The sequence below is a fragment of the Streptomyces pilosus genome (genome assembly GCF_014649835.1).
GTDB classification, from domain to species: domain Bacteria; phylum Actinomycetota; class Actinomycetes; order Streptomycetales; family Streptomycetaceae; genus Streptomyces; species Streptomyces pilosus.
In genome coordinates this window covers 514914-571109 of the sequence record NZ_BMTU01000003.1, presented here as the reverse complement: position 1 = coordinate 571109, position 56196 = coordinate 514914, and the positions used below count along the sequence as shown (strand labels likewise).

The 56196-nt window shown below is 73.0% G+C and carries 52 protein-coding genes, 1 tRNA gene and 1 pseudogene (2 of these 54 running past the window's edge); 23 read left to right on the top strand and 31 right to left on the bottom strand.

What is annotated here, in order from left to right; genetic code table 11:
• The 3 genes from IE118_RS10805 to bldG form a co-directional block, all read right to left on the bottom strand.
• Positions 1–1436 carry the 5' portion of a sodium-translocating pyrophosphatase gene (locus IE118_RS10805; RefSeq protein WP_189557538.1) on the bottom strand. The gene continues 979 nt to the left of window position 1, outside the view, so the window shows 1436 of its 2415 coding nt (coding positions 1–1436); the start codon lies at positions 1434–1436; its stop codon lies off the left edge, out of view.
• Between the two features lie 320 nt (positions 1437–1756).
• Positions 1757–2194 carry an ATP-binding protein gene (locus IE118_RS10800; protein ID WP_189557537.1) on the bottom strand — a complete coding sequence of 146 codons (438 nt, stop codon included), beginning with the start codon at positions 2192–2194 and terminating at the stop codon, positions 1757–1759.
• A 110-nt stretch (positions 2195–2304) separates the two neighbouring features.
• Entirely contained in the window at positions 2305–2646 is a 342-nt protein-coding gene (gene bldG, locus IE118_RS10795) for an anti-sigma factor antagonist BldG (protein WP_003991900.1), read from the bottom strand.
• A gap of 79 nt (positions 2647–2725) precedes the next feature.
• Between bldG and sftH the strand changes: the two genes are divergently transcribed.
• Positions 2726–5260 (top strand): DEAD/DEAH box helicase, encoded by a 2535-nt coding sequence (gene sftH / locus IE118_RS10790; protein ID WP_229846754.1) that lies wholly within the window; start codon positions 2726–2728, stop codon positions 5258–5260.
• A gap of 269 nt (positions 5261–5529) precedes the next feature.
• On the opposite strand, the pseudogene IE118_RS34015 reads toward sftH, so the two are convergent.
• The 7 genes and pseudogenes from IE118_RS34015 to ssd all read right to left on the bottom strand — a co-directional run.
• Positions 5530–5892, bottom strand: a pseudogene (locus IE118_RS34015) (Rv3654c family TadE-like protein); the annotation flags it as partial.
• A gap of 182 nt (positions 5893–6074) precedes the next feature.
• On the bottom strand, positions 6075–6452 hold the full coding sequence (locus IE118_RS10780; RefSeq protein WP_189557535.1) for a TadE family type IV pilus minor pilin: 378 nt from the start codon (positions 6450–6452) through the stop codon (positions 6075–6077).
• Entirely contained in the window at positions 6439–6648 is a 210-nt protein-coding gene (locus IE118_RS10775) for a DUF4244 domain-containing protein (protein WP_189557534.1), read from the bottom strand. Before IE118_RS10775 ends, IE118_RS10780 begins: the two co-directional genes overlap by 14 nt.
• Before the next feature lie 78 nt (positions 6649–6726).
• On the bottom strand, positions 6727–7521 hold the full coding sequence (locus IE118_RS10770) for a type II secretion system F family protein (protein WP_189557533.1): 795 nt from the start codon (positions 7519–7521) through the stop codon (positions 6727–6729).
• Complete coding sequence (locus tag IE118_RS10765) at positions 7518–8393, bottom strand: type II secretion system F family protein (RefSeq protein ID WP_189557532.1); 876 nt, start codon at positions 8391–8393, stop codon at positions 7518–7520. The genes IE118_RS10770 and IE118_RS10765 overlap by 4 nt, the downstream gene beginning before the upstream one ends.
• Positions 8390–9598 carry a TadA family conjugal transfer-associated ATPase gene (locus IE118_RS10760; protein ID WP_189557531.1) on the bottom strand — a complete coding sequence of 403 codons (1209 nt, stop codon included), beginning with the start codon at positions 9596–9598 and terminating at the stop codon, positions 8390–8392. Before IE118_RS10760 ends, IE118_RS10765 begins: the two co-directional genes overlap by 4 nt.
• Positions 9595–10701 (bottom strand): septum site-determining protein Ssd, encoded by a 1107-nt coding sequence (gene ssd, locus IE118_RS10755; RefSeq protein WP_189557530.1) that lies wholly within the window; start codon positions 10699–10701, stop codon positions 9595–9597. Before ssd ends, IE118_RS10760 begins: the two co-directional genes overlap by 4 nt.
• 579 nt (positions 10702–11280) lie before the next feature.
• Here ssd and IE118_RS10750 point away from each other — a divergent pair.
• Positions 11281–12114, top strand: coding sequence for an HAD family hydrolase (locus IE118_RS10750; RefSeq protein WP_189557529.1), 834 nt, complete (start codon positions 11281–11283; stop codon positions 12112–12114).
• Between the two features lie 400 nt (positions 12115–12514).
• Here IE118_RS10750 and IE118_RS10745 read toward each other — a convergent pair whose 3' ends face one another.
• On the bottom strand, positions 12515–13339 hold the full coding sequence (locus IE118_RS10745; RefSeq protein WP_189557528.1) for a Fic family protein: 825 nt from the start codon (positions 13337–13339) through the stop codon (positions 12515–12517).
• A 101-nt stretch (positions 13340–13440) separates the two neighbouring features.
• Here IE118_RS10745 and IE118_RS10740 point away from each other — a divergent pair, with 101 nt between their 5' ends.
• Positions 13441–14421, top strand: a complete 981-nt coding sequence (locus tag IE118_RS10740) for an ATP-binding protein (protein WP_189557527.1) — start codon at positions 13441–13443, stop codon at positions 14419–14421.
• A 9-nt stretch (positions 14422–14430) separates the two neighbouring features.
• On the opposite strand, the gene IE118_RS10735 is transcribed toward IE118_RS10740, so the two are convergent.
• Positions 14431–15702, bottom strand: coding sequence for a polysaccharide deacetylase family protein (locus tag IE118_RS10735; protein WP_189557526.1), 1272 nt, complete (start codon positions 15700–15702; stop codon positions 14431–14433).
• A 347-nt stretch (positions 15703–16049) separates the two neighbouring features.
• Between IE118_RS10735 and IE118_RS10730 the strand changes: the two genes are divergently transcribed.
• The 6 genes from IE118_RS10730 to IE118_RS34010 all read left to right on the top strand — a co-directional run bounded on the left by IE118_RS10730 (position 16050) and on the right by IE118_RS34010 (position 24274).
• A complete protein-coding gene (locus IE118_RS10730; protein ID WP_189557525.1) occupies positions 16050–18635 on the top strand; it encodes a bifunctional SulP family inorganic anion transporter/carbonic anhydrase in 2586 nt (861 codons plus the stop codon).
• A gap of 201 nt (positions 18636–18836) precedes the next feature.
• Complete coding sequence (acs, locus tag IE118_RS10725; RefSeq protein ID WP_189557524.1) at positions 18837–20792, top strand: acetate--CoA ligase; 1956 nt, start codon at positions 18837–18839, stop codon at positions 20790–20792.
• A gap of 187 nt (positions 20793–20979) precedes the next feature.
• Positions 20980–22416: a Na+/H+ antiporter NhaA gene (gene nhaA / locus IE118_RS10720; protein ID WP_189557523.1), complete on the top strand. Its 1437-nt coding sequence runs from the start codon at positions 20980–20982 to the stop codon at positions 22414–22416.
• Positions 22417–22501: 85 nt separating this feature from the next.
• On the top strand, positions 22502–22990 hold the full coding sequence (locus tag IE118_RS10715; protein WP_189557522.1) for a phage holin family protein: 489 nt from the start codon (positions 22502–22504) through the stop codon (positions 22988–22990).
• Positions 22987–23952, top strand: coding sequence for an alpha/beta fold hydrolase (locus tag IE118_RS10710; RefSeq protein ID WP_189557521.1), 966 nt, complete (start codon positions 22987–22989; stop codon positions 23950–23952). Before IE118_RS10715 ends, IE118_RS10710 begins: the two co-directional genes overlap by 4 nt.
• Positions 23953–24091: 139 nt before the next feature.
• Positions 24092–24274: a hypothetical protein gene (locus IE118_RS34010; protein ID WP_229846753.1), complete on the top strand. Its 183-nt coding sequence runs from the start codon at positions 24092–24094 to the stop codon at positions 24272–24274.
• 12 nt (positions 24275–24286) lie between these two features.
• Here IE118_RS34010 and IE118_RS10705 read toward each other — a convergent pair whose 3' ends face one another.
• The 3 genes from IE118_RS10705 to nth form a co-directional block, all read right to left on the bottom strand.
• Positions 24287–25486, bottom strand: coding sequence for a MarP family serine protease (locus tag IE118_RS10705; protein ID WP_189557520.1), 1200 nt, complete (start codon positions 25484–25486; stop codon positions 24287–24289).
• A 45-nt stretch (positions 25487–25531) separates the two neighbouring features.
• Positions 25532–26227 (bottom strand): NUDIX hydrolase, encoded by a 696-nt coding sequence (locus IE118_RS10700; RefSeq protein WP_189557519.1) that lies wholly within the window; start codon positions 26225–26227, stop codon positions 25532–25534.
• A 91-nt stretch (positions 26228–26318) separates the two neighbouring features.
• Entirely contained in the window at positions 26319–27539 is a 1221-nt protein-coding gene (gene nth / locus IE118_RS10695; RefSeq protein WP_229846752.1) for an endonuclease III, read from the bottom strand.
• A gap of 250 nt (positions 27540–27789) precedes the next feature.
• Between nth and IE118_RS10690 the strand changes: the two genes are divergently transcribed.
• A complete protein-coding gene (locus IE118_RS10690; RefSeq protein WP_004928297.1) occupies positions 27790–28464 on the top strand; it encodes a Crp/Fnr family transcriptional regulator in 675 nt (224 codons plus the stop codon).
• Between the two features lie 78 nt (positions 28465–28542).
• Here the strand turns inward: IE118_RS10690 and IE118_RS10685 are convergent, their stop codons facing one another.
• From IE118_RS10685 to sp36, 4 genes are all read right to left on the bottom strand, one after another.
• Positions 28543–29373 carry an MBL fold metallo-hydrolase gene (locus IE118_RS10685; RefSeq protein ID WP_189557518.1) on the bottom strand — a complete coding sequence of 277 codons (831 nt, stop codon included), beginning with the start codon at positions 29371–29373 and terminating at the stop codon, positions 28543–28545.
• Positions 29370–30251 carry an NUDIX hydrolase gene (locus tag IE118_RS10680; protein ID WP_189557517.1) on the bottom strand — a complete coding sequence of 294 codons (882 nt, stop codon included), beginning with the start codon at positions 30249–30251 and terminating at the stop codon, positions 29370–29372. Before IE118_RS10680 ends, IE118_RS10685 begins: the two co-directional genes overlap by 4 nt.
• Before the next feature lie 285 nt (positions 30252–30536).
• The gene (locus IE118_RS10675; RefSeq protein ID WP_189557516.1) at positions 30537–31004 is read right to left on the bottom strand and encodes a RidA family protein; all 468 of its coding nucleotides are present in this window, start codon (positions 31002–31004) and stop codon (positions 30537–30539) included.
• Positions 31001–31162 carry a Sp36 family protein gene (gene sp36 / locus IE118_RS10670; protein WP_003975360.1) on the bottom strand — a complete coding sequence of 54 codons (162 nt, stop codon included), beginning with the start codon at positions 31160–31162 and terminating at the stop codon, positions 31001–31003. The genes IE118_RS10675 and sp36 overlap by 4 nt, the downstream gene beginning before the upstream one ends.
• A 231-nt stretch (positions 31163–31393) precedes the next feature.
• Between sp36 and bagA the strand changes: the two genes are divergently transcribed.
• Together bagA and bagB are read left to right on the top strand one after the other, a co-directional pair.
• Positions 31394–32371, top strand: a complete 978-nt coding sequence (gene bagA / locus IE118_RS10665) for an ATPase BagA (RefSeq protein WP_189557515.1) — start codon at positions 31394–31396, stop codon at positions 32369–32371.
• Positions 32372–32471: 100 nt separating this feature from the next.
• Positions 32472–33917 (top strand): ATPase BagB, encoded by a 1446-nt coding sequence (gene bagB, locus IE118_RS10660; RefSeq protein ID WP_189557514.1) that lies wholly within the window; start codon positions 32472–32474, stop codon positions 33915–33917.
• A gap of 101 nt (positions 33918–34018) precedes the next feature.
• Here bagB and wblA read toward each other — a convergent pair whose 3' ends face one another.
• The gene (gene wblA, locus IE118_RS10655; RefSeq protein ID WP_189557627.1) at positions 34019–34357 is read right to left on the bottom strand and encodes a transcriptional regulator WblA; all 339 of its coding nucleotides are present in this window, start codon (positions 34355–34357) and stop codon (positions 34019–34021) included.
• Between the two features lie 429 nt (positions 34358–34786).
• Between wblA and IE118_RS10650 the strand changes: the two genes are divergently transcribed.
• A complete protein-coding gene (locus IE118_RS10650) occupies positions 34787–37087 on the top strand; it encodes a transglycosylase domain-containing protein (RefSeq protein ID WP_189557513.1) in 2301 nt (766 codons plus the stop codon).
• 164 nt (positions 37088–37251) lie between these two features.
• Here IE118_RS10650 and IE118_RS10645 read toward each other — a convergent pair whose 3' ends face one another.
• Positions 37252–37716: a GatB/YqeY domain-containing protein gene (locus tag IE118_RS10645; RefSeq protein WP_189557512.1), complete on the bottom strand. Its 465-nt coding sequence runs from the start codon at positions 37714–37716 to the stop codon at positions 37252–37254.
• A gap of 105 nt (positions 37717–37821) precedes the next feature.
• Here IE118_RS10645 and IE118_RS10640 point away from each other — a divergent pair, with 105 nt between their 5' ends.
• The 7 genes from IE118_RS10640 (at position 37822) to IE118_RS10605 (ending at position 42812) form a co-directional block, all read left to right on the top strand.
• The gene (locus IE118_RS10640) at positions 37822–38763 is read left to right on the top strand and encodes a metallophosphoesterase (protein WP_189557511.1); all 942 of its coding nucleotides are present in this window, start codon (positions 37822–37824) and stop codon (positions 38761–38763) included.
• A gap of 55 nt (positions 38764–38818) precedes the next feature.
• Positions 38819–39589 (top strand): Pr6Pr family membrane protein, encoded by a 771-nt coding sequence (locus IE118_RS10635; protein ID WP_189557510.1) that lies wholly within the window; start codon positions 38819–38821, stop codon positions 39587–39589.
• A 48-nt stretch (positions 39590–39637) separates the two neighbouring features.
• Positions 39638–39711 (top strand) — tRNA-Pro (locus IE118_RS10630).
• Between the two features lie 174 nt (positions 39712–39885).
• Positions 39886–40089, top strand: a complete 204-nt coding sequence (locus IE118_RS10625; protein ID WP_189557509.1) for a hypothetical protein — start codon at positions 39886–39888, stop codon at positions 40087–40089.
• A 324-nt stretch (positions 40090–40413) separates the two neighbouring features.
• A complete protein-coding gene (locus tag IE118_RS10620; RefSeq protein WP_189557508.1) occupies positions 40414–40605 on the top strand; it encodes a hypothetical protein in 192 nt (63 codons plus the stop codon).
• A 195-nt stretch (positions 40606–40800) separates the two neighbouring features.
• On the top strand, positions 40801–41904 hold the full coding sequence (locus IE118_RS10615) for a hypothetical protein (RefSeq protein WP_189557626.1): 1104 nt from the start codon (positions 40801–40803) through the stop codon (positions 41902–41904).
• Between the two features lie 437 nt (positions 41905–42341).
• Entirely contained in the window at positions 42342–42812 is a 471-nt protein-coding gene (locus tag IE118_RS10605) for a cation:proton antiporter regulatory subunit (RefSeq protein WP_189557625.1), read from the top strand.
• 30 nt (positions 42813–42842) lie between these two features.
• Here the strand turns inward: IE118_RS10605 and IE118_RS10600 are convergent, their stop codons facing one another.
• From IE118_RS10600 to IE118_RS10580, 5 genes are all read right to left on the bottom strand, one after another.
• Positions 42843–44060, bottom strand: a complete 1218-nt coding sequence (locus IE118_RS10600; RefSeq protein ID WP_189557507.1) for a cation:proton antiporter — start codon at positions 44058–44060, stop codon at positions 42843–42845.
• Positions 44061–44531: 471 nt separating this feature from the next.
• Positions 44532–46043: a potassium/proton antiporter gene (locus IE118_RS10595; RefSeq protein WP_189557506.1), complete on the bottom strand. Its 1512-nt coding sequence runs from the start codon at positions 46041–46043 to the stop codon at positions 44532–44534.
• 33 nt (positions 46044–46076) lie between these two features.
• Entirely contained in the window at positions 46077–46364 is a 288-nt protein-coding gene (locus IE118_RS10590) for a DUF3040 domain-containing protein (protein WP_189557505.1), read from the bottom strand.
• A 105-nt stretch (positions 46365–46469) separates the two neighbouring features.
• Entirely contained in the window at positions 46470–46811 is a 342-nt protein-coding gene (locus tag IE118_RS10585; protein WP_189557504.1) for a hypothetical protein, read from the bottom strand.
• Positions 46811–46954, bottom strand: coding sequence for a hypothetical protein (locus IE118_RS10580; RefSeq protein ID WP_189557503.1), 144 nt, complete (start codon positions 46952–46954; stop codon positions 46811–46813). Before IE118_RS10580 ends, IE118_RS10585 begins: the two co-directional genes overlap by 1 nt.
• 412 nt (positions 46955–47366) lie before the next feature.
• Here IE118_RS10580 and IE118_RS10575 point away from each other — a divergent pair, with 412 nt between their 5' ends.
• Positions 47367–47654: a zinc-ribbon domain-containing protein gene (locus tag IE118_RS10575; protein WP_189557502.1), complete on the top strand. Its 288-nt coding sequence runs from the start codon at positions 47367–47369 to the stop codon at positions 47652–47654.
• Positions 47655–47718: 64 nt separating this feature from the next.
• Here the strand turns inward: IE118_RS10575 and IE118_RS10570 are convergent, their stop codons facing one another.
• Both IE118_RS10570 and IE118_RS10565 read right to left on the bottom strand, forming a co-directional pair.
• Positions 47719–48438, bottom strand: coding sequence for a TIGR03943 family putative permease subunit (locus IE118_RS10570; protein WP_189557501.1), 720 nt, complete (start codon positions 48436–48438; stop codon positions 47719–47721).
• Positions 48435–49484 carry a permease gene (locus IE118_RS10565; RefSeq protein ID WP_229846751.1) on the bottom strand — a complete coding sequence of 350 codons (1050 nt, stop codon included), beginning with the start codon at positions 49482–49484 and terminating at the stop codon, positions 48435–48437. Before IE118_RS10565 ends, IE118_RS10570 begins: the two co-directional genes overlap by 4 nt.
• A 189-nt stretch (positions 49485–49673) precedes the next feature.
• Between IE118_RS10565 and IE118_RS10560 the strand changes: the two genes are divergently transcribed.
• Entirely contained in the window at positions 49674–51566 is a 1893-nt protein-coding gene (locus IE118_RS10560; protein WP_189557624.1) for a potassium channel family protein, read from the top strand.
• Positions 51567–51672: 106 nt separating this feature from the next.
• Here IE118_RS10560 and IE118_RS10555 read toward each other — a convergent pair whose 3' ends face one another.
• Positions 51673–53520 carry a S9 family peptidase gene (locus IE118_RS10555; protein WP_189557500.1) on the bottom strand — a complete coding sequence of 616 codons (1848 nt, stop codon included), beginning with the start codon at positions 53518–53520 and terminating at the stop codon, positions 51673–51675.
• A gap of 444 nt (positions 53521–53964) precedes the next feature.
• Here IE118_RS10555 and IE118_RS10550 point away from each other — a divergent pair, with 444 nt between their 5' ends.
• Complete coding sequence (locus IE118_RS10550) at positions 53965–54813, top strand: SURF1 family protein (RefSeq protein ID WP_189557499.1); 849 nt, start codon at positions 53965–53967, stop codon at positions 54811–54813.
• Here IE118_RS10550 and IE118_RS10545 read toward each other — a convergent pair.
• The gene (locus tag IE118_RS10545; protein WP_229846750.1) at positions 54780–56147 is read right to left on the bottom strand and encodes a hypothetical protein; all 1368 of its coding nucleotides are present in this window, start codon (positions 56145–56147) and stop codon (positions 54780–54782) included. The two genes, IE118_RS10550 and IE118_RS10545, sit on opposite strands and share 34 nt — an antisense overlap.
• Positions 56144–56196 carry the 3' end of a SigE family RNA polymerase sigma factor gene (locus IE118_RS10540; protein ID WP_228968596.1) on the bottom strand. 547 nt of this gene lie beyond the right edge of the window, so only the last 53 of its 600 coding nucleotides appear in the window; the start codon falls outside the window, past its right edge — the gene reads right to left on this strand; its stop codon occupies positions 56144–56146. The genes IE118_RS10545 and IE118_RS10540 overlap by 4 nt, the downstream gene beginning before the upstream one ends.

The following is a 56196-nucleotide window of genomic DNA, read 5'->3' as shown; positions in this document are numbered from 1 at the left end:
CCGAAGGTGTCCATGGCGACGATCACGCCGACCGTGGTGAGCAGCCCGGTGCCGGCCAGCGCCACCGCGAACAGCGCCAGCATGATCGACGTGCCGCCGAGCAGGAACGCCCCGTACACACCGAGCCCGATCAGCAGGGCGGTGTAGACGGCCGATTCCAGACCGAGGGAGATGCCGGACAGGATGACGGTGGCCGGGCCGGTGAGCGAGGTCTTGCCGATGTCCCGGACGGGACGCCGGGTGGTCTCGGTGAAGTATCCGGTGAGCTGCTGGATCAGGGCGGCGAGCAGGATGCCGATGCCCACCGCGACGAGGGCCAGGATCCGCGGGTCGCCGCCCTTGCCCAGGATCGCCTCGTCGGTGACGCCGTCCAGGTCGGCGTACGAGGACGGCAGGTAGGTGAACACGGCGATCGCGACCAGCACGAGCGAGATCACCGCGGAGATGAAGAATCCCCGGTTGATCGCGCTCATGCCGCTGCGGTCGGCGCGCCTCGGCGCCACGGCGAAGATCCCGATCATGGCGGTGAGGACACCGATGGCGGGCACGAGGAGCGGGAAGGCGAGCCCCGCGTCGCCGAACGCCGCGGTGCCGAGGATCAGCGCGGCCACCAGGGTGACGGCGTACGACTCGAAGAGGTCGGCCGCCATGCCCGCGCAGTCGCCGACGTTGTCGCCCACGTTGTCGGCGATGGTCGCGGCATTGCGCGGATCGTCCTCCGGAATGCCCTGTTCGACCTTTCCGACCAGGTCGGCGCCGACGTCGGCGGCCTTGGTGAAGATGCCGCCGCCGACCCGCATGAACATCGCGATCAGCGCGGCGCCCAGACCGAACCCCTCGAGCACCTTCGGAGCGTCGGCCGCGTACACCAGCACCACGCAGGAGGCGCCGAGCAGGCCGAGGCCCACGGTGAACATGCCGACGACACCGCCCGTGCGAAAAGCGATCTTCATCGCCTTGTGGGAGACGGTGGTGAGATCCTTTTCCGGTTCTCCCTCGGCCGGAGTCGCTTCGCGGGCCGCCGCCGCGACCCGGACATTGGTGCGTACGGCGAGCCACATACCGATATAGCCGGTGGCCGCTGAGAACGCCGCTCCGATCAAGAAGAACACCGACCGCCCGGCACGCTGATTCCAGTCGTCCGCGGGCAGCAGCATGAGCAGGAAGAACACGATCACGGCGAATACGCCGAGGGTGCGCAGTTGCCGGGCCAGATAGGCGTTCGCGCCCTCCTGGACCGCTGCGGCGATCTTCTTCATGCTGTCGGTGCCCTCGCCGGCCGCGAGCACCTGGCGCACCAGGACTGCCGCGACCACGAGCGCCGCCAGCGCGACGACCCCGATGACCACCACGAGCAGGCGGTTGTCGTCGGTCAGCACGGCGGCCGCGAGGGATGTGGGTCGGCCCGACTCGTATGAGATGGAAAGCCCCGCCATTCGTCCTCCTTGACGCTTGGGCTGAGCTCAAGATGTGGACGGGATTGTAGGTACCGGAACCTGATCAAAACAGAGTGCGCGAAATGTAAAATGGCCTGCGCGCACTCTTCCCATTGATCGCCGGGTGGCCGGCGGTCCGTAATCGGTAATGCCTTTGAGGCATTCCTGTGATCGCAATTACGGAGCACGGATCGATCGTGAAGGAATTCACGCGATCAATGCTCGTGACCACTGTAGGCGCGGTCGGCGGGACCCGCACATGCCGAAGGGCCCCACGAGGGGGCCCTTCGGAAGAACGGTCGCCGTCCGGGTGAACCGGGTCAGGCGAGGAGGGTGGCCGGCGGCGCGGTGGGCCACCGCATGCGGATGGATCCGCCGTGCTCCCCCGCACTGACCTCGACGTCGTCGACGAGGCCGCTGATGACCGCGAGGCCCATCTCGTCCTCCTCGGTCTCGACGTCCGCGGGGCCCGCCCCGTCGCCGGGCGCGCGCCCGCCCGGGACCGCGTGGGGCGCCTCGTCGCCGACCTCGATGGAGAACTGCTTCTCCTCCTCGATCAGCAGCACCTTCACGGGCGCCGAGATGTCCCCGTGCTGGTGAAGTCCCACGGCCCGGGAGCACGCCTCACCGACGGCGAGCCGGACCTCGTCGAGGACGGCCTCGTCCACTCCGGCCCTGCGCGCCACCGCCGCCGCCACGAGACGGGCGGTCCTGACGTGTTCGGGCAGCGCGCTGAAGCGGAGTTCGACGGTGGCCATGCATCCCCCTCGCGACTACGGGCGTGCTGTGGGGAGGCCGGGCCGCTTCGGGCCCGGCCCTCCTCATGGTTCTCTCCCCCGCCCGGGCACGGGGCCCGGGAGCGGGCTGGTCAGTCGGTCGCCGCCACCGCCTCCTCGACCGAGGTGTGGATCGGGAACACCTTGGTGAGGCCGGTGATGCGGAAAATCTTGAGAATGCGCTCCTGGTTGCAGACCAGGCGCAGCGAGCCCTCATGGGCTCGTACCCGCTTCAGGCCGCCGACCAGCACGCCGAGTCCGGTGGAGTCGAGGAAGTCCACACCTTCCATGTCGACGACAAGGTGGAAACTGCCGTCATTCACCAGCTCGACCAGCTGCTCGCGCAGCTTGGGCGCGGTATATACGTCGATTTCGCCACCGACCCTGACGATCGTGCGATCGCCCATGGTCTCGGTCGACAGGGACAGGTCCACGGATCCTCCAGCACCTAGCTATCGAGCGGTCGCCCTTGGGGCATCTCGGCTCAGCCCCCGGGACGGTTCGCCAGCCGCGATGGCATTCAATCACTTACCGGCAGGCGTGCACGACGCCTTGGCCCCATTGTCCGTCACGCCAGTGACACACTCGGTGCCGATGGCCGAGAATCACCGATCCGATCGACCCCCGGCGGACACGCCGTCCAGGACCGCGCCGGACGCCGTCCTGGACCGGCTCGCGTCCGGACCGAGCAGGGCTTCGCGCATCACTCATACGGAGCACTTGCCCCCGCGTGCGGGCCGCCATGCCGCCTGGCCGGACCGGATCCGCGCGGAGGTCGTCGCCGCCGTGCGGGCGGCGGGCATCGACCGGCCCTGGGCCCACCAGGCACGCGCCGCCGGGCACGCCCTGGACGGCGAGTCGGTCGTGGTCGCCACCGGCACCGCGTCCGGCAAGTCCCTGGCGTACCTCGCACCGGTCCTGTCCACGCTCCTGGACGGCTCCGAGGCCCCGAACGGCCGCGGGGCGACCGCCCTCTACCTGGCCCCCACGAAGGCCCTCGCCGCGGACCAGTGCCGATCCGTGAAGGAACTTTCACAACCACTGGGCCATTCGGTGCGCTCGGCGGTCTTCGACGGCGACACGCCGTTCGAGGAACGCGAGTGGATCCGCCAGTACGCCAACTACGTTCTGACCAACCCGGACATGCTGCACCGGGGAATCCTGCCGTCCCATCCCCGCTGGTCCTCCTTCCTGAAGTCGCTGAAGTACGTCGTCGTCGACGAGTGCCACACCTACCGGGGAGTGTTCGGTTCGCACGTCGCGCAGGTGCTGCGCCGGCTGCGGCGGCTGTGTGCCCGCTACGGCGCCTCGCCCGTGTTCCTGCTGGCCTCCGCGACCGCCGCCGAACCCGCGGTGGCCGCCGGCCGCCTCACGGGCCTGCCGGTGGTGGAAGTGGCCGACGACGCCTCACCGCGCGGTGAACTGGTGTTCGCCCTCTGGGAGCCGCCGCTGACCGAACTGCACGGCGAGAAGGGCGCCCCGGTCCGCCGTACGGCGACCGCCGAGGCCGCCGACCTGCTGACCGACCTCACCATGCAGGGCATCCGCTCGGTGACCTTCGTGCGCTCCCGGCGCGGAGCCGAGCTGATCTCGGTGATCGCGCAGGAACGCCTCGCGGAGGTCGACCGCTCACTCGCCCGGCGGGTCGCGGCGTACCGGGGCGGCTACCTCCCCGAGGAGCGCCGCGCCCTCGAACGCGCCCTGCACTCCGGTGAACTCCTCGGTCTCGCGGCGACGAACGCCCTCGAACTCGGCGTGGACGTCTCCGGCCTGGGCGCCGTGGTGATCGCCGGATACCCGGGCACCCGGGCCTCCCTGTGGCAGCAGGCGGGCCGCGCGGGACGCTCCGGGCAGGGGGCCCTCGCCGTCCTGGTCGCCCGCGACGATCCCCTGGACACCTTCCTGGTCCACCACCCCGAGGCGCTCTTCGACCGGCCCGTGGAGTCCACCGTCCTCGATCCCGACAACCCCTACGTGCTCGCCCCGCACCTGTGCGCGGCGGCCGAGGAGCTTCCGCTGACGGAGGAGGACCTGGCCCTCTTCGGCCCGGCCACCGAGGATCTCCTGCCGCAGCTGGAGGCAGCGAAGCTGTTGCGCCGGCGGACGAGGGCCTGGCACTGGACCCGGCGCGAACGGGCCGCCGACCTGACCGACATCCGCGGCGGGGGCGGCCGCCCCGTGCAGGTCGTCGAGACCGGGACGGGACGGCTGCTCGGCACGGTCGACGCGGGCGCCGCCCACACGAGCGTCCACGAGGGCGCCGTCCACCTGCACCAGGGCCTCACCTATCTCGTGCGCTCCCTGGACCTGGAGGACTCCGTCGCGCTGGTCGAGCGGGCGAGCCCCACCTACACGACGGTGGCCCGGGACACGACGTCGATCTCCGTGCTGGAGACGGACACCGGAATCCCCTGGGGCGACGGCCGCCTCTGCTACGGCTCCGTCGAGGTCACCAACCAGGTGGTCTCCTTCCTGCGCCGGCGCCACATCACCGGCGAGGTGCTGGGCGAGACGAAGCTCGACCTCCCTCCGCGTACGCTGCGCACCCGCGCGGTGTGGTGGACGGTCACCGAGGACCAGCTGGACCGGGCCGGGATCGGCCCGGAGATCCTCGGCGGTGCGCTGCACGCGGCCGAGCACGCGTCGATCGGCATGCTGCCGCTCTTCGCGACCTGCGACCGCTGGGACATCGGCGGTGTCTCGGTCCCGCTGCACCCCGACACGCTGCTCCCGACGGTCTTCGTCTACGACGGCCACCCGGGCGGCGCGGGCTTCGCGGAACGCGCCTTCCACACCGCCCGCTCCTGGCTCACCGCCACCCGCCAGGCCATCGCCTCCTGCGAGTGCGACGCGGGCTGCCCCTCCTGCATCCAGTCCCCCAAGTGCGGCAACGGCAACGACCCCCTGCACAAGCGGGGCGCGGTGCGGCTGCTCACGGTGCTGCTGGAGGGCGCGCCGGTCGAGAAGCCCGGGGGGACGGCGGGCGCGGCCGGCACGGACGGGACCACGGAGTCGGAACCGCCCGGACGGACTGCTGAGTCGGGTTGAATTCCGCGCTGCCCGGGCAGGGTTCTGCCCGGGCGGACGCCTGCATCGGGGTGAACTCCGCCTTCTGCCCGTACGGATCAGGGGATGACCTCGGGCGGGGTTCTGCCCGGGCGGACGCCCGCGTCGAGGTGGACTCCGGGGACGCAACCGGCGTCCCGAACCCCGCCACCCCGGCCACCACCGGACAGGGACGACGCGGGCAGTGCGGGCAGGACCGGGCCGCGGACCCGGGACGGCACCCCGGCCGTGCCCGGCGGCGGTGGGGGTTCGGGTGGGCCTGCGGCAGGGCCCGCCCGTGCCCTGACCTCCACCGTGAACGGCCCGTGCCCGGACGCCACCGACACGTCCGCCACCTCGCCGGTGAGCGCGCACCGTACGAGCCTCGCGTCCTGCCTGCGGGCCACCCGGTCCGCCCGCGCACACGCGGCCGCACGCCCTTCGGCCCAGTGGTCCGCCGCGGCGAGCGCCGCCAGGTCCGCGCCCCCGGCCGCCCGGTGCCGGACCACGACCGCGTGCCCGAGGGCGAGCACGATGCCGAACACCACGCACAACACGGCGATCGCACCGACGCTCCAGACCGTCGCGGACCCCCGGTCGGCGAGGGCCACACCTCTTCGCTCGGCGCAGGCCACACCTCTCCGGCCGGCTCGCTCCCCGTCTCCGGGCGGCCGGCCGCCCGGACCCGGCGCACGGCCGGCCGCCGGGCGGGCCGGGACGCCCGGTCCGCCCGGCCCGCTCGGGCGTCCAGGCCGCCGCCCGGTGCCGCGCACGGTGCCCGGGACCGCCGGGAGCCGCCGTTCGCGTGACCGGGCCCTCATGCCCCCGCCCCCGCCGTCTCGCCGTCCGACCGCTCCACCGCCGCGACGGCCTCCTCCCGCAGGTCGAACGGCAACCCGTGCAGGACCGGAGGCCGGGCCACGACGACCACGCGGACGTGTCCGGCCTCGTGGCTCACCGTGACCCGCGCGCCGGGCGGTGCCGCTGCCCGGGTGACGTCGACCACGGCGTCGGGAGGGTCCTGCCGGGCCGCCGCGCGGGCGCCCGTGCGGGCGGCGTCCACGCACTGGATCTGCGCCGCCACCACCATCAGGCCCCAGACCAGCGCCGTCGCGAACATCACCAGCACGGGCAGCACCATGGCCGCCTCCGCCGTCACGAACCCCCGGTCCCCGCGCCGCTCACATCCGGCCATCGAGTGCCTGCTGCACGATGTTCCGCAGTGCCGTGCTGACCGGTCCGCTGTTGACGACCTTGTAGAGCACCACGGCGAACGCCACCGCCGCCACGATGCCCATGGCGTACTCCGAGGTCACCATCCCGCCGTCCTTCCGTGCCGCACGTGCTCCGCTCACCAGGGCACGCAGTCGTGCCCGTACCGCCTGATACATCTCAACCCCCGTATGGAGAAGTCGTCCTGCTCTTGTGGTCACTGATTGCTGGGCCCGGTCGCCACAGGTCGTCCCCGGTCATCCACCACCTCCTCCCAGCACTCCGCCCGCGAGCCCGATGACCACGGGAAGCACACCGATCGCGATGAACGCGGGCAGGAAGCACAGCCCCACCGGGGCGCTGACCATGACGGCCGCCCTCCGGGCCCGAGCCGTCGCCGCGCGGGCCCACCGGGCTCGGGCCTCGGCGGCGAGCCGGCCCACGGGGACGGCCAGGGGGAGCCCGGACACGTCGGCCCGTTCCAGCAGCCGGGCCAGCGGCACGGCGCCCTCCATCGCGGCCAGCCGGCGCCAGGCCTCGGCCGGTTCACCGCCGAGCCGCACCTCCGCCGCACCGCGCGCCAGCGCGTCCCCGACGGGGCCGCCCAGGGCCTCTCCGACGGCCTGCGCCGCCAGGACCGGACCGGCCCCCGCCGCGATGCAGGCGGACAGCAGATCGGCGGCCAGCGGCAGTTGGCGTGCCGCCTCCGCGGTCCCGGCCTCCCGGGCGTCCTCAGCGGCTTTCCTCTGCCGCAGCCGCCACCGCCACAGCCCGACCGCGGCCGCCAGGCCCACCAGCACTCCGGCGGGCCCGCCCACCAGCCACCATCCGGCGCCCACGACACCCGCGAGCGGCAACCGGCCCCGTGCGAAACGCAGCGGCGCGAGAGCCGGGGCGGTCGCGGGCGCCGCCCGCCCCGGCGCCAGTACCCCGGCCAGTCGCCGCCGCACCGCCCGCGCGGACCGTGAGCGCCGGAACCACCCCACCGACCAGACGAGCGCCGAGACGATCCCCAGCACCGCCCCCAGCCTGTGGACGGCGTCCCCGCTCATCCCGTCACCTCCTCGGCGCCCCGCACGATGCGCAGCGCCCACCACAGGCCCGCGCCCTCCAGCACGCCACCGGCGACCAGGCAGGCCAGTCCCGACGGGGTGTGCAGGAGGATGCGCAGCGGGTCGGCGCCGAGCGCCGCGCCGAGCGCCAGGCCGACGGCGGGGAGCCCGGCGAGCATCACCGCCGTCGCACGGGCCCCGGCCAGCTGGGCGCGCAGGTCGGCCCGCTGGTCCCGTTCGGCACGCAGCGCCGCTTCCAGCCGGTCGAGCCCGGCCGCGAGACCGGCACCCCGGTCCACCGCCACCCGCCAGCACGCCGCGAGTCCCCGCAGCCCTTCGGCGCCCGGCTCCCGTGCCGCCGCCGCGAGCGCGTGCGGAACGTCCCCGCCGAACCGCGCCGCCGCCAGCACGGCGGCCTGTGTGTCACCGAGCCCACCGGAGTCCCGCCCGGTCACCAGCAGCGCCTCACCCGGCTGTCGCCCGGCCCGCACTTCACCGGCGAGCGCCCCGCACAGCGCGATCACCGCGTCGCCGCGCCTCTCGCGGGCCCGCCGGGCCCCGGCGGCCCGCCGCACCCGCCGGAGCACGGGCACTCCGGCCGCTCCCGCGAGCACCGGCAACACGGACGCGCCCAGTACCGCCAGCACCGTCCCGGCGGCGAGTGACCACCACTCGGCCCGCAGCCGCCCACGGACACGCGCCCACTGGCCGGCCACCCGGGACCATCCGGGCGGCCCGGTCCCCACCGCGCCACCACCGGCGTGCAGCAGCCGCACCCGCCGGGAACCGGCACACCCGCCGCCCAGCAGCCAGGCGGCGACTCCCAAGCACGCCACGGCCGCGCCCGTCGACATCCCGGCGGACCCGCTCATCCCGCGGCCCCTTCCCGCGGCCCGTCCCCGCCCCGGAGCCGGAGCAGCTCCCGCAACCGCTCCCAGCCCGGCTCCCGGACGAACGCCTCCGGGCCCCACCGCAGCGCCGGCACGGTGCGCACCAGCCCCGACGGGTCCCGCTCCAGCACGTGCACCTCGGCGATCCGCCGCCGGCCGCTCCGGTCGCGCACGAGGTGGAGCACCACCGACAGGGCGGCCGCCAGCTGGCTGTGCAGGGCGAACCGGTCGAGGCCCGCGGCCGTGCCGAGGGCCTCCAGCCGGGCCGGTACGTCGGCGGCGGCGTTGGCGTGGACCGTGCACGAGCCGCCTTCGTGGCCGGTATTGAGGGCGGCCAGGAGATGGGTCACCTCCGGGCCGCGGACCTCGCCGACGACCAGCCGGTCCGGCCGCATCCGCAACGCCTGCCGTACCAGGTCCTCCAGGGTCACGAGACCCGCGCCCTCCTGGTTGGCCGGTCTGGTCTCCAGGCGCACGACGTGCGGGTGATCCGGACGCAGTTCCGCCGAGTCCTCCGCCAGGACGATCCGTTCGTCCGGCCCGGCCAGTCCCAGCAACGCGCTCAACAGTGTCGTCTTGCCGCTGCCGGTCCCTCCGCTGACCAGGAACGACAACCGCGCGTCCAGCAGTGCCCGCAGCAGCCGGTCCCCGCCCGGCGGCACCGTGCCGGCCGCCACCAGCTCGCCGAGCGTGAAGGCGCGCGGGCGTACGACGCGCAGCGAGAGACAGGTGCAGCCCACCGCCACCGGGGGCAGCACCGCGTGCAGGCGCGTCCCGTTCGGCAGCCGGGCGTCGACCCAGGGCCGGGCGTCGTCGAGTCGCCGCCCGGCCACCGCGGCGAGCCGCTGTGCCAGGCGCCGGACGGCCGTCGCGTCGGGGAAGGCGATGTCGCTGAGCTCCAGCCCGCCACCCCGGTCCACCCAGACCCGGTCCGGCGCCGACACCAGGACGTCGGTCACCGTCGGATCGGCCAGCAGCCGCTCCAGCGGACCGCTGCCGACCAGCTCGGACCGCAGCTGTTCGGCCGCTCCCAGCACTTCGGCGTCCCCGAGCACCCGCCCCTGGTCGCGCAGCGCCTGCGCCACCCGGGCGGGCGTCGGCTCGGCCCCGCTCTCGGCCAGCCACCGCCGCACCCCGTCGAGCAGACCGGGGGGCATCACCGCCCCGCTCACCGCCGGCCCCCTCATACCGCCCTCCCCTCGACCAGCGCGCGCTCCCAGAACTCCTTGCAGAAGCGGGCGAGCGGACCCCGGCCGGACGCTCCCGGCGGCCGCCCGGCGCCTTCGGGGCGCTGCAGGGCGGGCTCGACGGGCACGTCGCCCGCGAGGGGCAGCCCGAGCAGCCGGGACACCTCGCGGTCGTCCAGCCCCGGCGCGTAGGGCCCGCGCACCACGGCCCTGAGATCGCGCAGGACCATGCCCACGGCGGAGGCGACTCGGCCAGCCGCCGCGACGGCGCGCAGTTCCGCGGGGACCACGAGCAGTCCGAGGTCGAGCTGGGCGAGGACCTCGGCGACCCCGTCGTCGACGCGGCGCGGCAGATCGACCACGACGGTGCCGCCCCCGCGCCGGGCCGCGGCGAGCACCGCGCGGACGGCCGGGGGCGGCACGGCGAGGCAGTCGCCGCGGTCCCAGCTGAGGACCCGCAGCGAGTGGAGCTCCGGCAGCGATTCCTCCAGGGCGCCGCCGCCGACCCGTCCGCGTGACGCGGCGAACGCGGGCCAGCGCAGTCCCTCGGCCGCCTCCCCGCCGAGGACCACGTCGAGTCCGCCGCCGAGCGGATCGGCGTCCACGAGCAGCGTGCGCAGTCCCTCCCGCGCGGAGGTGACGGCGAGCGCACAGGCGAGGGTGGAGGCTCCGGCACCGCCGCGGCCGCCGATGACTCCGACGGTGAGGGCGGGCCGGCCGACGCCTTCGGCGACGTCGGCGATGCGGTCGACCAGCCACTGCTCCCCGTCGGGGAGCATCAGTACGTGGTCGGCGCCGATCTCGACGGCCCGCCGCCAGACCCCCGGGTCGTCCTGGTCCCGCCCGACCAGCACCACACCGGTCCGGCGTGCCGCCCCGCGCACCCGCCGGGCGGCGTCGTCGCCGACCAGGACGAGCGGCGCCGCCTCCCAGCTGCCTCTCGGTCCGGGCACTCCGGGATGGACCTCCGGTGTGGCGCCGGCCGCCGCGCACAGGCGCAACAGGTCGTCGAGGAGTCCGGCGTCCTCGGTGAGGATCAGCGGTGCGCCCGGTCGCCCGCCTCCGGAGGCGGGCGGTGGGTCGTGCGTGATGATTCCGTTCATGTGCGTCCCCGTTCGCTGCGGGCTGCGCACGGCCCTGCGGCCGCGCGATTCCCAGGCGTGTGAAGAACCGGCGAGCGGTCCTCCGATCAGCGGCCGGCGGAAACCGGCCGTGCGCGCCCCGGCAAACGGAAGCGGGTGTGAACTCGCGGCGAGCGGGTCGCGCAGGAATCACGGTGCAGCGATCCGGAAAAACTCGTGGATCTTGGTTGATTTCTGTGGACAAGAGGGCAGCTGTGAATATCGCGGTCACCCATAGCGGTGAGCCCGACGGGCCTTCTGTGCGAGCCCCGCAGAGCAGTCCGACGACTACCCCCAGTAACTAGTCGCGCACATGACAAGAAGCTGAAGCGACGTCACCGCTGCGGTGTCCATAGGGCCGAAAGAGGGAAGAAAACGCGTCCGGACATGCGACGACCCCCGCCGGGGGGGAGAGCGGGGGTCGTCCCCACGGCCGACTCGGGGGGGGAGGAGTCGGACCGGGTTAGCACGGTCGCGAACGATCCGTGACTTCCATGGTGTACCCGAGACCCTTCTCAGGCAAACCCACGCGCCCCACCTTACGCCGAATGGGCTGCGCCTATGCTCAGGGATGTGGAAAACCACTCCCTGCCCCGCGCAGCCGCCTTCTTTGACCTGGACAAGACGGTCATTGCGAAGTCGAGCACACTCACGTTCAGCAAGTCGTTCTACCAAGGCGGTCTGATCAACCGCAGGGCGGTCCTGCGGACCGCGTACGCCCAGTTCGTGTTCCTCGCCGGCGGCGCGGACCACGACCAGATGGAGCGCATGCGCAAGTACCTGTCCGCCCTGTGCCGCGGCTGGAACGTGCAGCAGGTCAAGGAGATCGTGGCCGAGACGCTGCACGACCTGATCGACCCGATCATCTACGACGAGGCAGCCACCCTCATCGAGCGGCACCACGCCGCGGGCCGCGACGTCGTGATCGTCTCCACCTCGGGTGCCGAGGTCGTCGAACCGATCGGCGAGCTCCTCGGCGCGGACCGGGTCGTGGCCACCCGCATGGTGGTCGGCGAGGACGGGTGCTTCACCGGTGAGGTGGAGTACTACGCGTACGGTCCGACCAAGGCCGAGGCGGTCCGGGAACTGGCCGAGTCCGAGGGCTACGACCTGGCCCGTTGCTACGCGTACAGCGATTCGGTGACCGACGTGCCGATGCTGGAGTCCGTGGGACACCCGCACGCGGTCAACCCGGACCGCGCGCTGCGCCGCGAGGCCCTCACCCGCGAGTGGCCGATCCTCGACTTCCACCGGCCGGTCCGGCTCAAGCAGCGCTTCCCCGCCTTCTCCGTGCCTCCCCGCCCCGCACTGGTCGCGGCGGCCGCCATAGGAGCCGCGGCGGCGACCGCCGGGCTCGTCTGGTACGCCAGCCGGCGCCGCACGACGGCGGCCTGACCGCCCGGGTCGTAAGAAATCGTCCTTGCCGCCCGTATGACGATTATTTGAACCCAAAAGTAAAGAAGCAGGGTCAAGACTTCCCCTTGCTTCGAACCCGGAGTACAAAGGACTTAACGGCCCGCGAGACCAAGGACATCCGCGAGGATCACCTTCACAACGCATTTAGGCCCCACGGACCGCGCATGAACACCGCGCACCCACGCGACGTCGACCCGTCGATTACGGGCCAGCCGCACCAGGTGACGGGCAAAGTCCCCGACCTGATGGGCACATATCGAGGACGCTTGGTAACGCGGTGGACGTGCCAGCGGCGGTACGAGTATTCGTACCGCCGCATCTCTGTGCGGGCCCTGCGCGCCGCCCGCAGGCGCACGCGTTGTTTTACGCCCGCGGCCGGTTATGCCGCCCCGCGCTGGAGCGCCTCGCACACCGCCGTGGATTCGCGCGCCCCGAGACCCACCGCCCGCCCGCAGTGGGCGATCCAGGCGGCCAGCCCTTCGGGCGTGCCGGAGACATAGCCCTCCAGCGCCCGCAGATACGCCTCCCGCCCCAGCTCCGCGTGGCCGACCTCGGCGGGGCAGACCGACTTGGGGTCGAGCCCGCTGCCGACCAGGACGATGCGCTCGGCCGTACGGGCGACCAGACCGTTGTGGGAGGTGAACGGGCGCAGCGCGAGGAGCTCCCCGTGCACCACGGCGGCGGTGACCAGCGCCGGGGCGGACCCGCCCGCGATGATCAGCTCGGACAGCCCTTCCAGCCGTCCGTGCGCCTCCGCCGCGTCCGGCAGCGGCAGCCCGATCAGCGGCTCGTCGACCGGCTCGCCCTCGTGCCGGGGCCGCCCGATTCGCTCGTCCTTGTCGGCCGCCGCGACCAGGTGCAGCCGGGCCAGCACCCTCAGGGGCGACTGCCGCCAGATGGACAGCAACTGGCCGGCCTCCGCGGTCAGGCGCAGGGCGGCGCCCATCGTGCGCGCCTCCTCGTCACCGCTGAAGTCGCTGCGCCGGCGCACCTCCTCCAGGGCCCAGTCCGCACCCGCCAGCGCCGCCGTGCCCCGGGCCCCGCGCAGCGCGGCCTCGGACGTGATCTCGTTGCTGCGCCGCCGCATGACCCGGTGTCCGTAGACCCGGTCCACGGCCTTGCGCACGGACTCCACGGAGTCGGCCACACCGGGCAGGGCGGCCAGGGCCGCGAGCGGGTCGGCGGTCGCGCCTGTCGTACTCATGAGTACGACCCTACGCACCCCGGGCGCCCGCCCCACGAAGGAGTGGTCTTCTTCACGCCCGACTGTGACGCACAGCGATACCGGTACTACGCTTGGTGAACATGAAAATTGCTTTCGTGGGGAAGGGCGGCAGCGGAAAGACGACCCTGTCCTCCCTGTTCATCCGTCACCTCGCGGCCTGCGGGGCTCCGGTGGTCGCGGTCGACGCCGACATCAACCAGCATCTCGGAGCCGCGCTGGGTCTGGACGAGGCGGAGGCGGCCGCCCTGCCCTCACTGGGCGATCACCTGCCGCTGATCAAGGACTACCTGCGCGGCACCAACCCCCGCATCGCGTCCGCCGAGACGATGATCAAGACGACGCCGCCCGGCGAGGGCTCCAGGCTGCTGCGGGTACAGGAGGACAACCCGGTCTACGACGCCTGCGCGCATCCGGTGGGACTCGACGGCGGAGCCGTCCGTCTGATGGTCACCGGCCCCTTCTCCGACGCCGACCTGGGGGTCGCCTGCTACCACTCCAAGACCGGTGCGGTGGAGCTGTGCCTGAACCACCTGGTGGACGGCCCCGAGGAGTACGTCGTGGTCGACATGACCGCCGGGTCGGACTCCTTCGCCTCCGGCATGTTCACCCGCTTCGACATCACGTTCCTCGTCGCCGAGCCGACCCGGAAGGGGGTCTCCGTCTACCGCCAGTACAAGGAGTACGCCCGCGACTTCGGCGTCCTCCTCAAGGTCGTCGGCAACAAGGTGCAGGGCCCGGACGACCTCGACTTCCTCCGCGCCGAGACCGGGGACGACCTGCTGGCGACGGTGGGGCACTCGGACTGGGTCCGGGCCATGGAGAAGGGCCGGCCACCCCGGTTCGCGACACTGGAGGAGCCCAACCGCAGCGCACTGCGCCTGCTGCGGTCGGCCGCCGACGCGGCGTACGGGCTGCGCGACCGGGAGCGTTACACCCGCCAGATGGTCCACTTCCACCTGAAGAACGCAGCGTCCTGGGGGAACGAGCGCACGGGGGTCGACCTGGCGGCCCAGGTCGACCCCGACTTCGTGCTCGGTGAGGGCGTCACGGTCTCCGCCTGACACCCATCGTCATTCCTTGGCCGCCGGTGACCCCGGCGCTCCCTTGGGGGCCGGGGCGGGGCCGTCGGCCAGGAAGGACTTCCAGCCCTTCTTCGGGGCCTCGCCGACGCCGAGCGTGCGCAGCTTCGCCAGGGCGGCGGGATCCTGCGCGTCCAGCCAGTCCGCCAGCTGCCGGAAGGAGACACAGCGCACCTCGGACCTGGTGCACACCGACTCGACGACCTCCTCGACGGCACGCATGTAGGTGCCGCCGTTCCAGGACTGGAAGTGGTTGCCGATGATCAGCGGCGCCCTGTTGCCCTCGTAGGCCCGCTCGAAGCCCTGGAGCAGACCGTCGCGCATCTGGTCGCCCCACATCTCGTGCTTGGCGGGGTCTCCCTGGGTGGTGGTCCCGGACTGGTTGACCATGAAGTTGTAATCCATGGTGAGCTGCTCGAAGGAATGCCCGGGGAAGGGCACCAGCTGCATGGACAGGTCCCACAGCCCTTCCTTCTTCTTCGGCCACACCTGGTTGTTCACGCCGCTGGTGTCGTAGCGGAAGCCCAGTTCACGGGCGGCCTTCATGAAGTTCTCCTGCCCCTCCAGGCAGGGGGTGCGGGCGCCGACGAGTTCCTTGTCGTAGTCGAAGGGCAGTGGCGCCGCGTTCTTCATGCCGGTGTTGGTCTTCCAGGTCTTCACGAAGCTCTTGGCCTGCACGATCTCGTCCTTCCACTCCGCCACCGACCATTCGCCGACGCCGCCGCCGCTGCCGCAGAAGTGCCCGTTGAAGTGGGTGCCGATCTCGTTGCCCTCGAGCCAGGCGAGCCGCAGCTGCTCCACGGTGTCCGCGATGCCCCGCCGGTCGTTGAAGCCGATGTCGGAGCGGCCCGGGGAGTGCTGGGGCGGCCTGTACAGATCGCGCTTCTCCTCCGGGAGCAGGTACACACCGCTCAGGAAGTACGTCATGGTCGCGTCGTTCTCCTTGGCGACCTTCCGGAAATGGGAGAAGAGCCTCTGGCTGTCCTCACCCGCGCCGTCCCAGGAGAAGACGACGAACTGCGGGGGCTTCTCCCCGGGCTTCATCCGCTCGGGCCGGGGCAGGTGGGGCTGCGCCCCCGTGTACGCGGTGGAGCCGTCGCCGATCAGCCGGACGACGTTCTTCGGGGCCGGCGCCGGCTTGGCCTTCTCCTGGTCCCGCGCCTGCTCCCCGGAGTTGTCGGCGCCGGTCCCGCAGCCGGCGAGCGAGGCGACGCAGACCGCGGCGATCACGGTGCCCGCGGCGATCCTGTGGGTGGCGGCCATCCGCCCACCTTCTTCCTTCTCTCGGGCCGAGCTCGATGAGGGCGTTGCTTGGTGCAGTGCCGGTCCTCGCCGACAGCGCCGCCAACGTCGCACGGAACGAAGAAGGAATTAATACGACAAGCCGATGAAATGGATGCTTCACGCGCCGGAGTGATTCGCTACTCCGTTTGCCCGGAAAGTCTATGCCAGCACTTTACTCTGAATTACGATTCGTTTACTGATAGTGACTGATCAATCCCTGTAGTCGCCGTATCCCGCCGTTTCGGGGCATGCCCCTCGGCCGCGACCGCCGGCCGCCCCGTGGGGCCCACCCGTCACGCGCCCGCGCAGACCCGAAGGAGACGGGCATGTCAGCCTGCGTTCCCGCCCGCACCGCCGACGCGAACCACACCGAGCGCACCCATCCACCGCACAGCCCGCCACCGTCCGGCCCCCGGCGTCCGCGGATCGCGAGCGCCGACGTGTCGGCCGCGGTCGCCGTCTTCCTCATCGCCCTTCCGCTGTCCCTCGGCATCGCCCTCGCCACCGGCGCACCCCTCCAGGCCGGACTGGTCGCCGCCGCCGTCGGCGGACTCGTCGCCGGGCGGATCGGCGGCTCTCCCCTCCAGGTCAGTGGCCCCGCCGCCGGACTCACCGTCGTCACCGCCGACCTCATCCAGCAGTACGGCTGGCGGACGACCTGCGCCATCACCGTCCTCGCCGGCCTCGCCCAGCTCGGACTCGGCTGCCTGCGGGTGGCACGCGGCGCGCTCGCCGTCAGTCCCGCGATCGTGCACGGCATGCTCGCCGGAATCGGCGTCACCATCGCCGTCGCCCAGTTGCACATCGTCCTCGGCGGCACCCCGCAGAGCTCCGTCCCCGACAACCTGCGGGCGCTGCCCTCCCAACTGGCCGACGTGCACCCCGCGGCCCTCTTCGTGAGCCTGCTGACCCTGACCCTGCTGCTGCTCTGGCCGCGGCTGCCCGGGCGGGCCGGACTCCTGCTGCACAAGATCCCGGCCGCGCTCGTCGCGGTCGCCGGGGCCACCGCGATCGCCGCCGCGGCCGGCCTCGTCCTCCCCAAGGTCGACCTGCCCTCCTGGCGCAACCACGCCCTGGCGGGCCTGCCCGAGGGCCCGGTGCTCGGGCTCGTCGCCGCCGTCCTCACCACGACGCTGGTCTGCAGCGTGCAGTCGCTGCTCGGCGCGGTCGCCGTGGACAAGCTGGCGTCCGCCCGCCCCGGTGGCGCTCGCGTCGCGCGGTCCGACCTGGACCGCGAACTGCTCGGTCAGGGCGCGGCGAACATCGTCTCCGGTTCGCTCGGCGGGCTGCCCGTGGCCGGGGTCGCGGTGCGCAGTTCCGCGAACGTGCACGCGGGTGCCGTGAGCCGGAACTCCACGATGCTGCACGGCGTTCTCGTAGTAGCCGCCGCGCTGCTGATGGTTCCGCTCCTGGAGTTCATCCCGCTCGCCTCGCTCGCCGCCCTGGTGATGGCCGTCGGCATCCAGATGGTGTCCCTGCACCACATCCGCACGGTGACCCGCCACCGTGAAGTACTCGTCTACGCGGTGACCACCCTCGGCGTCGTCTCCTTCGGCGTCCTGGAGGGCGTCGCCCTGGGCATCGCCGTGGCCGTCGGCGTGGCCCTGCACCGGCTCACCCGCACCCGCATCACCCACGAACTGGAGGAAGGAGTTCACCACGTACACGTCAGAGGGCAGTTGACCTTCCTCGCGGTGCCCCGGCTCAGCCGGGCCCTGCACCTCGTCCCCCAAGGCAGCCACGCCGTCGTCGCGTTGGACGGCTCCTTCATGGACCACGCGGCGTACGAGACGCTGCAGGACTGGCAGAGCACACACACCGCGCAGGGCGGCACCGTCGAGATCACCGGCCGCCGTTCCGGGGTCCGGATCGCCGAACCTTCCGCCCTCGCCTCCGCACACCTCCCCGGCGTCGACGCCGGGGCGGACGGAGCCTCCGAGGCCCACTGCCGCTGCCGGCCCTGGACGGCCTGGCGCAATCACCAGTGCGAACGCCCCGGCCTCCTGCCGGACGGCGACCCACGACCCGACCCGGCCGACGCAACGGACGGCGGGAGCGGAGCGGACGGCGGGAGCGGAGCGGACGGAGCACTCGGAACCGCAGCTTCCAGAACCGCAGCACACAGAACCGGCACGGGCGCGAAGGACGCGGCGGCCGGAGCAGGTGGAGCAGACCCGACGCGGGCCCCGGAGCCGGACCGGGACGGTGCCCATGCCGGCGCCGGCGCCGGTGCCGGATCCGGCGGCAGCCAACTGGTGCGCGGCATCGGCACGTTCCAGCGCTACACCGCCCCCTTGGTGCGCGGTGAGCTGGCCCGGCTGGCCCGTGAGGGACAGCGGCCCGCCCAGCTGTTCCTGACCTGCGCCGACTCCCGGGTGGTCACCTCGATGATCACGTCCAGCGGTCCGGGAGACCTGTTCGTGGTGCGCAACGTCGGCAACCTCGTGCCCCCGCCGGGCGCGGAGAGCGGCGACGACTCGGTGGCCGCCGCCATCGAGTACGCCGTGGAGGTGCTGGCCGTGCGGTCGATCACCGTGTGCGGGCACTCCGGGTGCGGTGCCATGCAGGCACTGCTCGACTCCGGCCCGGGCGGCGGCGCCGGTACGCCGCTGAGACGCTGGCTGCGGCACGGGCAGCCGAGCCTGGAGCGCCTGGGCGCCAGGAGCGCGGTCCCGCCGCGCCTGACCGGGCGGACGCCGGCCGACGCGGTCGAGCGGCTGTGCCTGACCAACGTGGTGCAGCAGCTGGAGCACCTGCGTGCGCACGACTGCGTGGCCCGGGCTCTGAAGGACGGGGCGCTGGAACTGCACGGGCTGTACTTCCACGTGGGGGAGGCCCAGACGTACCTCCTCACGGAGCAGGACGAGGAAACGGTGTTCGACCGGGTGCGGGCCGTGGACCTGGCGATGTGAGGCGGCGCGTCCGGGTGTGAGAGGCGTTACACCCCTTGAACCGGCTCGCTCCCGGGCTCGTGGGAAGGGGTGACGGACGTCGCACGACCACTCGACCCGACAGGTCTAAACCAATTTCCCGTCGGCCCTTGTCAGCGCACCCCCGGGTCTGATGAGCTGTGGCCTGGGACACAACGGACACCCCTGGGAAAGGCAGATGCCGTGAGCAATGAAAGCCTGGCCAACCTTCTGAAGGAGGAGCGTCGCTTCTCGCCCCCCGCCGACCTGGCCGCGAACGCCAACGTCACGGCGGAGGCGTACGAACAGGCCAAGGCTGACAGGCTCGGCTTCTGGGCCGAGCAGGCCCGCCGGCTGACCTGGGCCACGGAGCCCACCGAGACCCTGGACTGGTCGAACCCGCCGTTCGCCAAGTGGTTCCAGGACGGCGAGCTCAACGTCGCCTACAACTGCGTGGACCGCCATGTGGAGGCCGGGCACGGCGACCGGGTCGCCATCCACTTCGAGGGCGAGCCCGGCGACAGCCGCGCCATCACCTACGGCGAGCTCAAGGACGAGGTGTCCAGGGCCGCCAACGCCCTGCTGGAGCTGGGTGTCCGCAAGGGCGACCGGGTCGCCGTCTACATGCCGATGATTCCCGAGACCGCCGTGGCGATGCTGGCCTGCGCCCGCATCGGCGCGGCCCACTCGGTCGTCTTCGGCGGCTTCTCGGCGGACGCGCTCGCCACCCGCATCAAGGACGCCGACGCGCGGGTGGTCATCACGGCCGACGGCGGCTACCGGCGCGGCAAGCCCTCCGCGCTCAAGCCGGCGGTCGACGAGGCGGTCGGACGCGTGGACAGCGTCGAGCACGTCCTCGTCGTCCGCCGCACCGGCCAGGACGTCGCCTGGACCGAGGGCCGCGACGTGTGGTGGCACGAGACGGTGGACCGGCAGAGCGCCGACCACACCCCGGAGGCGTTCGGGGCGGAACACCCACTGTTCATCCTCTACACCTCGGGCACCACGGGTAAGCCCAAGGGCATCCTGCACACCTCCGGCGGCTACCTGACCCAGACGGCGTACACGCACTGGTCGGTGTTCGACCTGAAGCCCGAGACCGACGTGTACTGGTGCACGGCCGACGTCGGCTGGGTCACCGGCCACTCCTACATCGTCTACGGCCCGCTCGCCAACGGCGCCACCCAGGTCATGTACGAGGGCACCCCGGACACCCCGCACCAGGGCCGGTTCTGGGAGATCGTGCAGAAGTACGGCGTGACGATCCTCTACACGGCGCCCACCGCGATCCGGACGTTCATGAAGTGGGGCGACGACATCCCCGCGAAGTTCGACCTCAGCAGCCTGCGGGTACTGGGTTCCGTCGGTGAGCCGATCAACCCCGAGGCGTGGATCTGGTACCGCAAGAACATCGGCGCGGACCGCACCCCGGTGGTGGACACCTGGTGGCAGACGGAGACCGGCGGCATCATGATCTCCCCGCTGCCGGGCGTGACCGACGCCAAGCCGGGCTCCGCCCAGACCCCGCTGCCCGGCATCTCCGCGACGGTCGTCGACGACGAGGCGAACGAGGTGCCCAGCGGTGGCGGCGGCTACCTGGTCCTCACCGAGCCGTGGCCGTCGATGCTGCGCACCATCTGGGGCGACGACCAGCGGTTCATCGACACGTACTGGTCCCGCTTCGAGGGCAAGTACTTCGCCGGCGACGGCGCGAAGAGGGACGGCGACGGCGACATCTGGCTGCTGGGCCGGGTCGACGACGTGATGCTGGTGTCCGGGCACAACATCTCCACCACGGAGGTCGAGTCCGCGCTGGTCAGCCACCCGTCGGTCGCCGAGGCGGCCGTGGTCGGCGCGGCGGACGAGACGACCGGCCAGGCGATCGTCGCCTTCGTGATCCTGCGCGGCACGGCGGCGGAGACCGAGGACCTCGTCGCCGAGCTCCGCAACCACGTGGGCGCCACGCTCGGCCCGATCGCCAAGCCCAAGCGGATCCTGCCGGTGGCCGAGCTGCCGAAGACCCGCTCCGGCAAGATCATGCGCCGTCTGCTGCGGGACGTGGCGGAGAACCGTCAGCTCGGAGACGTCACCACCCTGACGGACTCCACGGTCATGGACCTCATCCAGGCCAAGCTGCCGCAGACCTCCGGCGAGGACTGAGCGGGCGGTCCCCGGCCACGGCGGGGTGCCCCGGCGCGCGGACGCGCCGGGGCACCCCGCCGGGCCCGGCCCCTGGTGCAGCTCAGGGGCTGGTTGGTTAGGGTGGGCGAAAAGCTGTTGTCTCATGGGGCGCCGGGAAGTCTGGTCGGCACACGATCAGTGCTGCCCGAACACGTGAGGACGACCTGTGACCGCCCCCCGCACCCCCACCCCCCGCAAGGCCTTCGGGCGTCTCTCCCTGCCCGAGCGGTCGTACGTCGCGGACGCGCTGCGCACCGAGACGGTCGGCGGCGTCCTGCTCCTCATCGCCGCCGTCGTGGCGCTGGCCTGGGCGAACATACCCGCGCTGGGCGACAGCTACGAGAAGGTCAGTGACTTCCACTTCGGCCCCGGCGCGCTCGGGCTGGACCTGTCCGTGGCCCACTGGGCCGCCGACGGACTGCTCGCGATCTTCTTCTTCGTCGCCGGCATCGAGCTGAAACGCGAACTCGTCGCCGGCGACCTGCGTGATCCCAAAGCCGCCGCGCTCCCCGTCGTCGCCGCCCTGTGCGGCATGGCGGCACCGGCACTGGTCTACGTGGTCGTCAGCGGTACCGGCGGCGGCTCCCTCGCCGGCTGGGCCGTGCCCACCGCCACCGACATCGCCTTCGCGCTGGCCGTGCTCGCCGTCATCGGCACCTCCCTGCCCAGCGCCCTGCGCGCCTTCCTGCTCACCCTCGCCGTCGTCGACGACCTGTTCGCGATCCTGATCATCGCGGTGTTCTTCACCGCCGAACTGAACTTCGCCGCGCTCGGCGGCGCGGTCGCCGGCCTGGTCGTCTTCTGGCTGCTGCTGCGGAAGGGTGTGCGCGGCTGGTACGTGTACGTGCCGCTCGCACTGGTCGTGTGGGGGCTGACGTACAACAGCGGCATCCACGCCACGGTCGCCGGTGTCGCCATGGGCCTGATGCTCCGCTGCCACCGCGAGGAGGGCGAGGAGCACTCCCCCGGTGAACACATCGAGCACCTCGTCCGGCCGATCTCCGCGGGCCTCGCGGTCCCGCTGTTCGCCCTGTTCAGCGCGGGCGTGGGGGTGTCCGGCGGTGCGCTGGCCGAGGTGTTCACCCAGCCCGAGACGCTCGGCGTGGTCCTCGGGCTCGTCGTCGGCAAGACGTTCGGCATCTTCGGCGGCACCTGGCTGACGGCACGTTTCACCAGGGCGTCGCTCAGTGACGACCTCGCCTGGCCCGACGTGTTCGCGGTGGCGTCGCTCGCCGGCATCGGTTTCACCGTCTCGCTGCTCATCGGTGAACTCGCCTTCACGGACGACGCCTCGATGACGGACAGCGTCAAGGCCGCGGTGCTGACCGGCTCGCTGGTCGCCGCCGTCCTCGCGACCGTGCTGTTGAAGATCCGCAACGCCAAGTACCGCAGGCTGACCGACGAGGAGGAGCGCGACGAGGACTCCGACGGCGTCCCGGACGTCTACGAGCAGGACGACCCGGCGTACCACCTGCGCATGGCGGAGATCCACGAGCGCAAGGCCGCCGAGCACCGGCGGCTCGCCCGGGAGAAGGCCGCCGAGCGGGACGCGGTTGCCGAAGTGGCGGGCGGGGCAGGCGATCGGCAGCACGGTCCGGCATGATCTGACGAGACGGTACAAAAGAACTGGACCGTACGCGCAGCCACGAGGAACGTACGCAGGACGTACGCAGGAGAGGGAGACCGCGATGAGCGCACCCGACGGCAGCCCGGTCGGCGCCGAACGCAGCATCGGCCAGCTGTTCGCCTCGGCGACGGCTGACATGTCGGCGCTGGTGCACGACGAGATCGCGCTGGCCAAGGCGCAGCTCAGGCAGGACGTCAAACGGGGCGCGACCAGCGGCGGGGCGTTCACGGCGGCCGGGGTGCTGCTGCTGTTCTCCCTGCCGATGCTGAACTTCGCCCTCGCCTACGGCATCCACACCTGGAGCGACTGGAACCTCGCGCTCTGCTTCCTGCTGTCCTTCGCGGCGAACGTGCTGATCGCCGGGGTCCTCGCGCTGATCGGCGTCACCTTCGCCAAGAAGGCCAAGAAGGGCCGGGGTCCGCAGAAGGTCGCCGCCTCGGTGAAGGAGACGGCGGGCGTGCTGCAGAACGCCAAGCCGCACCCGCGCCCCGCCCTGCCCGAGGACCGGGTCCCCCACGCCATCGAGGCTGTGGCACGCTCGTCCTCATGACGGGCTCCTTCGTCCCTTCGGGGCAATCCCCTTCGGCGCAACCCGCTTCGGCCGTACGCCTCGACATCCCCGGCAGCCCCGGGCTCATCCACCGGGATGTCGCGGCCAACGGTGCCCGCTTCCACATCGCGGAGCTGGGCGACGGACCCCTGGTGCTGCTGCTGCACGGTTTCCCCCAGTTCTGGTGGACCTGGCGGCACCAGCTCACGGCGCTCGCCGACGCAGGGTTCCGGGCCGTCGCCATGGACCTGCGAGGGGTGGGCGGCAGCGACCGCACACCGCGCGGCTACGACCCGGCCAACCTCGCGCTCGACATCACCGGGGTGGTGCGCTCCCTCGGCGAGCCGGACGCCGCGCTGGTCGGCCACGACCTGGGCGGCTACCTGGCGTGGACGGCGGCGGCGATGCGCCCCAAGCTCGTGCGGCGGCTCGCGGTCGCCTCCATGCCGCACCCGCGGCAGTGGCGGTCGGCGATGCTGTCCGACGCCAGGCAGTCGGCGGCCATGTCGCACATCTGGGGCTTCCAGCGGCCCTGGATCCCGGAGCGGCAGCTCACCGCGGACGACGGGGCGCTGGTGGCGAAGCTGATCCAGGACTGGTCCGGGCCCCGTCTGCCGGACGAGGAGGCACTGGAGAACTACCGGCGGGCCATGTGCGTCCCCTCCACGGCGCACTGCTCGATCGAGCCGTACCGCTGGATGGTGCGTTCCCTGGCCCGCCCGGACGGCTTCCAGTTCAACCGCAGGATGAAGCGCCCGGTGCGGGTGCCGACGCTGCACCTGCACGGCTCCCTGGATCCGGTGGTGCGCACCCGCGTCGCGGCGGGTTCCGGTCAGTACGTCGAAGCGCCCTACCGCTGGCGGCTGTTCGACGGGCTGGGGCACTTCCCGCACGAAGAGGACCCGGTCGCCTTCTCCACGGAGCTGATCAACTGGCTGAAGGATCCCGAACCCGACCGGTGACCGGACGGACGCACTCGGTACCGCTTCCGCCCCCCGCACCCTGAACGCTTGTCCGACGAACGCCAATTGCCTGCCGCATAGGCCAATTGGCCCCCCGCGAAGCGGTTATCGACCATGGGGTGGGGGCAAACGTCGGGGTATGGGCTGGACGCACGATTACAGTGACGCAACCCGCACTCGCCGTCAGGCGGGCGGTGTGAGCTCCCACCAGCAAGGCGGTGCACCACCGATGGCGGCAACGGACCTCAGGGTGGGAATTCCGCGCATCCTCCGTCGCCGAGCCCGCTGGGTCTCCGTACGTCTGCGTCATCCCCGCGGCTGACGCTCCCTCACCTCACAGCGCGCACTTGTCGCTGTCCACTTCACGGTTCGCGGTACGCCCCTCGCTGATGTTCTGCTGGATCTCGTCCACGGTGAGGGCGTACCCCGTCTCGGCGTTGTCCCGCGACTTGGCGAAGACCACGCCGTAGACGGTGCCGTCGGTGCTCAGCAGCGGGCCGCCGGAGTTGCCCTGACGGACGTTCGCGAACAGCGAGTACACGTCCCGCCGGACCGTCCCGCGGTGGTAGATGTCCGCGCCGTTGGCGGTGATGCGGCCGCGTACCCGCGCGGCCCGGACGTCGTACGCGCCGTTCTCGGGGAAGCCGGCGACGATGGCGCCGTCACCGCTGCTCGCGTCCCCGGAGGCGAACTTCAGCGCCGGGGCCTTCATGTCGGGGACGTCGAGGACGGCGATGTCGCGCTCCCAGTCGTAGAGGACGACCTTCGCGTCGTACTTCCTGCCCTCGCCGCCTATCTGCACGGTCGGCTCGTCGACGCCGCCCACGACGTGGGCGTTGGTCATCACCCGGCGGGCGGCGAAGACGAACCCGGTGCCCTCCAGGACCTTCCCGCAACTCTCCGCGGTGCCCGTGACCTTGACGATGGAGCGCTGCGCGCGCGTCGCCACCGGACTGTTCACCAGGGCCGGGTCCGGCGGCCGTACGTCGTTGATCGGCTCGTTGGCGAACGGGCTGAAGACCTGCGGGAACCCGTTCTGCGCGAGGACGGAGGAGAAGTCGGCGAACCAGGTGTCGGCCCGGTCGGGCAGCACCCGGGAGACGCCCAGCAGCACCGTGGATCCGCGGACCTCCTTGCCCAGGGTGGTCAGTGTCGTACCGGCGAGGGCCGAGCCGACGAGCCAGGCGACCAGCAGCATCGCGACGACGTTGACCAGCGCCCCGCCGGTCGCGTCCAGCGCGCGGGCCGGGGACCAGGAGATGTACCGCCGCAGCTTGTTGCCCAGGTGGGTGGTCAGGGCCTGGCCGACGGAGGCGCAGACGATGACGACGACGACCGCGACGACGGCGGCGGTCGTGCCGACCTCGGCGTCGTCGGTCAGCGCGTCCCAGATCACGGGCAGGACGTACACGGCGGCGAGTCCGCCGCCCAGGAAGCCGATCACCGACAGAATGCCGACGACGAAGCCCTGCCGGTAGCCGACGACCGCGAACCACACGGCGGCGAGCAGCAACAGGATGTCCAGCACGTTCACCGCTTCACGCCCCGCCTCGTCGTACCCAGCACGGCGCCCACCCTGTCATGACCCCCAGTCCAGGGGGACCCGCTTGCCCCGATCCCAGGGGCGCTCCCACCCGGCGAAGTGCAGCAACCGGTCGATGACACCCGCGGTGAACCCCCACACGAGGGCCGATTCGACCAGGAATGCCGGACCCTGGAAGCCGCTGGGGTGGACCGTGGTCGCACGGTTGTCCGGGTGGGTGAGATCCGCCACGGGGACGGTGAACACCCGCGCGGTCTCGTTCGGGTCGACCACGTCCACCGGGCTGGGGACCCGCCACCAGCCGAGGACGGGGGTGACGACGAAGCCGCTGACCGGGATGTAGAGCTTCGGCAGCACACCGAAGAGCTGCACGCCGGACGGATCGAGCCCGGTCTCCTCCTCGGCCTCGCGCAGGGCGGCCCGCAGCGGTCCGTCGCCCTGCGGGTCCCCGTCCTCCGGGTCGAGGGCCCCTCCGGGGAAGGAGGGCTGTCCCGCGTGCGAGCGCAGCGAGGTCGCCCGCTCCATGAGGAGCAGCTCCGGGCCGCGCGCGCCGTCGCCGAAGAGGACGAGGACGGCCGACTGCCGTCCCGCGCCGTCCTCCGGGGGCAGGAAGCGGCTCAGCTGCCGGGGCGCGACCGTCTCCGCCGCGCGGGCCACCGGCTGGAGCCAGTCGGGCAGCCCCTCCTGGCTGAGCGTCACCGGGCCGCCCTGGGTACCGCTCGTCCGCGTCATCGCCACCCCCCTCCTCCCGCCGCGTCCGACGGGTCCAACGCCCGGCCGCCCCGGGATCGTTCCGCGGGCCGCCGCCCGGTGTGCCGCTCCGTCATCCGGCCCCCAGCGGCGGGGCGGGCCTGCCGCCGGCGTCGAGGTAGGCCTGCGGGGGGTTCAGACGCTGGCCGGGAAGACCGCCCTTCTCGTACTTCAGCAGCTTCTCGGCCTTCTCCGGGTCCGTCTCGCCCTCCCCATACGCCGGGCAGAGCGCCGCGATGGGGCAGGCGCCGCAGGCGGGCTTGCGGGCGTGGCAGATGCGGCGGCCGTGCCAGATGACGTGGTGGGACAGGTCCGTCCAGTCGCTCTTGGGGAAGAGCGCCCCGACGGCCGCCTCGATCTTGTCGGGGTCGGTCTCCCCGGTCCACCGCCACCGGCGCACCAGGCGCTGGAAGTGGGTGTCCACGGTGATGCCGGGGCGCCCGAAGGCGTTGCCCAGTACGACGAAGGCGGTCTTGCGGCCCACACCGGGCAGCTTCACGAGGTCCTCCAGCCGCCCGGGCACCTCGCCGCCGAAGTCCTCCGTGAGGGCCTTGGAGAGTCCGATGACCGACTTGGTCTTGGCGCGGAAGAAGCCGGTCGGGCGGAGGATCTCCTCCACCTCCTCCGGGTTGGCCGCGGCCAGGTCCTCGGGGGTGGGGTACTTCGCGAAGAGGGCGGGGGTCGTCTGGTTGACCCGCAGGTCGGTGGTCTGGGCCGACAGCACCGTGGCGACGACGAGTTGGAAGGGGTTCTCGAAGTCCAGCTCCGGGTGGGCGTACGGGTACACCTCGGCGAGCTCACGGTTGATCCGGCGCGCCCGCCGGACCAGCGCGGTGCGCGACTCGTCCCCGGCCGGCTCGACCACGGTCTCGGCCGGGGCTGCCTTCACGGCCGCGGTCGCCTTCTTGGGCGCGACGAGCTGCTTCCTGGGGGGCGGGGCCTTCTTGATGGGGGCGACCTTCTTGGCTGGGGTGCTGGACTCGGCCGTGGGGGCGGCCTTCTTGCCGGAGGCGGCAGACTTCTTCGCAGGGGTGGCCTTCTTGCCGGAGGCGGCAGCCTTCTTCGCAGAGGCGGCCTTCTTGGCGGCGGGGGCGGTCTTCCTCGCCGGCGAGGCGGTCCTCTTCCCGGACGCCGATCCCCGCCCCGACGGGGCGGCCGTCTTCGCGGGCGCGTCCTTCCCGGCCGCGGCCCTCTTCCCCGGCTGCTTCGACGGCGACCCCTTTGCCGCTTTCGCCGATTCCCTACCGCCATCGGAGCCCTGTTCGCCCACAGCGGAATCGCGACGTACACCCACTCGCGCAGCCTCCTCGGCCTGTGCTCTCACCGGCGATTTGGACACCCGGCCAGCCTACGACCCGGCACGGACATCCGCCCCGGTCCCTGCGGTCCGGCGCCCAATTGGACCCCTGCCGCATACCCCGACCGGCCTGTACGGCATCCTTGTGACAGATCACACTGTTTGGACCGTCCGGCAAAATGGGCACCACGGTCCCCTGGTACGTGGGGAAGAAGATCCCCTGAGCAGGTCGACAAGGAGAGAACTCGTGGACGACGTTCTGCGGCGGAACCCGCTCTTCGCGGCGCTCGATGACGAGCAGGCCGCGGAGCTTCGCGCTTCCATGAGCGAGGTGACCCTGGCACGGGGCGACTCCCTGTTCCACGAGGGCGATCCCGGGGACCGCCTGTACGTGGTGACCGAGGGCAAGGTCAAGCTGCACCGCACCTCCCCCGACGGCCGCGAGAACATGCTCGCCGTGGTCGGCCCGGGCGAGCTGATCGGTGAGCTGTCCCTGTTCGACCCGGGTCCGCGCACCGCGACCGCCACGGCGCTGACCGAGGTCAAGCTGCTCGCGCTGGGCCACGGCGACCTCACGCCCTGGCTGAGCGCCCGCCCCGAGGTCGCCACCGCGCTGCTGCGCGCCGTCGCGCGCCGGCTGCGCAAGACCAACGACGCCATGTCGGACCTGGTCTTCTCGGACGTCCCCGGCCGTGTCGCCCGCGCCCTGCTGGACCTGTCCCGCCGCTTCGGCGTGCAGTCCGAGGAGGGCATCCACGTGGTGCACGACCTCACGCAGGAGGAGCTGGCCCAGCTGGTCGGCGCGTCCCGCGAGACGGTCAACAAGGCCCTGGCGGACTTCGCCCAGCGCGGCTGGCTGCGTCTGGAGGCCCGCGCGGTGATCCTGCTGGACGTCGAGCGCCTCGCGAAGCGCTCCCGCTGACCGTCCGCACTGCCGTACGGCGGAGGCCCGCTCCCCGCAGGGAGCGGGCCTCCGCCTCGTTTCCGCACCGCCCGGCGGTCAGATGAGGCCGTGCTCCCGGAGGTACTCGAGCTGCGCGCGTACCGACAGTTCCGCGGCGGGCCACAGCGCGCGGTCGACGTCGGCGTAGACGTGGGCGACGACCTCGGAGGGGGTGCGGTGTCCGTTCTCGACGGCCGTCTCGACCTGGGCGAGCCGGTGCGCGCGGTGGGCGAGGTAGTACTCCACGGCCCCCTGGGCGTCCTCCAGGACGGGCCCGTGGCCGGGCAGGACCGTGTGGACGCCGTCGTCGACCGTGAGCGACCTGAGCCGCCGCAGCGTGTCCAGGTAGTCCCCGAGCCGTCCGTCGGGGTGGGCGACGACGGTGGTGCCGCGGCCCAGGACGGTGTCGCCGGTGAGCACCGCCCGGTCCGCCGGAAGGTGGAAGGACAGCGAGTCGGCGGTGTGGCCGGGGGTGGGGACGACCCGCAGTTCGAGGCCGCCGACGGAGATGACGTTCCCGGCGGCCAGCCCTTCGTCACCGAGCCGCAGCGCCGGGTCCAGGGCCCGCACCTTCGTGCCGGTCAGCTCGGCGAAACGGCCGGCGCCCTCGGCGTGGTCGGGATGACCGTGGGTCAGCAGGGTGAGCGCGATCCGCTTGCCGGCCCGCTCGGCCGTGCCGACGACGTGCCGCAGGTGCCCGTCGTCGAGGGGGCCCGGGTCGATCACGACTGCCAGGTCGGAGTCCGGTTCGGACAGGATCCAGGTGTTGGTGCCGTCGAGGGTCATCGCCGACGGGTTGGGCGCGAGCACGTTGACGGCACGCGCGGTGGCGGGGCCGGAGAGGACACCTCCCCGCGGTTGTCCCGGCAGCGTGTGCGCGTCCGTCATGCGGGGGCTCCCCCGGTCGGGATGTGTCGGGTGAACTCGTCGTGCCCCGGCCAGGTGAGCACGATCTCGCCCTCCACCAGGCGCGCGGTGGCGCGCACCGGCGTGAGGTCCCGCCCGGGAGCCGCGTCGAGCGCCTCCGCGGCCGTGTCGTACGCCGCGAGCTGGCGCAGAGTGGCGATGGTGGGGGGCATCATCAGCAGCTCGCCCCGGTCGTAGCCGGCGGCCGCGGCGCGCGGGGTGATCCACACGGTACGGTCGGCCTCGGTGGAGGCGTTGCGGGTGCGCTGACCCTCGGGGAGCTTGGCGGCGAAGAACCAGGTGTCGTAGCGGCGGGCCTCGAACTCGGGGGTGATCCAGCGCGTCCAGGCGCCCAGCAGGTCGGAGCGCAAAACCAGTCCGCGGCGGTCGAGGAACTCCGCGAAGGACGTCTCCCGCGCGACGAGCGCGGCCCGGTCCGCCTCCCAGTCCTCGCCGGTCGTGTCACCGACGACCGAGTCGGGGGCGGGTCCGGCGAGCAGCACCCCGGCCTCCTCGTACGTCTCCCGTACGGCGGCGCAGACGATCGCCTGGGCGCCCGCCTCGTCCACCCCGAGCCGGTCGGCCCACCACGCGCGCGCGGGGCCCGCCCAGCGGACGCGTTGGTCGTCGTCGCGGGGGTCCACGCCGCCGCCGGGGTAGGCGTACGCGCCGCCCGCGAAGGCCATGGACGTACGGCGCCGCAGCATGTGCACGACGGGGCCGTCGCCGGTGTCCTTGAGGAGCATGACGGTGGCCGCGCGCTTCGGCGTGACCGGCGTGAGGGCGCCGTCGGTGAGCGCCCGGATCCGCTCCGGCCACTCCGGCGGGTACCACTGCCCATCAGCCTGCGCATTCGCCATGGCCGGAGGCTATCCCGTGACGCCCGGATGTTCGAGTGCCCCCGGGGGTGGGCGGGGAGGGCCCGTACGCACCAGGAAGGTCCGGGGCCCCGCACCGCCGGCCGGCGCGCGACGGCCCCACCCCGTGCGCCGCGGTCCCATGCCCGGGGCGCCGTTCGGCCCCGGCCGCCGGCGGCCCGTTCACCCGGACGCATCAGCGCGCGGAGAGAGGTCCGAGCCGGACCGCATCCGCGGCGCGGCGGCGCCCGCGTTCCCGCGACCGCCGCCCCCACCGCTCGTCGGGGACTACGCGTCCGTCAGCTCCACCTGGATCTCGACCTCGACCGGCGCGTCCAGCGGCAGCACCGCGACGCCCACGGCGCTGCGGGCGTGGACGCCCTTGTCGCCGAGGACCTCGCCCAGCAGCTCGCTCGCGCCGTTGAGGACGGCCGGCTGGCCGGTGAAGTCCGCCGCGGAGGCCACGAAGCCCACGACCTTCACCACGCGCGCCACCCGGTCCAGGTCCCCGGCGACGGACTTGACCGCGGCGAGGGCGTTCAGCGCGCAGGTGCGCGCCAGGTCCTTCGCCTCCTCCGGGGTGACCTCCGCGCCGACCTTGCCGGTCGTCGGGAGCTTGCCGTCCACCATGGGCAGCTGCCCGGCGGTGAAGACGTACGGCCCCGACCGCACGGCCGGCTGGTACGCGGCGAGCGGAGGCACGACCTCCGGCAGGCTCAGGCCCAGCTCGGCCAGTCTCGCCTCGACGGCGCTCATGCCTGCTTCTCGCGCTTCAGGTAGGCCACCAGCTGCTCGGGGTTGTTCGGCCCGGGCACGACCTGGACGAGCTCCCAGCCGTCCTCGCCCCAGGTGTCCAGAATCTGCTTCGTTGCGTGGACGAGCAGCGGCACAGTCGCGTATTCCCACTTGGTCATGCGGCCGACTCTAGCCGCTGCCGCCCCGGCTTCCGGCGGCCGCACCACCACCACGTGCCACCACCGCGCGCCCGTCCCCCACCACACCGCCGAACCGCCCCGCACCACCACCGCGTACCCGCCCCGCACCCCCGCCGAGGACCGCGCGGCCCGCCCTCGCGGGGGGCGCCACCCCCGGCAACTGCCACCCGGAGCCGACGGGGCGCGCGGAGAGCCTTTAGGCTCGAAGACGTGAGCAGGCTCCAGGTCGTCAGTGGCAAGGGCGGAACCGGCAAGACCACGGTGGCCGCCGCCCTCGCGCTGGCCCTCGCCACGGAGGGGAAGCGGACGCTCCTCGTCGAGGTCGAGGGCCGGCAGGGCATCGCACAACTCTTCGAAACGGAGGCGCTGCCCTACGAGGAGCGGAAGATCGCGGTCGCTCCGGGCGGCGGGGAGGTGTACGCCCTCGCCATCGACGCCGAGCAGGCCCTCCTGGACTACCTCCAGATGTTCTACAAACTGGGCAGCGCGGGCCGGGCCCTGAAGAAGCTCGGCGCGATCGACTTCGCGACCACCATCGCCCCCGGCGTCCGTGACGTCCTGCTGACCGGCAAGGCGTGCGAGGCGGTGCGGCGCAAGGACCGCGACGGCCGGTTCGTCTACGACTACGTCGTGATGGACGCCCCGCCGACCGGCCGCATCACCCGCTTCCTCAACGTCAACGACGAGGTCGCCGGGCTCGCCAAGATCGGCCCGATACACAATCAGGCCCAGGCGGTGATGCGGGTGCTGAAGTCGCCGGAGACGGCCGTGCACCTGGTGACCCTGCTGGAGGAGATGCCCGTCCAGGAGACCGCGGACGGCATCGCGGAACTGCGCGCCGCGCGGCTGCCGGTGGGCAGGGTGATCGTCAACATGGTGCGGCCGCAGGTCCTGGACGCCCCCGCGCTGGAACTCGTGGCGTCGGTCCCTCGTTCCTCTGTCGCGCGGGCCCTGTCGGCGGCCGGCCTCGGCGGCGCGCGGCGCGGCGGACACGCCGAGCGGCTGGTGGAGCCGTTGCTCGCGCAGGCGGAGGAGTACGCCGAGCGGTACGCGCTGGAGACGGAGCAGCGCGCCGTGCTGGCGGACCTCGGCGTGCCGTTGCACGAACTTCCACTGCTCGCGGAGGGCATGGACCTGGCCGGCCTGTACGCGCTGGCCCGGCAGCTGCGCGAACAGGACGTCACATGATCCACGGCGTCCGCCCGTCCCGCCCCCGCGGCCTCCACCGCCCGACCCGTTCCAGCACCCGCCCCGTCACCCGTCGCAAGCACCGGAAGCAGGGGATGTCATGAGCCGTCGTCCGGAACCGGCGACCCACGACCCGGCCCGTCACCACCTCTCCCCCACCCGCACGCTCGACATCGACCCGCTGCTCGAGGACCCGGCGACCCGGATCGTGGTGTGCTGCGGCGCGGGCGGGGTCGGCAAGACGACCACCGCGGCGGCGCTGGGTCTGCGCGCGGCGGAGCGGGGGCGCAAGGTGGTGGTCCTCACCATCGACCCGGCGCGCCGGCTCGCCCAGTCCATGGGGATCGACTCGCTCGACAACACCCCGCGCCGGGTGAAGGGCATCGACGACACCGCGGGCGGCGAACTGCACGCCATGATGCTCGACATGAAGCGCACCTTCGACGAGATCGTCGAGGGGCACGCGGACCCCGAGCGGGCCACCGCGATCCTGGGCAACCCCTTCTACCAGTCGCTCTCGGCGGGCTTCGCGGGCACGCAGGAGTACATGGCGATGGAGAAGCTGGGCCAGCTCCGGTCGCGGGACGAGTGGGACCTCATTGTGGTCGACACCCCGCCGTCCCGTTCCGCGCTGGACTTCCTGGACGCGCCCAAGCGCCTCGGGTCCTTCCTCGACGGCAAGCTCATCCGCGTGCTGCTGGCCCCGGCGAAGGTCGGCGGCCGCGCGGGGATGAAGTTCCTGAACGTGGGGATGTCGATGATGACCGGCGCCCTGGGCAAGGTGCTGGGCGGCCAGCTGCTGAAGGACGTCCAGACGTTCGTGGCCGCGATGGACTCGATGTTCGGCGGGTTCCGTACGCGGGCGGACGCCACGTACAAGCTGCTCCAGGCGCCCGGGACGGCGTTCCTGGTGGTGGCGGCCCCGGAGCGGGACGCGCTGCGCGAGGCCGCGTACTTCGTGGAGCGGCTGGCCGCGGAGAACATGCCGCTGGCCGGTCTGGTGCTCAACCGGGTCCATGGCAGCGGCGCGGACCGGCTGTCGGCCGAGCGGGCGCTCGCCGCCGCGGAAAATCTTGAGGACTCCCGCATTGTGGATCAGGAGGGCGGGAAAGCTGGACTTCGTAACTCTCCCGAAACGTACGGCAGTTCAGAACCGCCCGCGCCATCCGGGGCATCCGCTCCCTCCGTGACACCGGCCCATGACGTCCCCGGGGAAGGCTCCCCCGCCACCGCGGACGCCACGGAAACAGCCGTGAACGGCACGGAGACCGCAGCGGACGGCACGGAGACCGCCGTGGACCCGGACGCCGCGACCCCGGAGGGGGCCGTCGACCGGCTCACCGCGGGCCTGCTGAGGCTGCACGCCGAGCGGATGCAGCTCCTCTCGCGCGAGCAGCGCACGCGCGACCGCTTCACCGCGCTCCACCCCGAGGTGGCGGTGACCGAGGTGGCCGCGCTGCCCGGCGACGTGCACGACCTCACGGGGCTGCGGGACATCGGCGACCGGCTCGCGACCGACCGGCCGGAGCTGCCCGAAACGACCTGAGCCGGAGCTGCCCGGAACACCTTGGGCATCCCGGAGCGCCCTGCCGCGCCCCCGGCGGGGCGCCGAACGGGGCGACCGGGGGCCCGAGCACCCCCAGGTCCTCAGCCCACGGCCGCGTAGCTCTCGTAGACCTCGTCGTCGTCGAGGGGCAGGATGCCCGTCCCCCGCTCGTACTCCGAGCGCGCGGTCTCCAGCAGCCTGCGCCACGAGGTCACGGTCGGCCGCCGGCGCAGCAACGCGCGACGCTCACGCTCCGTCATGCCTCCCCACACGCCGAACTCGACGCGGTTGTCCAGCGCGTCGGCCAGGCATTCGGTGCGTACCGGACATCCGGTGCACACCGCCTTGGCCCTGTTCTGCGCTGCTCCTTGAACGAACAGTTCATCCGGATCGGTAGTGCGGCAGGCAGCCTGCGCACTCCAGTCGGTAACCCAGCCCATACCGGCGCCGTCCTCTCCCGAATCGAGGCTCCCCCACGGCGGCAGCGGCATATTCACCGCCGCCAGTTGAGGACGTTACGGAAGGTGGGCACAGCGCAACACCCCCAGCGGGCCCAATCTTGAATGGTCCGAACGGACTATGGGTAAGCGGCAGATCACCCGGGGGAGTGAGGGGGCGACATGCGCGACATAGGGGGTGTTTCGGGTCAGTTCCGTTGCGCCACAACGGGCACCGCATGACACACGAGGCGGATACGGACACGGACTCAACACCCTCCGACGCATCTCATATGAAGAAAGTCGAGAGGATCCGGAACGATTCGGGGTCGCCGGACGTATTGATACGTGGCCTCACTGCTGTGACAGTTGAGTGCAGCTTAGGCCAAGGCATTTACGCTTGTCCGGCGAATGAGAACGTAGGCTGCTCCCATGCCAAAGAAGCGCTCGGGCGGTGGTCTGTCTCCCACGCAGCAGGCCGCCAAGTTCCTCGGTGTCAGTGTCCTCGCGGGAGCCGTCATGGCCGGCATCGCGCTGCCCGCTGTGGGCGCGCTGGGCCTCGCGGCCAAGGGATCGGTCGAGAGCTTCGACGAGCTCCCGGCCAACCTCAAGACGCCGCCGCTGAGTCAGCGCACCACCATCCTCGACGCCGACGGCGGCACGATCGCCACCGTCTACTCGCGCGACCGCACGGTGGTCGAACTCAAGGACATCTCGCCGTACCTCCAGAAGGCGATCGTCGCCATCGAGGACTCGCGCTTCTACGAGCACGGCGCGGTGGACCTGAAGGGCGTCCTGCGCGCCCTCAACAAGAACGCGCGCAGCGGTGAGGTCTCCGAGGGCGCGTCCACGCTCACCCAGCAGTACGTGAAGAACGTCTTCGTCGAGGAGGCGGGCGACGACCCGACGAAGGTCGCCCAGGCCACCCAGCAGACCATCGGCCGCAAGATCCGCGAACTGAAGTACGCGATCCAGGTCGAGGAGGAGCTGGGCAAGAAGAAGATCCTCGAGAACTACCTGAACATCACCTTCTTCGGTCAGCAGGCCTACGGCGTCGAGGCGGCCGCCCGGCGGTACTTCTCCAAGCCCGCCAAGGAGCTCAACCTCCAGGAGTCCGCCCTCCTCGCCGGCCTGGTCCAGTCGCCGAGCCGCTACGACCCGGTCAACGACGAGGCGGAGGCGACCAAGCGGCGCAACACCGTCCTCCAGCGGATGGCCGAGGTCGGCGACGTCTCCCGGGAGGAGGCGGAGAAGGCCGCGAAGAGCCCGCTGGGCCTGGACGTCAGCAAGCCCAAGAACGGCTGCATCACGGCCGGCAAGGGCGCGGGCTTCTTCTGCAAGTACGTGGAGAAGGTCTTCCTCAACGATCCGGTCTTCGGCAAGACCCGGGAGGACCGGGCGAAGATCTGGAACCAGGGCGGCCTGACCATCCGCACGACGCTCGACCCGCAGGCGCAGGAGTCGGTGCAGGACTCGCTCAAGGACCACGTCTACCAGTCGGACTCGGTCGCCGCCGCGAGCACCCTGGTCGAGCCCGGCACCGGTAAGATCGTCGCGATGGGCCAGTCCAAGCCGTACGGCTACGGCAAGAACGAGACGGAGATCAACTTCTCGGTCGACTCGGCCTGGGGCGGCTCCAACTTCGGCTTCCCGACGGGTTCGACGTTCAAGCCGTTCGTGGCCGCCGCGGCCATCGAGGAGGGCAGGCCCCCGACCCAGACCTACTCCGCCCCGTACGAGATGCCGTACCCGAAGACGGTGCGCGGGTGCGAGAAGCCCTGGGTGAACGACGCGAACTACAAGCTGGAGAACGAGAACGAGACCGAGGTGGGGCCGTACCCGCTCAAGGAAGCGATGGCCCTGTCGGTCAACACGTACTTCGTGCAGATGATCGAGGACATCGGCATGTGCCCGGTGGTCACCATGACCGACAAGCTCGGCGTGGTGCAGGGCAACGGCAAGAAGATCCCCGAGGTGCCCTCCTCGATGACCCTCGGCTCCACCGGCCTCTCCCCCCTGACGATGGCGAGCGCGTACGCCGCCTTCGCCGCCCGGGGCATGTACTGCACGCCGGTCGCCATCGAGTCGATCACCCAGCGGGTCGGCGACGAGCAGGAGTCGCTGGAGGTGCCGAAGTCGACGTGCTCCCGCGCGATGAGCGAGAACACCGCGGACACCGTGAACACCCTGCTGCAGGGTGTGGTCGACTCCGGTACGGGTCAGGCGGCCGGGCTCAGCGACCGCGCCAACGCCGGCAAGACGGGTACGACGGACGAGCGCAGGAACGCCTGGTTCGTCGGCTACACGCCGAACATGTCGGGCGCGGTGTGGGTGGGCAGCGCCAGCCAGAAGGTCCAGATGAAGGACATCAGGATCGGCGGCCAGTACCACCCCCTGGTCTTCGGTGGCGCGGTTCCGGGCCCCATCTGGAAGGACGCCATGACCGGCGCCCTGGAGGGCAAGGAGGCCCCGTCCTTCAACCTCGTGAACATCCCGGAGGCCAAGGACCCCGACCGTGACCGTGACCGCGGCGACGAGGACGGCGACCGCGGCGACGACGGCAACAACGGCGACGGGGGCCTCATCGGCGGCCTGATCGGCGGCGGCAACGGCGACGGGGGCGGCAACGGGAACGGCGGAGGCGGCAACGGGGGCACCGAGCCGGACCCGACCTTCTCCATCCCGGAGGGCTTCCTCCGCGGCGCGGGCAACGGGCCCGGGGGACGCGACTGACCGGCCCCGCGGCAGGCGGCACACACGCCGGACGGCCCCTGACCCCCGTACGCAGGGGGCCAGGGGCCGTCGGACTTTCACGTCGTCCTCGCCGGTGTGCACGGCGGCGGCGCTGCCACGTCGTACGCGCCGGTACGCGCGGCGGAACCGCTCCGCCGCCCGGTTCAGCCGGCCAGCAGCTTCTTCACCGCGGCCGCCACCCGGCCACCCTCCGCCTGCCCAGCGACCTTCGGGTTCACGATCTTCATCACGGCACCCATGGCCCGCGGACCCTCGGCACCCGCCGCCTTCGCCTCCTCCACCGCCTGGGAGACGATCGCGTCCAGCTCCTCGTCGGACAGCTGCTTGGGCAGGTACGCGGCCAGCACCTCGCCCTCCGCCTTCTCCCGCTCCGCCTGCTCGGGGCGCCCGCCCTGCGCAAAGGCGTCCGCCGCCTCGCGGCGCTTCTTCGCCTCGCGGGTGATCACCTTCTGCACCTCGTCGTCGGAGAGCTCGCGCTTCTCCTTGCCCGCGACCTCCTCCTTGGTGATCGCGGCGAGCGTCAGCCGGAGCGTCGAGGAGCGGAGCTCGTCACGCTCCTTGATCGCGGCGTTGAGGTCGGCGTGCAGCTTCGACTTGAGCGTGGTCATGACTCGATTGTCGCAGGTGCGCGCGCGGGGACGCCTGCTGTTTTAACGCCCGCCGCGCATCAGGGGCGTTCGGAGGAAACCCGCGGGGTCTGACACGATGGACCCATGCGCGCGCGATACGGAATCCCCCTCGGAATCACGGCGGCCGGCGCTGCCGGGCTGCTGTACGCGGCGGGCTTCGAAGCCCGCTCCTTCCGCCTCCGACGGGTGACCGTCCCCGTCCTGCCGTCCGGCATGCGCCCGCTGCGCGTCCTGCACGTCTCCGACATCCACATGGTCGGCGGCCAGCGCAAGAAGCAGCGCTGGCTGCGCTCCCTGGCGGGCCTGCGCCCCGACTTCGTGATCAACACGGGCGACAACCTGTCCGACCCGGAGGGCGTCCCCGAGGTCCTCGACGCACTCGGCCCCCTCATGGAGTTCCCGGGCGCGTACGTCTTCGGCTCCAACGACTACTACGGCCCCACGCCGCGCAACCCCGGCCGCTACCTGATCGAGAAGCTGCAGGGCCGGCACGGACTCAACGGCAACCCCCCGGTGGTCGGCGCGGTCCACAACCCGTGGGAGGACCTGCGGGACGGGTTCGACTCCGCGGGCTGGCTGAACCTGACGAACACCCGGGGCACCCTGAAGATCGAGGGCACGTCCGTCGAGCTGACCGGCCTGGACGACCCGCACATCAAGCGTGACCGCTACCTGGAGGTGGCGGGCGGCCCCTCGGACGCGGCGGACTTCTCCATGGGCGTCGTCCACGCCCCCTACCTGCGCGTCCTGGACTCCTTCACCGCCGACGGCTACCCGTTGATCCTGGCCGGACACACCCACGGCGGCCAGCTCTGCATCCCCTTCTACGGCGCCCTGGTCACCAACTGCGACCTGGACACCGACCGCGTCAAGGACCTGTCCACCCACACGGCGGACGGCCGCACGTCCTACCTCTACGTCTCGGCGGGCTGCGGCACGAGCCGGTACACCCCGGTCCGCTTCGCGTGCCCCCCGGAGGCGACCCTGCTCACGCTCGTCGACCGCGACCAGGGCGGCCTGCGGTAACCCGTCCGGCCCACCCACGTCGCCCCACCTCCCCGGTCCGCTCACGCTGGGGTGCATGACCGCCCCGATACCCAGGGACATACCGGACCTGCCCGCCCTGCCGCGCAGGTCACCCCGGCTGCTGCCCTCGGCCGTCCCCGCCCGAGCCGTCATCCCCCTGGTACGCCGCCCGGTGGCGGCGGCGTACCGCGCCGTCCTGGCGCTGCTGGCGACGGCCGCGGTGGTGGTCGAGCTCCTCCTCGGCAGCCCGGCCCGCGTCCTCAGCTACTTCGCCGTCCAGAGCGCGCTCGTCCTGGCCGTGGTCATGCTGGCCTCCGCCCGCCGCGCGTGGCTCGCCCGGCACCCCCTGCCGGGCGCCGTCACGGGAGCGGCCCTGCTCTACGTCGTCATGGCGGCCCTGGTCCACCACCTGCTCCTCGCGGACGCCACCCCGCCCTTCTCGATGACGCCCGCCCCCTCGGGCCCGGCCTGGGCGGCCACCCTGGCCGCCCACACCCTGCACACGGTGCTCCCGGCCGCCGCGCTGCTCGACTGGCTCCTGCTCTCCCCGCCGGCCCGCATGCACCTGCGCCAGGCCACGACCTGGCTCGTCTTCCCCCTGGCCTACCTGGCCTTCACCCTCGCCCGGGGCGAACTCCTCCCCGGCTCCCCCAGCGGCTACCTGTACCCCTTCCTCGACGTCACCCGGCACGGCTACCGGAGCGTCCTCGCGAACGCCCTCCTCGTCGGCCTCTCCTTCTACGCCGTGGCCGTCCTCCTCGTCGCCCTGGACCACGCCCGCCCGAACCCGGTCCGCCGCCACCCGAAAACCGGATTTCGTGTCTAGCGGGCAGTGGGCTAAAGTAAACGTCGTCGCCGCGAGAGCAGCGACGATCGGGGTGTAGCGCAGCTTGGCAGCGCGCTTCGTTCGGGACGAAGAGGTCGTGGGTTCAAATCCCGCCACCCCGACAGTGAAGTACCAGGTCCGCCACCTGCTCGTAAGAGTAGGTGGCGGACCTGTTTCGTGTGCGGGACCACCTGCGTGGCTGAGTCCCACCTGCACGGGGTATGCGGGTTCGCCGAGGGGCGCGGACCGTCAGGTCCGGTCGCTCGAGGATGGCTGACGCGGGGAGGGTGAGCCTCATGGGGCAGGAGCACTGGACGGCGGAGAGGCTCAGGTTCGCGTTGTGGGTCGCCGGTGCCGTCACCGGGTTCGGTGGGGTGGGAGCGTTGCTCTCGGCGGTGGGTGCTCCGGAGACGGTGGCCTGGCCCGCGGCTGTGGGAGCGGCGGTGGCCGGTGGGTGGGGCGGACACCAGCTGATGCGCCGGTACCTGGCACGCCGGTGACTCGGCACCACGGGCGAGCACGGTGCCCGCGGGTGCGCCGACCGCGCTCCGGCCGCCGGCGGTGACCTGTGGACGGCGAGGGCCGCGGGCGTGGCACGGAGGCGGGTGCGCTTGCCGTCGCGGGTGGGGTACTGGCGTGTCGGGGGCCGGTGGCGAACTCGGCGGACCGTTCCGCGGTGACGCGGTCGGCATCGGCCGGGGTCGGCCGGGGTCGGTGATGACACGGGTCTCCCACACGTCCTTCCCCTCATGGGGTAGCCGGACGGCATGACGAGGCATCAGCGGCCGGGGAACGAGGCAGCGCCTTCGTGGCGTGAACGCAGGGTGACACGGTGGCTGGCGTTCCTCGCTTACGCGCTGGTCGTGTCCGGGACCGCGGCCGTGTTCTGGCACGAGGTGCGGGGCAAGTCGTGGGACGACTCGCTGTCGTTCGCGCTGACGGTCACGCTGAGCGCGATCGGCGGCCGGCTGATGGCCGCGCACATCCTGCGGAAGGCCGGCCGTGGTGACGGCTGATCGTCAGCCGTGGAAGTCAACCCCGCACAAGTGGTCAGGTGTGCCACCCCGTGCGTCTCGTGCGAGTCGTGCGTCCGCCGCACGTGGACCCGGGCCCCGCCGAGGTGATCATCGCGTCGGCCGCGTTGTGTGATGATGCCCTGTCAGTGGCCGGCCCTGGGGAGGGGCCGGGTGGGTGAGAGGGGCGGGCCCATCGTGGGCAAGGGCGGGGAGTCCATACCGGACGAGGAGTGGGAGCGCTTCCTCCGTGACGCCGAGGCGGGGGCGGAGGGGGCTCCCGAGGAGCCGTCGGCGCGGGCCCGGATGGTGGCGCGGCGGCTGCGGGAGGAGAGCGGGCCGCCGGAGCCGTGGCGGGGCCACCGGCCGGTCCGGCGGCGAGGGGGCAAGGGCTGGTACGTGGCCGGTCTGCTGGTCGCGGTCGCCCTGGTGGTCGTGGCGTTGGCTCCGGGGTGGGTGGCCGGGTGGTTCGGGGGCGGAGACGGCGGCGGGGAGGGGGCGCCGCTCGGTGTGGAGTCGGCGCGTCCGGATCAGCCGCCGCCGACGGCGGCGGCCGCCGCAGGTCCCACGCTGGAACAGCCGTTCCGGGGGTCGCCCGCGGCGCGGTGGGCGGACGGGACGGCCGGGATCGGGGTGCCCGAGGCGCGGGCGACCGGCTGGATGAGCAAGGGGCAGGTCGCCCGGGCGCTGGAGAAGACCCGCGACTTCCTCGCCGCGTCCAGTCTGGACCCCGCTGTGCTGCGCGGGGAGCGGCCCGGGAAGGCGATCGCGTCGATCAATCCGCATCAGCGGGATGTGCGGGACTACCTGGCGGCCGCGTTCCGCGCGCCCAGCCGGGAGAACGATCCCCTGCTGCTGTTCAGCCGGTTCGACGCGGCGGAGGTCCGGTTGGCCGGGGACGTGGTGAAGACGCGGGGGCGGATCACGTACCGGGAGGGCAGGCTCGGGGCGGTCGAGGTGACCACCGACGTCACCTACGTCTATCCCGTGGTGCGGGCCGCCGCGGGCAGTGACGAGGTCGTGCGCACCATCGTGCGCCGCGAGGTCGTGATGAGCTGGGACGACCCGGAGAAGGTCGTCACCGAGCCGGGTACGTTCTCCCTCGTCTCCTACAAGGGGGACACCACCAACGGCGGCTGTGACACCTTCACCGGCTACTTCGCCCCCGAGTTCGGCGCGGAGCGCGCGACCTCGCGTCCGGAGGACGGTCCCGCGGTCGACCCGTACGACCGGAGCACGTCGGTGGGGACGCGCGTGCGGGAGGGCGGCGACGCGGGGTGCGGGACCGCCACCCGGTCCTGACGGGGCCGGCCGGGTGTCCGGCGGTCAGTGGCAGTCGAAGCGCCAGTCCCAGGGGTGGCCGGGGCACTGCGGGCGGTGGAAGAAGTAGACGCCGCCGCAGTCGCCCAGCTGTATGTCGCCGGTGACGGTCAGCAGGTGCTCCATGCGGTGTCCGCCGGCGCAGTCCGGCCAGTCGGCGGGCTGTGTCCAGGCGGGCCAGCCGCCGGCCTTCGTCGCGACGATGTGGGAGCCGGGGGGCCACGGGGAGCCGTCCGACGGGAGCGGCAGACGGCATGCCCCGCTCCCGCCCGGATCCGCGGGCAGGTCGTGCCGGCGCGGGCGGCGGCCGCGTGGGGTGGATTACGGGGAGGGAGGGGAGTGACGTAGGGTGCCGTCGGTCATGGCCCGTAGGGGCACTCACTTCTTGCAGGGGGACGGTCATGGGCGGCGCCGCGCGCATGGGGCACACGCCGTTGCCGGGGATCGGTGTGCGGTACGACCTGGCCACGCGGGAGGGGCGGCGGCTGTCGGTGATCGCGCACCTCGACGGCTCCCGGACGCTGAACACGTACCGCACCGACGACCCGGACGCCACCGCGCTGTCCCTGCGGATGACCGCCGAGGAGGCGGGGGCGGTCATCGACGCGGTGATGCCCGCCCACCACAGCCCGAACCTGCTGGCGACGGCCGAACTGGGCCTGGTGGCCGAGCGGGTGGAGCTGCCGGCGGGGTCGTACTGGAGCGGGCGGCGGCTGGGGGACACCCGGATGCGTACGGACACCGGGGTGTCCGTGGTCGCCGTACTGCGCCGGACGGAGGCCGTCCCGTCGCCCGGGCCGGACTTCCGGCTGGCCGGCGGTGACACCCTGATCGTGATCGGCACCCGGGAGGGTGTCGGGGCGGCCGCGGGGATCCTCGGCCGGGAGTGACGCTCCGGGCCCGGCCGGTGCCCCGGGCGGTCAGGCGTGGGCGTGGGTGGCCGGCTCGGCGCGGTCCTCGTCCGCCGGGCCCGCCCGGTGTGCGGCCGGCCGGCGGGTGAGGCGGCGGGCCAGGGGCTCGGTCCAGCGGGCGGTCAGCGGGCCGATGACGACCAGGAGCAGCACGTACGCCGTGGCCAGGGGGCCGATGCGGGGCTCGACGCCGACGGCGAGGCCCGCGATGACGATGGAGAACTCGCCCCGCGCGACCAGGGTGCCGCCCGCCCGCCAGCGGCCCGCGCCCCTGATTCCGGCGCGGCGTGCCGCGTACCAGCCGGTGGCGATCTTCGTGAGCGCGGTGACGACGGCGAGGAGCAGGGCCGGCAGCAGGACGGGCGGGATGTCGGCGGGGTCGGTGGACAGGCCGAAGAAGACGAAGAAGACGGCGGCGAACAGGTCCCGCAGCGGGGTGAGGAGACTGCTCGCGCCCTCGGCGACCTCGCCGGACAGGGCGATGCCGACGAGGAACGCGCCGACGGCCGCGGAGACGTGCAGTTCCTGGGCGAGGCCGGCGACCAGGAGGGTCAGGCCGAGGACGACCAGCAGCAGCATCTCCGCGTTGTCGGAGGAGACCGCTCGGCTGATCAGCCGTCCGTGGCGCAGCGCGAGGTAGAGGACCGCGCCGACGGTGCCCAGCGAGATCAGCAGGGTGACGGAGCCGCCGGCCAGGCCGGCGCCGGCCAGCAGGGCGGTGAGGATCGGCAGGTAGACGGCCATGGCGAGGTCCTCGATGACGAGGACGCCGAGCACCACGGGGGTTTCGCGGTTGCCGAGCCTGCGCAGGTCGCCGAGGACCTTGGCGATGACGCCGGAGGACGAGATCCAGGTGACGCCGGCCAGTGCGACGGCGGCCACCGGGCCCCAGCCGAGGATCAGTGCCGCCACGGCGCCGGGCACCGCGTTGAGGACGAAGTCGACCGCGCCGGAGGGGTATTGGGTCTTGAGGTTGGTGACCAGTTCCGAGGCGCTGTACTCCAGGCCGAGCAGGAGCAGCAGCAGGATGACGCCGATCTCGGCGCCGGTGGCGGTGAACTCCTCGCTGGCGCGCAGGGGGAGGATGCCGCCGTGGCCGAAGGCGAGGCCGACCAGGAGGTAGAGGGGGATGGGCGAGAAGCCCATGCGTCCGGCGAGGCGGCCCAGCAGGCCCAGGGCGAGAATGATCGCGCCGAGTTCGATGAGCATGGCGGCGGTGTTGTGCACGGGCGTCGGTCCTCCGGTTCGGTGACGGCGGCGTCAGTGCCTGGTGAGGGCGTGAGGGTGCGGCGATGCGCGGGGATGCGTGGCGGCGGTGCCGCAGCGGTGCGGCGGCGCCCGGGCGGCCGGTGCGTGCCGTGCCGTGCAACGGTCGTCCGCGTTCGGGCAGGGGGCATCCGGCGGTGTGCGCGGTGGGTGCGAGCCGGGAGATCAGGCGCCGGGGAGGGCGGTCCCCGGTTCGGGGACGCTGTCGCGGGCGGCGTTGTCGATGCGTACGGGCTGGTGCATGTCACGTCGGCGCATGGCACGTTCCCCTCGTCGCATCCGAGATCCGCTTCTCATGAACTGAGCATTCGGCCGCTCAATGGAGCGCCAGGACTCGGTTAAGAAGTTTACCGTACGGCGAAATACTTATACATCTCATGTGCCTGCTTATGGGGAGGAAAGCACGCCGTCGGCGGTCGTGGGGCGCCCGCCTCAGCCGTCACTCATGCTCGGCGCCCCCTGCTCGCCGAGCCACCGGGCCAGTTTGCCCCGGCGGCCGATGGCGCGCAGCCGGCGTTCCGCCGCCTCGCGGGTCAGCGGGGTGGTGATGAGCAGCAGTTCGTCGCCGGCGCGCAGCACGGTCTCCCGGTCGGGGACCAGCGTCGTGCCCTCCCTGACGATCAGGGTGACGACGGTCGGCGGCGGCAGGCGCAGCTCGAAGACGGCGACGCCGTGCAGCCGGGAGTCCGGCGGGACGGTGACCGTGAGCAGGTCGGCGTCCAGTACGTCGAGCGGTGCGGTCTCCACCTGGATCTCGCGCAGTGCCCCGGTCCTGACCAGTCCCAGGCGCCGGGCCACGGCGGGCAGGGTCGGACCCTGGATCAGGGTGAACATGATGACGAGGACGAACACGATGTTGAGCACGTCACCGGCCCCGTCGATGCCCGCGACGATGGGGAACGTGGTGAGGACGATCGGCACCGCGCCGCGCAGGCCCGCCCAGGAGATGAACGTCTGCTCGCGCCAGGGGATCCGGAACGGCAGCAGGCACAGCACCACGGAGATGGGGCGGGCGACGAGCAGCAGGACCGAACCGACGACCAGGGCCGGGACGACCGCGGAGGTCAGTTCGCTGGGGTCGACCAGCAGGCCGAGCATGACGAACAGGCCGATCTGCGCCAGCCAGCCGACGCCCTCTGCGAAGGACCGGGTGGCGGCGCGGTGCGGCAGCCGGGAGTTGCCCAGCACCAGGCCGGACAGGTACGCGGCGATGATGCCGCTGGCGTCGACCGCTCCGGCGGCGGCGAAGGCGATGACGCCGAAGCCGACCGTGGCCAGCGGGTAGAGCCCGGTGGCGGGCAGGGCGATGTGGCGCAGCGCGGTGACGCCCAGCAGTCCGATCAGCACGCCCAGGGTGCCGCCGACCGCGAGCTGGAAGATCAGGTTGCCGACGAGGGGGCCGGGGCCCGGCAGGTCCGCGGTGGCGGTGGAGAAGACCAGGACCAGGATGATGGTGGGGGCGTCGTTGAAGCCGGACTCCGCCTCCACCAGCCCGCGCAGTTTCTCCGGCATCGGCAGCGCGCGCAGGACGGCGAACACGGCGGCGGCGTCGGTGGAGGAGACGATCGCCGCGAGCAGCAGCGCCAGCTGCCACTCCATGCCCAGCAGGAAGTGCGCGCCGGTGGCGGTCACTCCCACCGAGAGGGCCACTCCCACGGTGGCGAGCACGCCGGCGGGGGCCAACTGGCGCCGGACGTCGTCCCAGCGGGTGCTCAGGCCGCCCTCGACGAGGATCAGGCCCAGCGCCGCCGTCCCCAGCGCCTGCGCGAGCTGGGCGTCGTCGAACTCCAGGCCGAGCCCGTCCTCGCCGGCGATCACGCCGACCGCCAGGAACAGCAGCAGGCTCGGCAGGCCGACGCGGTGGGCGGTGCGGGCGGCGGCGATGCTGGCCAGCAGGACGGCGCCGCCGATGAGCAGCGTCACGTACAGCTCGGACAGGGTCATCGCACGGTCCCCGGGCGGTGCGCGGCCCCGGCGTCAGAACCGGCGGGGGGCGCGACGGTGCCGCGTCCCGCGGTGCGGGTCGAACAGCTCCCCGGCGACCCCGGCCAGCACCAGACCGGCGGCGACGAGCAGCCCGTGGGCCAGGGCGATGCCGGCACCCAGCACGGCCAGCGCGACGGCGAGCAGCAGCCAGGCCCGGGCGTACCGGTACTCGCGGGGCCGGCGGGGGCGGCCGTCGCCGAGGCCGCGGGCGAACCGGGGGTCCTCGCGGTGCAGCCGGGCCGAGATCTCGTGGAGCCGTCCGTCATCGGGGCCGTCCATGGCCCTCTTCTCGGCCGCCGGCTCGCGGCGGGGGGCGGTGGGAAGACGTCGGCGCGGTCCCCGGTGTGATCCATCTGCTGTCCTCTCGCATCCCGTGCCTCACGATCACACCAGGACGAAGTAGCGCGGCCAGACATACGCGGCCGCGGTGGTGACGGTGACCGCGGTGACGAGGAACGGCACCACGGGCACGCCGAGCCGCCGGCAGACCCGGTACGGTCCGCCGCGCGCCCGGCGGGCCGCCCGGACGGCGATGTACGCGAAGACGCCGGTGCGTCTCACCACGGCGACGATCGGCATCGTGCCGAGCAGCGGGGAGATGACGTCCCGGTCGATGCCGGCGTGCTCGGAGAGGAGCGCGTGCTCGGAGAGGGACGCGTGCTCGGAGAGGAACGCGTGCTCGGAGAGGGACGCGTGCTCGACGTCGGTCGCCCCGATGAGCGGCATCAGGACCCGCCGAGCGCTGCTCCCACCCTTCCGGCGGATCGGGTCCGTTCCCACGCGGCCGCCGAACGGCACAGCAGCAGCACCAGCGGAGCCGGGACGCCCACGTCGTCGTTGCGGCCGGGTCGCTGCGTCGCTGCGTGCATCAGGGCGCGGGCTCCTCTCATGGTCCGGCAGCCCGCGCGGTCCGCTCCGTGAGCGGTACCCGAGGTGCTCAGGACGGGTACGGGGCAGGCCGGGATGTGTGGCTCCCACCTTCACCCGGCGGGGGAATCGCGGACCATCGGGGACGGCACCCAAATGGCCCGGGGGTCCGACCCGCACGGATTCGGTGAGCCGTGGGTGTCGTCCCCGATGCCCGTCGGGGGCCGGCCTCGTCGCCGCGGTGCCGGGGGCCTCCTCCAGGGTCAGGCGACGGGCGCACGCCGGTGGCCTCGCCCGCCGCCCCTGGCCGCCGCGTGGGGTGCGGCGGTCCGGCGGCCGGTCACGTTGCCGACCGCTCTGATCGTCTGATGTGGTGGTGGTTCGGGGAACCGCGGCCCGGGAAGGATCGACGACATGATCATCTTTGGCACCAAGGGGTATCTGCATCAGCTCGCGATACTGACGCTGGTGTGCGCGCAGTGCGGGAACCCGTCCGCGCACACGCTCAGGAAGCGGGTCACGAAGTTCACCCTGTTCTTCGTGCCGCTCTTCCCGGTCTCCACCAAGTACGCCACCCAGTGCACGTTCTGCGGTGCGGAACAGAAGGTGACCCAGGAGCAGGCCGAGCAGCTCCGGGCGCAGTCCCTCGGCGGCGGCCAGGCGCAGGGCCGGCCGCACCAGCAGGAGCCGTACCGGCCCTAGCGGCACGGAATCCGGCACGGCCGGCCGGGGCGTCACCGCGCGGGTGACGGCCGCGGTCGCCGTCCTAGCCGTTCCACACCTCGTCGTACGGGTTGCGCGGGGCCGGGACCGGTTCGGCCCGGACGACGTCGATGTAAGGGATCGGGCCGCCGTTGACCGGGTCCTTCGTGCGGCGCGGGGTGTAGGTGCCGGTGATCCTCAGCCAGGTGTCCGGGCGCAGCACCGGCGGGACCCGGCCGGTCAGCGCGACCTTGACCGGGCGGCCGTCCGCGGCACAGCAGTTGAGGCTCATGCGGACCAGGTACGGGTCGTCCGTGCCGTTCGCCGCCACGAAGCCGGTGATGCTGATGGGCCGGTCGCGCAGGTGCCGGCCGTCGTCGTGGACGGCGCGGGCCGCGTACTCCCCGACACCGAGGCGCAGCGGCCCCCGCGCGGGCAGTTCCGGGAAGCCGAGGGGTTTCGTCAGGGCGGTACCGGTGTGGGCCGCGCTGTAGGAGCCGAGGGGTGGCGGGGCGACCAGGATCAGGGCGAAGAGGGGCAGGGTGAGGAGCCAGGAGACCCGGGGTGCGCGGTGCGGCTCCCGCGCGCCGGGCGGGCGCCGCCACTCGTACCAGGCCGTCGCCGCGGCCGCCGCGACCAGCACCGCGCCGGCCAGCAGGAGCAGCGGCCGCAGGCCCGCCTTGACGTACCGCAGGTGGAGGTCGGTCAGACCGGCGTGCAGCACCGTCGCGCCGAGCAGGAACAGCAGGGCCGCCTGGGCCTGGCCGTCGAGCCGTGTCCTCACAGCAGCACCGCTCCCGTCAGGGCCGACACGGTCACGCCCAGCACGAAGGTCGCGGGCGCGAACCGCAGGGCGAAGGCGCGGCCGAAGGTGCCCGCCTGCATCGCGAAGAGCTTGAGGTCGACCATCGGCCCCACGACCAGGAAGGCCAGCCGCGCCGTCAGCGAGAACTGGGTCAGCGACGCCGCCACGAACGCGTCCGCCTCCGAGCAGATCGAGAGCAGGACGGCCAGCACCGCCAGCGCCAGCACCGACAGCACCGGGCGATCCGCCACCGAGCCCAGCCACCGCTCCGGCACCACCGCCTTCAGCGTCGCCGCCGCCATCGCGCCGATCACCAGGAAGCCGCCCGCGTGCATCACGTCGTGCCGCACCGCCCCCCAGAACGCCGCGCCCCTGCCTCGGCCGTCGTACACCGACCGGGAGGGCGGCCGCAGCAGGTCGGCGCGGCCCAGGCGCTGCCACAGCCAGCCCATCGCACACGCCACCAGCAGGCTCGCCACCAGACGGGCCACCACCATCTCCGGGTTGCCCGGGAAGGCGACCGCCGTCGCCGTCAGCACGATCGGGTTGATCGCGGGCGCGGACAGCAGGAACGCCAGGGCCGCCGCCGGAGCCACTCCCCTGCGCACCAGCGCTCCCGCGACCGGCACGGACGCGCACTCGCAGCCCGGGAGCACCGCGCCCGCCGCGCCCGCGACCGGCACCGCCAGCGCCGGACGCTTCGGCAGGGCCCGGGCGAAGAACGACGGCGGGACGAAGACCGCGATGGCCGCCGACAGCAGGACACCGAGCACCAGGAAGGGCAGCGCCTGTACGACGACGGCCACGAACACCGTCATCCAGCTCTGCATCACCGGGGCGGCCAGGGCACCGCGGACGGGGCCCTGGAACAGCACGGCCGTGAGCAGCACCAGGGTGAGCAGGAGGGAGGGGTCGAGGTGCCGGGACTCCCCGGCGGACGGCCCGGACGCCGGCTCCGGCCCGCCGGTGCCGGGCGGGGGCGAGCCCGGTGACGTCGACGGGGCCGACGAGGTCGTGGGGGCCACGGGCCGGCTGCACCTCCCTGGACGCGCGCGAGACGGCGGGCCCGCTCGGGTCCCCGCCCCCCTTGGTACGCGGGACGGGGCACGGGCGTTCACCCGGCACCTGGAACCACGCGCCGCGATGAGGCAGTCTCTTGCCCCGTGGTGAGTCTGCTTCCCAACCCCGCCCTGCCCGGCGACCCTTCGGCCCACATGGTGGTGTGCGGGGACGACGGGCTCGCGCACCGGCTCGCCGCCGAACTCCGCGGTGTCTACCGCGAGCAGGTGACCCTCGTCGTCCCGCCCGCCGGACGCGCCGCGCGCCGGCCGGTGGCCGGGCGGGCCCGGGCGGCCTCCGCCGCCCTGCTGGACCGGGTGGTGACCGCGGTCAACAGCCGGGGCAACGGCGGCTCCGACGACACCCTGGCCCCCGGCGAGCGGATCGTGGAGGCCGCCGAGCCGACCGAGGCCGTGCTCGCCGAGGCGGGCGTGGCACGGGCCGCCGCGCTGGCCCTGGTGTACGACGACGACGAGACCAACATCCGCGCCGCGCTGGACGCCCGCCGGCTCAACCCCCGGCTGCGGCTCGTGCTCCGGCTCTACAACCGGCGGCTCGGCCAGCACATCGAGGAACTCCTCGACCAGGCCGCCGAACTGGCGGGCGACACGGCACCGGGACGGGGCGGCGCCGGGACCGACATCTCGACCACCGTGCTGTCCGACTCCGACACGGCCGCACCCGCGCTGGTCGCCACCGCGCTCGTCGGCACCAGCAAGGTCGTCGACGCGGAAGGGCTGCTGCTGCGGGCCGTGGAACGCCGGCCCCCGGCGCCCGGCGAGGTGGCCGACCCCGGGCTGTGCACGCTGGCGCTGCTGTCCGCCACGAGCAACGACCCGGCCGGTGCCGAGGGTTCGGAGGACAGCGGCGAGCAGGGGCCGCGCCTGCTGCCCGACGCGGCCGCGGTGGCGGCGGCCACCGGGCGCGGGACGGTGGTGCTGGAGCAACTCTCGTACTCCGGGCCTCCCCTGCCCGCCCGCCGGGGCGGACCGCCGTTCGCCTCGCTGTTCTCGCGGCGGCTGCGCTGGTCGCTCGCGGGACTGGTCGCGGCGGTGATCGCGCTCGCCGTCGCGCTGACCGTGGTGACCCGCGACAATCCGCTGCACGCCACCTACGTCACCCTGCTCGACCTGTTCGCCATCAACGAGCCCGCGCACAGCCAGTCCACGGGGCGGCAGATCCTTCAACTGCTGTCCATGGGCGTCGGGTTGCTGCTGCTGCCGGTGCTGCTCGCCGCGGTGCTGGAGGCGCTGGGGACGTTCCGCACGGCGTCGTCCCTGCGGAAGCCGCCGCGCGGGCTGAGCGGACACGTGGTGCTGCTCGGACTGGGCAAGGTCGGCACGCGGGTGCTGACGCGGCTGCGGGAGCTGCACATCCCGGTGGTGTGCGTCGAGGCGGACCCGGAGGCCCGGGGGATGGCCGCCGCGCGGCGGTTGCGCGTCCCGGTGGTGGTCGGGGACGTCACCCAGGAAGGCGTCCTGGAGGCCGCGAAGATCCACCGCGCGGACGCGCTGCTCGCGCTGACCAGTGAGGACACCACGAACCTGGAGGCGGTGCTGTACGCGCGGTCGGTACGGCCGGACCTGCGGGCGGTGCTGCGGCTGTACGACGACGACTTCGCGAAGGCGGTGTACCGGACGCTGCGGACGGCGCACCCGGGCGCGCTGACGCGGAGCCGGAGCGTGACGCACCTGGCGGCGCCCGCGTTCGCCGGGGCGATGATGGGGCGGCAGATCCTCGGGGCGATACCGGTGGAGCGGCGGGTGCTGCTGTTCGCGGCGGTGGTCGTGGGCGGGTATCCGCAGCTGGAGGGGCGGACGGTCGGGGAGGCGTTCCGGGCGGGGGCGTGGCGGGTGCTGGCGCTCGACACGGCTGCGGCCTCCGGCGGTGCGCGCGGTTACGGGCCGGAGATGCCGGGGGCGGGGCTGGTGTGGGACCTGCCGGACACCTATGTGCTGCGGGCCGGGGACCGGGTGGTGCTGGCGGCGACGCGGCGGGGGCTGGCGGAGTTGCTGGGGCGGCGGCGGGGGGCGGGTGCGGGGCGCTGACCCGGGCCGGGCGGGATGGGTCCGCCCACCCGCGCCGGCGGGGCCGCGGCTCGGGCGGGGACCCGCCCGCCCGCAGCCGCGGGAGCTGCGGGCGGACGGGGCCCGGTCACGCCGGGAGGTGTCTGGCGGCGAAGTCGAGTTCCAGGCGGATCTGCTTGATGCGCTCGTCGACGACCAGGGAGCCGTGGCCGGCGTCGTAGCGGTACACCTCGTGGACCGCGTTGCGCGACTCCAGGCGCTTGACGTAGTTCTCGATCTGCTGGATGGGGCAGCGCGGGTCGTTGACGCCGGCCGAGATGTAGACCGGGGCCCTGACCTGGTCGACGTAGGTGATGGGGGACGACGCCTCGAAGCGCTCGGGGACCTCCTCCGGCGTGCCGCCGAGCAGCGTGCGGTCCATCGCCTTCAGCGCTTCCATCTCGTCGTGGTACGCCGTGACGTAGTCGGCGACCGGGACGGCGGCGATGCCCAGCGCCCACGCGTCCGGCTGCGTGCCCAGGCCGAGCAGCGTCAGGTAGCCGCCCCAGGAGCCGCCGGTGAGGATCAGCCGGGCGGGGTCCGCGAGGCCGGAGCCGACCGCCCACGCGCGGACCGCCTCGATGTCCTCCAGCTCGATCAGGCCCACCCGGTGCTTCAGCGCGTCCGTCCAGGCGCGCCCGTACCCGGTGGAGCCCCGGTAGTTGACGCGGACCACCGCGTAGCCGTGGTCGACCCAGGCCGCCGGGCCCGCCGCGAAGGAGTCGCTGTCGTGCCAGGTGGGACCGCCGTGGATGTCGAAGACCGTGGGGAGCGGGCCGGTCGCCCCGGCCGGCTTCTGCACGAGGGCGTGGATGCGGCCGCCGGGCCCCTCCACCCACACGTCCTCCACCGGCACCGAACCGGGTGACTTCATGCCGGGCGGGTCGAGGACCACACCGCCCGCCGTGGACCGCACCACCGGCGGCTGTGCCGCCGAGGACCACAGGTACTCCACGCTGCCGTCGGGGCGGACCGTCGCACCCGAGACGGCGCCGCGCGGGGTGGGGATCTCCACCAGCCGGCGCTCGGTCAGGTCGTAGCGGAACAGCTCGCCGCGCGCCTCGAAGCCGTGCGCGATGAGCAGCCCCGTGCCGTCCGGGTACCACTCGGCGCTGACGTCGCCGGGCAGTTCCAGGGCGAGGTCCTGCTCCTCCCCCGTCGCCACGTCCCACACCAGGGGCTCCCAGCGGCCGCGCCGCTGATGTCCGATGAGCAGCCGGGTGTCGCCCTCCACCGGGGCGAAGCCCAGCACCTCCAGGCCCAGCTCCCTGGTGCCGCCCTCGGTGTCGTCGAGCTCGGCGACCGTCGTGCCGTCGGGGCGCATCACCCGCAGCGCGGAGTGCATGGCGTCACCGTGCTCGGTGTGCTCCACGGCGATCAGCGAACCGTCGTAGGAGAGGTCGCCGACGCCCGCCGACTCCCGGTGCCGGTACAGCTCCACCGGCGCCTCGCCGGTGCGGACCAGGTGGATCGTCGTCCCGTCCTCGTCCGTGGAACGGCCCACGACCGCCGTGCGGCCGTCCCTGCCCAGCGCGAGACCGGCCGGGTAGGAGGGGGCGAGGCCCGGGGCCGCCGGCTCGTCCTCGCCGCCCGTGAACCGCTGGCGCCGCCAGACCCCGAACTCGTCGCCGTCCTTGTCGTCGAACCACCAGATCCACTCGCCGTCCGGCGAGAGCACGCCGTCCGTCGTGCCGTTGGGCCGGTGCGTCACCTGGCGCTGATCGTCCGTCGACCGGTCCCACGCGTACAGCTCGTACGTCCCCGTCGCGTTCGACACGAACAGGGAGCGGTCGGGGGCGTCCTCGGCCCAGTCGGGCAGGGACACCCGGGGCGCCCGGAAGCGCTTCTCCCAGTCGGGCATCCCCGCGCCCTGTCCGGCTCGATCGGTCTGGTGGTCCGCCCGGCCCGGCGCGTCGGACCCGTTGCTCTCAGTCATGACCCCATCTTGCCCGTCCGCGGGGCATTCCACCGACACGGTTCCCAGCCCTGTGGACAACCTCCACCGGATCCGTCACCGCCCCCGCCCCCGGCGGCGTCCCCGAGCCTCCCGCCGCAGGTCGGGGCCGACGGATCCGGCGGCCGGACCGGACCGTCGGCGGCGGGGCGCGCACCGCACCGCACGACCGCACGGCGCGGGACCGTCGAGCGCTTCCGGCGGGCCGCCGAGGCCCGTGACCGGACCGCGTTCACCGCCACCCCGGCCGAGGACGGACGCCTTCGGGCGCGGGGCGACCATCATCGACGTCCGGCCCGGGCCGGACGAGCCGCCGGCCGGGCGTGAACATCCGGTCGAGCGGTCACCGCCGCGGCGCGGGCGTCCCCCGGGCCGGTACCGACCCCGCGGGCCGGGAACCGGGTGCGGACCCGTACCGTTGGGGGGGTGTACCGGTTTCTGCTGACGCCCCGCTGGTGGGGGATCAACGTCTTCCTGTTGCTGTCCATCCCCTTCTGCATCTTCATGGGGTCCTGGCAGCTGGGCCGGTTCGAGGACCGGGTCGACAACCACCGCGAGGCCGAGGAGCGGGTCGTCTCGGACCAGCGGGAGGAGGCCCGGCCGCTGGACGACCTGCTGCCCGTCACCAAGGCCACCTCCGGCAAGCAGACCACCGCGAGCGGCCGGTACGACACCGAGCTGCTGGTGCCCGACCGGAAGGTGGACGGCGAGGACGGCTACTACGTCCTCACGCTGCTGCGCACCGACACCGGCCGCGCCCTGCCCGTCGTACGGGGCTGGCTGCCCGGCGCCCCCGACCCGGCGAAGGTGCCCGCACCGCCCGCCGGTGAGGTCACCGTCACCGGCGCGCTCCAGGCGTCCGAGACCCCGGGCAGCAACGGCGTCAGCGCCCGCGGCGGCCTGCCGCAGGGCCAGACGGCCGCGATCAGCTCCGCCTCGCTGGTGAACCTGGTGCCGTACGACGTGTACGACGCCTGGGTCACGCTCAACCGCGGGGACTCCGGGATGCAGGCGGTACCGGCGTCCGCGCCGGGCGGCACCGGACTGGACCTGAAGGCCTTCCAGAACCTCGGCTACACCGCCGAGTGGTTCGCCTTCGTCGGCTTCGTGATCTTCATGTGGTTCCGGCTGCTGCGCCGCGAGGTGGAGCTCGCCCGCGACGCGGAGCTGGGCCTCGCGGAGGGCGGGGACGGCACCGCCGAGGACGGCGACGACGGCACCGAGGACGACGGCACCCCCCGTCAGCCGGCGGGTGTCAGCAGCCCCGTCCAGTAGACCGTCCCCGCGCACGCGTTGCCGATGGTCGTGGTGGCCGAGCTCGAACCCGTCGACGCCGTGTACGACACCGCCACGCTGCCCTCGGTGCCGCCGTCCGCCCGGACGGTCTGCGTCGCCGTGCCGCCGTCGGTGCCCTCGGACGCGCCGGTCGTCGTGGTCGGGTCGCCGGAGGGTGTCGGGTCGGGCGAGGGCCCGCCGGTGCCGCCGCCCGGCGTCCCGCCGGGGGTGGGACAGGTCTCGGAGGGCACCCAGGCGAACTGCACCTCGTAGGCCGCGCCCGGCTTCAGGACCAGCTGCCCCGCCTCCTGGGAGGGGTCGGGCAGCCCGGCGGCCGCGTCCCCCGCCACGTGCCGCGCCGAGCCCACCTTGGCGGCCGAGGCGGCACCCTGCGGGGTGACGCCCACGACGCCGGCGCCCTCGACCGTGCAGTCGGCCGTGGAGACGTTGGCGACCCGGAAGGAGCCGTAGACCGCGCCCGTGGAGTCGGGGGCGGCGCTGTTCGCCACCGCCGGGCCGAGCTGGGCGGCGGTGCAGGCGGGCGCCGGGTCGGACGCGTCGGCCGAGGGGTCGGCCCCCTCGGTCGCCCCCGTACCGGACCCGGTGCTGGAGCCGTCCTTGTCCTCGTCCTTCTCCTTGTCCTCGGTGCCGCCGCCGACCTCGTCCGAGGAGCCGCCCGCGGTGCTCTCGCCGCCGCCGGGGTCCTTGCCCTGGCCGGTGCCGCCCTGCGCCTGCGAGGCGTGGCCGACGGCCGACGGGTTGGCGTCGGAGCCGGAGGCGGTGGTGACGTGCACGAGGGCGGGGACGGCCGTGCCGACGAACAGGGCGGCGGCGGCCATGCCGACGAGGGCCTGGCGCTTGCGTGCCCGGCGGGCGGGGACGGCCCGGCGCAGGTAGTCGAGGGTGCCGTCGCCCGGCTCCACCTCGCGCACCGCCTGCCGCAGCAGGGTGCGCAGTTCCAGCTCGTCCGAGTCGAGCCCCTCGGGGCCTCGGTCGTCCCGGCCGTGGTTCACAGTTCCGTTCCCAGCGTGCGTGTGCTTCGGCTCTTGCCCGTGCGGCGTCACGAGCCCGCGCAGCCGCGCCGGCCCGTCCCCGGTCTCCCGGAGGCCCTCGGCGTCCCGCCCGGTGTCGGTCTTCCGCCCGGTGCCGCTGTCCCGGTCACCCACGGGGTCCCGTCCCGTGCCGGTGTCCGGCGCGTCCACGGGGTCCCGCCCGGTGCCGGTATCCGGCGCGTCCTCGGTGTCCGGGGCGCCCCCGGTCTCCCGTCCGGCGTCGGCCGCGGGCGTGCTCTCCGGCTCGCGGTCCTCGTGACCCGCGGTGCTGCCGTCGCTCATGCCGACGCCCCCATGGCCAGCCGCAGCGCCGCGATCCCGCGCGAGCCGT

What these genes read in the sequence shown, in the direction of transcription:
- sp36 (WP_003975360.1), bottom strand. Translation starts at nt 31,162, where the DNA reads ATGACCAAGTGGGAATACGCGACTGTGCCGCTGCTCGTCCACGCAACG.
- IE118_RS10635 (WP_189557510.1), top strand. Translation starts at nt 38,819, where the DNA reads ATGACCGCCCCGATACCCAGGGACATACCGGACCTGCCCGCCCTGCCG.
- IE118_RS10580 (WP_189557503.1), bottom strand. Translation starts at nt 46,954, where the DNA reads ATGCACGCAGCGACGCAGCGACCCGGCCGCAACGACGACGTGGGCGTC.
- IE118_RS10760 (WP_189557531.1), bottom strand. Translation starts at nt 9,598, where the DNA reads ATGAGGGGGCCGGCGGTGAGCGGGGCGGTGATGCCCCCCGGTCTGCTC.
- IE118_RS10715 (WP_189557522.1), top strand. Translation starts at nt 22,502, where the DNA reads ATGAGCGCACCCGACGGCAGCCCGGTCGGCGCCGAACGCAGCATCGGC.
- IE118_RS10560 (WP_189557624.1), top strand. Translation starts at nt 49,674, where the DNA reads ATGGTGGTGTGCGGGGACGACGGGCTCGCGCACCGGCTCGCCGCCGAA.
- IE118_RS10675 (WP_189557516.1), bottom strand. Translation starts at nt 31,004, where the DNA reads ATGAGCGCCGTCGAGGCGAGACTGGCCGAGCTGGGCCTGAGCCTGCCG.
- IE118_RS10700 (WP_189557519.1), bottom strand. Translation starts at nt 26,227, where the DNA reads ATGACGCGGACGAGCGGTACCCAGGGCGGCCCGGTGACGCTCAGCCAG.
- IE118_RS10650 (WP_189557513.1), top strand. Translation starts at nt 34,787, where the DNA reads ATGCCAAAGAAGCGCTCGGGCGGTGGTCTGTCTCCCACGCAGCAGGCC.
- IE118_RS10745 (WP_189557528.1), bottom strand. Translation starts at nt 13,339, where the DNA reads ATGAGTACGACAGGCGCGACCGCCGACCCGCTCGCGGCCCTGGCCGCC.
- IE118_RS10775 (WP_189557534.1), bottom strand. Translation starts at nt 6,648, where the DNA reads ATGTATCAGGCGGTACGGGCACGACTGCGTGCCCTGGTGAGCGGAGCA.
- IE118_RS10750 (WP_189557529.1), top strand. Translation starts at nt 11,281, where the DNA reads ATGCTCAGGGATGTGGAAAACCACTCCCTGCCCCGCGCAGCCGCCTTC.
- IE118_RS10680 (WP_189557517.1), bottom strand. Translation starts at nt 30,251, where the DNA reads ATGGCGAATGCGCAGGCTGATGGGCAGTGGTACCCGCCGGAGTGGCCG.
- IE118_RS10645 (WP_189557512.1), bottom strand. Translation starts at nt 37,716, where the DNA reads ATGACCACGCTCAAGTCGAAGCTGCACGCCGACCTCAACGCCGCGATC.
- IE118_RS10740 (WP_189557527.1), top strand. Translation starts at nt 13,441, where the DNA reads ATGAAAATTGCTTTCGTGGGGAAGGGCGGCAGCGGAAAGACGACCCTG.
- IE118_RS34010 (WP_229846753.1), top strand. Translation starts at nt 24,092, where the DNA reads ATGGGCTGGACGCACGATTACAGTGACGCAACCCGCACTCGCCGTCAG.
- IE118_RS10710 (WP_189557521.1), top strand. Translation starts at nt 22,987, where the DNA reads ATGACGGGCTCCTTCGTCCCTTCGGGGCAATCCCCTTCGGCGCAACCC.
- IE118_RS10800 (WP_189557537.1), bottom strand. Translation starts at nt 2,194, where the DNA reads ATGGCCACCGTCGAACTCCGCTTCAGCGCGCTGCCCGAACACGTCAGG.
- IE118_RS10555 (WP_189557500.1), bottom strand. Translation starts at nt 53,520, where the DNA reads ATGACTGAGAGCAACGGGTCCGACGCGCCGGGCCGGGCGGACCACCAG.
- wblA (WP_189557627.1), bottom strand. Translation starts at nt 34,357, where the DNA reads ATGGGCTGGGTTACCGACTGGAGTGCGCAGGCTGCCTGCCGCACTACC.
- IE118_RS10735 (WP_189557526.1), bottom strand. Translation starts at nt 15,702, where the DNA reads ATGGCCGCCACCCACAGGATCGCCGCGGGCACCGTGATCGCCGCGGTC.
- IE118_RS10780 (WP_189557535.1), bottom strand. Translation starts at nt 6,452, where the DNA reads ATGGCCGGATGTGAGCGGCGCGGGGACCGGGGGTTCGTGACGGCGGAG.
- IE118_RS10640 (WP_189557511.1), top strand. Translation starts at nt 37,822, where the DNA reads ATGCGCGCGCGATACGGAATCCCCCTCGGAATCACGGCGGCCGGCGCT.
- IE118_RS10575 (WP_189557502.1), top strand. Translation starts at nt 47,367, where the DNA reads ATGATCATCTTTGGCACCAAGGGGTATCTGCATCAGCTCGCGATACTG.
- IE118_RS10605 (WP_189557625.1), top strand. Translation starts at nt 42,342, where the DNA reads ATGGGGCACACGCCGTTGCCGGGGATCGGTGTGCGGTACGACCTGGCC.
- ssd (WP_189557530.1), bottom strand. Translation starts at nt 10,701, where the DNA reads ATGAACGGAATCATCACGCACGACCCACCGCCCGCCTCCGGAGGCGGG.
- IE118_RS10685 (WP_189557518.1), bottom strand. Translation starts at nt 29,373, where the DNA reads ATGACGGACGCGCACACGCTGCCGGGACAACCGCGGGGAGGTGTCCTC.
- IE118_RS10545 (WP_229846750.1), bottom strand. Translation starts at nt 56,147, where the DNA reads ATGAGCGACGGCAGCACCGCGGGTCACGAGGACCGCGAGCCGGAGAGC.
- IE118_RS10765 (WP_189557532.1), bottom strand. Translation starts at nt 8,393, where the DNA reads ATGAGCGGGTCCGCCGGGATGTCGACGGGCGCGGCCGTGGCGTGCTTG.
- IE118_RS10625 (WP_189557509.1), top strand. Translation starts at nt 39,886, where the DNA reads ATGGGGCAGGAGCACTGGACGGCGGAGAGGCTCAGGTTCGCGTTGTGG.
- bagB (WP_189557514.1), top strand. Translation starts at nt 32,472, where the DNA reads ATGAGCCGTCGTCCGGAACCGGCGACCCACGACCCGGCCCGTCACCAC.
- IE118_RS10590 (WP_189557505.1), bottom strand. Translation starts at nt 46,364, where the DNA reads ATGGACGGCCCCGATGACGGACGGCTCCACGAGATCTCGGCCCGGCTG.
- IE118_RS10585 (WP_189557504.1), bottom strand. Translation starts at nt 46,811, where the DNA reads ATGCCGCTCATCGGGGCGACCGACGTCGAGCACGCGTCCCTCTCCGAG.
- IE118_RS10730 (WP_189557525.1), top strand. Translation starts at nt 16,050, where the DNA reads ATGTCAGCCTGCGTTCCCGCCCGCACCGCCGACGCGAACCACACCGAG.
- IE118_RS10595 (WP_189557506.1), bottom strand. Translation starts at nt 46,043, where the DNA reads ATGACCCTGTCCGAGCTGTACGTGACGCTGCTCATCGGCGGCGCCGTC.
- sftH (WP_229846754.1), top strand. Translation starts at nt 2,726, where the DNA reads ATGGCATTCAATCACTTACCGGCAGGCGTGCACGACGCCTTGGCCCCA.
- IE118_RS10770 (WP_189557533.1), bottom strand. Translation starts at nt 7,521, where the DNA reads ATGAGCGGGGACGCCGTCCACAGGCTGGGGGCGGTGCTGGGGATCGTC.